Source organism: Streptomyces sp. Root1310 (assembly GCF_001426425.1).
GTDB lineage: Bacteria > Actinomycetota > Actinomycetes > Streptomycetales > Streptomycetaceae > Streptomyces.
Genome location: NZ_LMEQ01000005.1, coordinates 1 through 56,193, shown reverse-complemented (window position 1 = coordinate 56,193; position 56,193 = coordinate 1). Strand labels below are relative to the sequence as shown.

At 71.0% G+C, this 56,193-nt stretch carries 55 protein-coding genes, 1 rRNA gene and 1 riboswitch (1 of these 57 only partly in view); of the genes, 16 read left to right on the top strand and 40 right to left on the bottom strand.

The genetic code is table 11. The features are described 5' to 3' along the window. A protein-coding gene (gene lnt / locus ASD48_RS13890; RefSeq protein ID WP_057601888.1) for an apolipoprotein N-acyltransferase crosses the window boundary here: on the top strand, positions 1–1,321 show its 3' portion. Its footprint begins 251 nt before the window's first position; the window shows 1,321 of its 1,572 coding nt (coding positions 252–1,572); its start codon lies beyond the left edge, outside the window; its stop codon occupies positions 1,319–1,321. Here the strand turns inward: lnt and ASD48_RS13885 are convergent. Beyond that, complete coding sequence (locus tag ASD48_RS13885) at positions 1,239–2,150, bottom strand: Gfo/Idh/MocA family oxidoreductase (RefSeq protein WP_057601887.1); 912 nt, start codon at positions 2,148–2,150, stop codon at positions 1,239–1,241. The genes lnt and ASD48_RS13885 overlap by 83 nt on opposite strands. Positions 2,151–2,410: 260 nt before the next feature. Between ASD48_RS13885 and ASD48_RS13880 the strand changes: the two genes are divergently transcribed. After that, positions 2,411–2,902, top strand: coding sequence for a hypothetical protein (locus tag ASD48_RS13880; RefSeq protein WP_057601886.1), 492 nt, complete (start codon positions 2,411–2,413; stop codon positions 2,900–2,902). Positions 2,903–3,076: 174 nt separating this feature from the next. Here the strand turns inward: ASD48_RS13880 and ASD48_RS13875 are convergent, their stop codons facing one another. From ASD48_RS13875 to ASD48_RS13845, 7 genes are all read right to left on the bottom strand, one after another. Continuing rightward, positions 3,077–3,577 carry a tetratricopeptide repeat protein gene (locus ASD48_RS13875; RefSeq protein WP_057601885.1) on the bottom strand — a complete coding sequence of 167 codons (501 nt, stop codon included), beginning with the start codon at positions 3,575–3,577 and terminating at the stop codon, positions 3,077–3,079. Positions 3,578–3,726: 149 nt separating this feature from the next. Continuing rightward, positions 3,727–4,419, bottom strand: coding sequence for a uracil-DNA glycosylase (gene ung / locus ASD48_RS13870; protein WP_057601884.1), 693 nt, complete (start codon positions 4,417–4,419; stop codon positions 3,727–3,729). Positions 4,420–4,522: 103 nt separating this feature from the next. Then, positions 4,523–6,106, bottom strand: coding sequence for an ABC transporter substrate-binding protein (locus ASD48_RS13865; protein ID WP_057601883.1), 1,584 nt, complete (start codon positions 6,104–6,106; stop codon positions 4,523–4,525). Positions 6,107–6,311: 205 nt separating this feature from the next. Next, positions 6,312–7,073 (bottom strand): SDR family oxidoreductase, encoded by a 762-nt coding sequence (locus ASD48_RS13860; RefSeq protein WP_057601882.1) that lies wholly within the window; start codon positions 7,071–7,073, stop codon positions 6,312–6,314. 31 nt (positions 7,074–7,104) lie between these two features. Then, positions 7,105–7,866, bottom strand: a complete 762-nt coding sequence (gene fabG, locus ASD48_RS13855; protein WP_057601881.1) for a 3-oxoacyl-ACP reductase FabG — start codon at positions 7,864–7,866, stop codon at positions 7,105–7,107. A gap of 132 nt (positions 7,867–7,998) precedes the next feature. Then, positions 7,999–8,415 (bottom strand): DUF3037 domain-containing protein, encoded by a 417-nt coding sequence (locus ASD48_RS13850; RefSeq protein ID WP_057601880.1) that lies wholly within the window; start codon positions 8,413–8,415, stop codon positions 7,999–8,001. Further along, positions 8,412–9,167 (bottom strand): HipA family kinase, encoded by a 756-nt coding sequence (locus tag ASD48_RS13845; RefSeq protein WP_057601879.1) that lies wholly within the window; start codon positions 9,165–9,167, stop codon positions 8,412–8,414. Before ASD48_RS13845 ends, ASD48_RS13850 begins: the two co-directional genes overlap by 4 nt. Before the next feature lie 190 nt (positions 9,168–9,357). Between ASD48_RS13845 and ASD48_RS13840 the strand changes: the two genes are divergently transcribed. Continuing rightward, positions 9,358–9,861 carry a Rieske (2Fe-2S) protein gene (locus tag ASD48_RS13840; protein ID WP_057601878.1) on the top strand — a complete coding sequence of 168 codons (504 nt, stop codon included), beginning with the start codon at positions 9,358–9,360 and terminating at the stop codon, positions 9,859–9,861. Here ASD48_RS13840 and ASD48_RS13835 read toward each other — a convergent pair. Further along, a complete protein-coding gene (locus tag ASD48_RS13835; protein ID WP_057601877.1) occupies positions 9,848–10,495 on the bottom strand; it encodes a cysteine hydrolase in 648 nt (215 codons plus the stop codon). The genes ASD48_RS13840 and ASD48_RS13835 overlap by 14 nt on opposite strands. Positions 10,496–10,627: 132 nt before the next feature. Here ASD48_RS13835 and ASD48_RS13830 point away from each other — a divergent pair, with 132 nt between their 5' ends. Then, positions 10,628–11,101 carry a pyridoxamine 5'-phosphate oxidase family protein gene (locus ASD48_RS13830; protein ID WP_057601876.1) on the top strand — a complete coding sequence of 158 codons (474 nt, stop codon included), beginning with the start codon at positions 10,628–10,630 and terminating at the stop codon, positions 11,099–11,101. Here the strand turns inward: ASD48_RS13830 and ASD48_RS13825 are convergent, their stop codons facing one another. Continuing rightward, a complete protein-coding gene (locus ASD48_RS13825; protein ID WP_057601875.1) occupies positions 11,102–12,004 on the bottom strand; it encodes a LysR family transcriptional regulator in 903 nt (300 codons plus the stop codon). A 74-nt stretch (positions 12,005–12,078) separates the two neighbouring features. Here ASD48_RS13825 and ASD48_RS13820 point away from each other — a divergent pair, with 74 nt between their 5' ends. Continuing rightward, positions 12,079–13,011, top strand: a complete 933-nt coding sequence (locus ASD48_RS13820; RefSeq protein ID WP_199875789.1) for a DMT family transporter — start codon at positions 12,079–12,081, stop codon at positions 13,009–13,011. A 469-nt stretch (positions 13,012–13,480) separates the two neighbouring features. Here the strand turns inward: ASD48_RS13820 and ASD48_RS13815 are convergent, their stop codons facing one another. After that, complete coding sequence (locus tag ASD48_RS13815) at positions 13,481–14,812, bottom strand: aminotransferase class I/II-fold pyridoxal phosphate-dependent enzyme (RefSeq protein ID WP_057601873.1); 1,332 nt, start codon at positions 14,810–14,812, stop codon at positions 13,481–13,483. A gap of 35 nt (positions 14,813–14,847) precedes the next feature. Between ASD48_RS13815 and ASD48_RS13810 the strand changes: the two genes are divergently transcribed. Both ASD48_RS13810 and ASD48_RS13805 read left to right on the top strand, forming a co-directional pair. Next, positions 14,848–15,531 carry a pyridoxamine 5'-phosphate oxidase family protein gene (locus ASD48_RS13810; protein WP_057601872.1) on the top strand — a complete coding sequence of 228 codons (684 nt, stop codon included), beginning with the start codon at positions 14,848–14,850 and terminating at the stop codon, positions 15,529–15,531. Next, positions 15,531–16,163 (top strand): FMN-binding negative transcriptional regulator, encoded by a 633-nt coding sequence (locus ASD48_RS13805; RefSeq protein WP_057601871.1) that lies wholly within the window; start codon positions 15,531–15,533, stop codon positions 16,161–16,163. Before ASD48_RS13810 ends, ASD48_RS13805 begins: the two co-directional genes overlap by 1 nt. A gap of 75 nt (positions 16,164–16,238) precedes the next feature. Here the strand turns inward: ASD48_RS13805 and ASD48_RS13800 are convergent, their stop codons facing one another. Beyond that, positions 16,239–17,243 carry an EamA family transporter gene (locus ASD48_RS13800; protein WP_057601870.1) on the bottom strand — a complete coding sequence of 335 codons (1,005 nt, stop codon included), beginning with the start codon at positions 17,241–17,243 and terminating at the stop codon, positions 16,239–16,241. A gap of 123 nt (positions 17,244–17,366) precedes the next feature. After that, positions 17,367–17,849, bottom strand: a complete 483-nt coding sequence (locus ASD48_RS13795; protein ID WP_057601869.1) for a Clp protease N-terminal domain-containing protein — start codon at positions 17,847–17,849, stop codon at positions 17,367–17,369. 311 nt (positions 17,850–18,160) lie between these two features. Between ASD48_RS13795 and ASD48_RS13790 the strand changes: the two genes are divergently transcribed. After that, entirely contained in the window at positions 18,161–18,589 is a 429-nt protein-coding gene (locus ASD48_RS13790) for an SRPBCC family protein (protein WP_057601868.1), read from the top strand. 141 nt (positions 18,590–18,730) lie between these two features. On the opposite strand, the gene ASD48_RS41805 is transcribed toward ASD48_RS13790, so the two are convergent. Then, entirely contained in the window at positions 18,731–19,372 is a 642-nt protein-coding gene (locus tag ASD48_RS41805; RefSeq protein WP_079073750.1) for a PadR family transcriptional regulator, read from the bottom strand. A 196-nt stretch (positions 19,373–19,568) separates the two neighbouring features. On the opposite strand from ASD48_RS41805, the gene ASD48_RS13780 reads away from it, so the two are divergent. After that, positions 19,569–20,372 (top strand): SDR family oxidoreductase, encoded by an 804-nt coding sequence (locus ASD48_RS13780; protein WP_057601867.1) that lies wholly within the window; start codon positions 19,569–19,571, stop codon positions 20,370–20,372. A gap of 129 nt (positions 20,373–20,501) precedes the next feature. Here ASD48_RS13780 and ASD48_RS13775 read toward each other — a convergent pair whose 3' ends face one another. From ASD48_RS13775 to ASD48_RS13745, 7 genes are all read right to left on the bottom strand, one after another. Beyond that, positions 20,502–21,341, bottom strand: coding sequence for a class II glutamine amidotransferase (locus ASD48_RS13775; RefSeq protein WP_057601866.1), 840 nt, complete (start codon positions 21,339–21,341; stop codon positions 20,502–20,504). Positions 21,342–21,387: 46 nt separating this feature from the next. Further along, entirely contained in the window at positions 21,388–21,822 is a 435-nt protein-coding gene (locus ASD48_RS13770) for a hypothetical protein (protein WP_057601865.1), read from the bottom strand. Positions 21,823–21,884: 62 nt separating this feature from the next. After that, positions 21,885–22,313, bottom strand: a complete 429-nt coding sequence (locus ASD48_RS13765; RefSeq protein WP_057601864.1) for an SHOCT domain-containing protein — start codon at positions 22,311–22,313, stop codon at positions 21,885–21,887. A 110-nt stretch (positions 22,314–22,423) separates the two neighbouring features. Continuing rightward, complete coding sequence (locus ASD48_RS13760; RefSeq protein WP_057601863.1) at positions 22,424–23,110, bottom strand: HdeD family acid-resistance protein; 687 nt, start codon at positions 23,108–23,110, stop codon at positions 22,424–22,426. Positions 23,111–23,156: 46 nt separating this feature from the next. Beyond that, positions 23,157–23,354, bottom strand: coding sequence for a hypothetical protein (locus tag ASD48_RS13755; protein ID WP_057601862.1), 198 nt, complete (start codon positions 23,352–23,354; stop codon positions 23,157–23,159). A gap of 138 nt (positions 23,355–23,492) precedes the next feature. After that, a complete protein-coding gene (locus tag ASD48_RS13750) occupies positions 23,493–24,011 on the bottom strand; it encodes a hypothetical protein (RefSeq protein ID WP_057601861.1) in 519 nt (172 codons plus the stop codon). 226 nt (positions 24,012–24,237) lie between these two features. Next, positions 24,238–26,958, bottom strand: coding sequence for a LuxR C-terminal-related transcriptional regulator (locus ASD48_RS13745; protein ID WP_057602002.1), 2,721 nt, complete (start codon positions 26,956–26,958; stop codon positions 24,238–24,240). Positions 26,959–27,460: 502 nt separating this feature from the next. On the opposite strand from ASD48_RS13745, the gene ASD48_RS13740 reads away from it, so the two are divergent. Next, the gene (locus tag ASD48_RS13740; RefSeq protein ID WP_057601860.1) at positions 27,461–28,270 is read left to right on the top strand and encodes a PhzF family phenazine biosynthesis protein; all 810 of its coding nucleotides are present in this window, start codon (positions 27,461–27,463) and stop codon (positions 28,268–28,270) included. Positions 28,271–28,300: 30 nt separating this feature from the next. Here ASD48_RS13740 and ASD48_RS13735 read toward each other — a convergent pair whose 3' ends face one another. Further along, positions 28,301–29,080 (bottom strand): type II CAAX endopeptidase family protein, encoded by a 780-nt coding sequence (locus ASD48_RS13735; RefSeq protein WP_057601859.1) that lies wholly within the window; start codon positions 29,078–29,080, stop codon positions 28,301–28,303. Positions 29,081–29,743: 663 nt separating this feature from the next. After that, entirely contained in the window at positions 29,744–31,261 is a 1,518-nt protein-coding gene (locus ASD48_RS13730; RefSeq protein ID WP_057601858.1) for a glutamate-cysteine ligase family protein, read from the bottom strand. Positions 31,262–31,835: 574 nt separating this feature from the next. Here ASD48_RS13730 and ASD48_RS13725 point away from each other — a divergent pair. From ASD48_RS13725 to ASD48_RS13715, 3 genes are all read left to right on the top strand, one after another. Beyond that, on the top strand, positions 31,836–32,426 hold the full coding sequence (locus tag ASD48_RS13725; protein WP_057601857.1) for a hypothetical protein: 591 nt from the start codon (positions 31,836–31,838) through the stop codon (positions 32,424–32,426). 387 nt (positions 32,427–32,813) lie between these two features. After that, the gene (locus ASD48_RS13720) at positions 32,814–33,002 is read left to right on the top strand and encodes a DUF5999 family protein (RefSeq protein WP_020132802.1); all 189 of its coding nucleotides are present in this window, start codon (positions 32,814–32,816) and stop codon (positions 33,000–33,002) included. A 225-nt stretch (positions 33,003–33,227) separates the two neighbouring features. Continuing rightward, entirely contained in the window at positions 33,228–34,295 is a 1,068-nt protein-coding gene (locus ASD48_RS13715; RefSeq protein ID WP_107104313.1) for a LacI family DNA-binding transcriptional regulator, read from the top strand. 33 nt (positions 34,296–34,328) lie between these two features. On the opposite strand, the gene ASD48_RS13710 is transcribed toward ASD48_RS13715, so the two are convergent. From ASD48_RS13710 to ASD48_RS13695, 4 genes are all read right to left on the bottom strand, one after another. Further along, entirely contained in the window at positions 34,329–35,402 is a 1,074-nt protein-coding gene (locus ASD48_RS13710) for an endo-1,4-beta-xylanase (RefSeq protein WP_057601856.1), read from the bottom strand. 49 nt (positions 35,403–35,451) lie between these two features. After that, positions 35,452–36,216 (bottom strand): carbohydrate ABC transporter permease, encoded by a 765-nt coding sequence (locus ASD48_RS13705; RefSeq protein ID WP_242432591.1) that lies wholly within the window; start codon positions 36,214–36,216, stop codon positions 35,452–35,454. Between the two features lie 83 nt (positions 36,217–36,299). Beyond that, positions 36,300–37,298, bottom strand: coding sequence for a sugar ABC transporter permease (locus tag ASD48_RS13700; protein ID WP_057601854.1), 999 nt, complete (start codon positions 37,296–37,298; stop codon positions 36,300–36,302). 6 nt (positions 37,299–37,304) lie between these two features. Further along, positions 37,305–38,597, bottom strand: a complete 1,293-nt coding sequence (locus tag ASD48_RS13695) for an extracellular solute-binding protein (protein ID WP_057602001.1) — start codon at positions 38,595–38,597, stop codon at positions 37,305–37,307. A gap of 396 nt (positions 38,598–38,993) precedes the next feature. Here ASD48_RS13695 and ASD48_RS13690 point away from each other — a divergent pair, with 396 nt between their 5' ends. Together ASD48_RS13690 and ASD48_RS13685 are read left to right on the top strand one after the other, a co-directional pair. After that, positions 38,994–40,949 (top strand): APC family permease, encoded by a 1,956-nt coding sequence (locus ASD48_RS13690; protein ID WP_057601853.1) that lies wholly within the window; start codon positions 38,994–38,996, stop codon positions 40,947–40,949. Between the two features lie 194 nt (positions 40,950–41,143). Next, complete coding sequence (locus tag ASD48_RS13685) at positions 41,144–41,563, top strand: TOBE domain-containing protein (protein ID WP_057601852.1); 420 nt, start codon at positions 41,144–41,146, stop codon at positions 41,561–41,563. A 49-nt stretch (positions 41,564–41,612) separates the two neighbouring features. Here the strand turns inward: ASD48_RS13685 and gcvP are convergent, their stop codons facing one another. Next, positions 41,613–44,498: an aminomethyl-transferring glycine dehydrogenase gene (gene gcvP, locus ASD48_RS13680; protein ID WP_057601851.1), complete on the bottom strand. Its 2,886-nt coding sequence runs from the start codon at positions 44,496–44,498 to the stop codon at positions 41,613–41,615. Positions 44,499–44,682: 184 nt separating this feature from the next. Then, a riboswitch (glycine riboswitch) is annotated at positions 44,683–44,778 on the bottom strand. Between the two features lie 112 nt (positions 44,779–44,890). Between gcvP and ASD48_RS13675 the strand changes: the two genes are divergently transcribed. Continuing rightward, positions 44,891–45,262: a PRC-barrel domain-containing protein gene (locus tag ASD48_RS13675; RefSeq protein WP_057601850.1), complete on the top strand. Its 372-nt coding sequence runs from the start codon at positions 44,891–44,893 to the stop codon at positions 45,260–45,262. Between the two features lie 24 nt (positions 45,263–45,286). On the opposite strand, the gene ASD48_RS13670 is transcribed toward ASD48_RS13675, so the two are convergent. From ASD48_RS13670 to rrf, 12 genes are all read right to left on the bottom strand, one after another. Continuing rightward, the gene (locus ASD48_RS13670; RefSeq protein WP_057601849.1) at positions 45,287–45,748 is read right to left on the bottom strand and encodes a nucleotidyltransferase domain-containing protein; all 462 of its coding nucleotides are present in this window, start codon (positions 45,746–45,748) and stop codon (positions 45,287–45,289) included. Positions 45,749–45,855: 107 nt separating this feature from the next. Next, entirely contained in the window at positions 45,856–47,271 is a 1,416-nt protein-coding gene (locus tag ASD48_RS13665) for a DNA polymerase IV (protein ID WP_057601848.1), read from the bottom strand. Positions 47,272–47,340: 69 nt separating this feature from the next. Then, positions 47,341–48,024 (bottom strand): MerR family transcriptional regulator, encoded by a 684-nt coding sequence (locus ASD48_RS13660; RefSeq protein ID WP_079073747.1) that lies wholly within the window; start codon positions 48,022–48,024, stop codon positions 47,341–47,343. Positions 48,025–48,269: 245 nt separating this feature from the next. Beyond that, positions 48,270–48,743, bottom strand: a complete 474-nt coding sequence (locus ASD48_RS13655) for a bifunctional nuclease family protein (protein ID WP_004934251.1) — start codon at positions 48,741–48,743, stop codon at positions 48,270–48,272. A gap of 83 nt (positions 48,744–48,826) precedes the next feature. After that, positions 48,827–49,564: a MerR family transcriptional regulator gene (locus tag ASD48_RS13650; protein ID WP_057601847.1), complete on the bottom strand. Its 738-nt coding sequence runs from the start codon at positions 49,562–49,564 to the stop codon at positions 48,827–48,829. 44 nt (positions 49,565–49,608) lie between these two features. Then, positions 49,609–50,493: an FHA domain-containing protein gene (locus ASD48_RS13645; RefSeq protein WP_078616158.1), complete on the bottom strand. Its 885-nt coding sequence runs from the start codon at positions 50,491–50,493 to the stop codon at positions 49,609–49,611. A gap of 82 nt (positions 50,494–50,575) precedes the next feature. Next, the gene (locus ASD48_RS13640) at positions 50,576–51,409 is read right to left on the bottom strand and encodes a DUF881 domain-containing protein (RefSeq protein ID WP_057601846.1); all 834 of its coding nucleotides are present in this window, start codon (positions 51,407–51,409) and stop codon (positions 50,576–50,578) included. A 5-nt stretch (positions 51,410–51,414) separates the two neighbouring features. Further along, complete coding sequence (locus tag ASD48_RS13635; protein ID WP_020133151.1) at positions 51,415–51,747, bottom strand: small basic family protein; 333 nt, start codon at positions 51,745–51,747, stop codon at positions 51,415–51,417. Then, positions 51,744–52,649, bottom strand: a complete 906-nt coding sequence (locus ASD48_RS13630) for a DUF881 domain-containing protein (protein ID WP_107104312.1) — start codon at positions 52,647–52,649, stop codon at positions 51,744–51,746. Before ASD48_RS13630 ends, ASD48_RS13635 begins: the two co-directional genes overlap by 4 nt. 97 nt (positions 52,650–52,746) lie before the next feature. Continuing rightward, positions 52,747–55,242 carry a mannose-1-phosphate guanyltransferase gene (locus tag ASD48_RS13625; protein ID WP_054240337.1) on the bottom strand — a complete coding sequence of 832 codons (2,496 nt, stop codon included), beginning with the start codon at positions 55,240–55,242 and terminating at the stop codon, positions 52,747–52,749. Between the two features lie 114 nt (positions 55,243–55,356). Beyond that, on the bottom strand, positions 55,357–55,965 hold the full coding sequence (locus tag ASD48_RS13620; protein WP_020133154.1) for a CDP-alcohol phosphatidyltransferase family protein: 609 nt from the start codon (positions 55,963–55,965) through the stop codon (positions 55,357–55,359). A gap of 109 nt (positions 55,966–56,074) precedes the next feature. Beyond that, positions 56,075–56,191: ribosomal RNA gene (rrf, locus tag ASD48_RS13615) — 5S ribosomal RNA — on the bottom strand. Positions 56,192–56,193: the final 2 nt, after the last annotated feature.

Below are 56,193 nucleotides of genomic sequence, written 5' to 3'. Positions count from 1 at the left end.
CACCCTGGTCATCGCCGCGCTGCTGGGCGCCCTGTGGGGCCCGTGGGCGTGGCTGGTCCGCCGGTTCCTCACCGCGGACGTGATCCCGGGCCGCGGGCGGGTGTTCGCCGCGCTGCTGGTCCTGCCCTCGGGCTGGCTGGCGATCGAACTCGTCCGCTCCTGGCAGGGGCTCGGCGGGCCGTGGGGCATGCTCGGGGCCAGTCAGTGGCAGGTGGAGCCCGCGTTGCGGCTCGCCTCCGTCGGCGGGGTGTGGCTGCTCAGCTTCCTGGTGGTGGCGGTCAACGTGTCGGCCGCCGTCCTGGTCTCCGTTCCGGCGTCCCGGACCCCGGCCGTCGCCGGTCTCGTCGCCACCGCCGCCACGGCCTCGGCCGCGTGGATGTGGGCGCCGCGCCCCGACGCCGACGGGCAGGCCCGGATCGCCGTCGTGCAACCGGGGGTGATCGACGGCCCCGACCGGCGCTTCGACCGCGAGGAGCAGTTGACCCGGCGGCTGGTCGGGCAGGACGTGGACCTGATCGTCTGGGGCGAGAGCAGCGTCGGCTACGACCTCGACGACCGGCCCGATCTGGCCCGGCGCCTGGCGGAGTTGTCCCGCGTCACCGGCGCCGACATCCTCGTCAACGTCGACGCCCGCCGCTCCGACCGGCCCGGCATCTACAAGAGCTCGATGCTCATCGGGTCCGGAGGCCCGACCGGCGACCGGTACGACAAGATGCGGCTGGTGCCGTTCGGGGAGTACATACCGGCCCGCTCCCTGCTCGGCTGGGCCACCTCCGTCGGCAAGGCGGCCGGCGAGGACCGGCGGCGCGGCACCGAGCAGGTCGTGATGGACGCCGGACACGGGCTGCGCATCGGGCCGATGGTGTGCTTCGAGACGGCGTTCCCCGACATGAGCCGGCATCTGGCCGGGGACGGCGCGGACGTACTGGTCGCGCAGTCGTCGACCTCCTCCTTCCAGCACAGCTGGGCGCCCGCGCAGCACGCCTCGCTGGGTGCGCTGCGCGCCGCGGAGACCGGGCGGCCGTTCGTCCACTCCACTCTCACCGGCGTCTCGGCCGTGTACGACGCGAGTGGCCGGCGTCTGGGATCGTGGCTGGGCACGGAGGCGAGCACGACGGCCGTCTACGACGTCCCGCTCGCCGACGGCGTCACCCCGTACGTCCGCTACGGCGACTGGCCGGTCCACGGCGCCCTGCTGGTGCTGCTGGCCCTCGCGCTCACGGAGGGCGCGCGTACGGTCAGGCTCCGGCGGACTGCTCCCGTACCGCTCGTACCACCCGCTCGCACAGCTCATGAGTCGCCAGCGCGTCCCGGGCGCTGAGCACCTTGCCCGCGCGCACGGCGTCCAGGAAGGCGAGGACCGCCTGTTCGATGCCGCGCTGCCGGGCCACCGGCACCCAGTCGCCGCGCCGCCGCACGGTGGGCTGGCCCTTGTGATCGATCACCTCGGCGAGGTTGACGACCTGGCGCTTGGTGTCCTGCCCGGACACTTCGAGGATCTCCTCGTTGGAACCGCTGAGCCGGTTCATCACGCCGAGCGCGGTGAAGCCGGGCCCGGCGAGCTGGAGGACGACGTGGTGCAGCAGGCCGCCCTCGACGCGGGCGCGCACGGTCACGTCGTCGACCGGGCCCGGCACCAGGAAGCGCAGCGTGTCCACGACGTGGATGAAGTCGTCGAGGATCATCGTGCGTGGCTGCTCGGGCAGTCCGACCCGGTTCTTCTGCATGAGGATCAGCTCGCGCGGGTGGTCGGCGCACTGCGCGTAGCCGGGCGCGAGGCGCCGGTTGAAGCCGACGGCGAGGGAGACGTTCCGCGCCTCGGCGAGCGTGACGAGCCGCTCGGAGTCGGCGAGTTCGTAGGCGAGGGGCTTGTCGACGTACGTGGGGACGCCCGCCTCCAGCAGCCGGGAGACGATCTCGGGGTGGGCGGCGGTGGACGCGTGCACGAAGGCCGCGTCGAGACCCGCCGCGAGGAGCGCGTCGAGGTCGTGGTGGCGCTGCTCGCGGGGCAGGCGGAGGCCGTCGGCGACCCGGTCGAGAGTGGCCGGTGTGCGGGTCTGCAGGTGGAGCTCGATCCCGGGCAGCGCGCCGAGCACCGGCAGATACGCCTTCTGCGCGATGTCGCCGAGTCCGATGCAGCCGACCTTCACGGGCGCTCCCTCGCTACCTGTCCCGGTTGCCCGGCCCACTGCCCGGCCTACCGTGTACGGCAGCATACGGGGCCCCTCCCCGGCCGCCGCCCGCCGGTCCGCGAGGTGCGCGGACAGCCGGCCCGCAGTCGGTGCCCGGGGGATCCGGGCGTCAGCGCGGGCGGGCCCGCTCCCTCGTACGGGGTACGAGATCACCCTTGCGGGGCAACCTCCGCTTCTCCGCTGTTGCTCGGGCGGGGGGAACCAGCAGAGTTGCGTGGGTGCATCGAACGACGACGACTACCGCAACGCTCCTGGTCACCGTGGCCGTCTCGGCCCTCGCGGGATGCGTGACCGTCCAGCGCCCGGCCGCTCCCGGCCCCGCCCTGGCGCCGTCCCAGCCGTCCGTGCCGCGGCCGGAGGGGCGGGCCGAGGTACAGGTCGTACAGGCGCCCGCCCGGGAGGCGCTGGAGATGGCCGGGCCGTCCCGTGCGCCGGAACCGGACGCGCCGACGGCCCCGGCACAGCGGCGGCGGACGGCGACGCCGCCGGGGGCCGGCGGCGCCGGACAGCCGCCCTCGTCCCGTTCCCGCCCGCACCCCCGGCCGCCTCACCCGGAGGCCCGGCGGCACGCGGTGCCGCGCGTGGCGATCCCGGACATCGAGAAGGAGGTGCGCAGGAACACCGACGTGTGCGCGCTCGGCAGGACGTACGGCGGATGGCGGGGCGACAGCCCGGAGGCGACGCTCTGCGAGCAGGCCTACGGGCGGTGAGGGTTCAGCCGGCGAGGGCGTCGGGAGACGACCGCCTCGCCGGTATTACCCCTCACGCGAGGACCGCCTCGCCGGTCTCGGCCCCTCACACGAGGACCGCCTCGCCGGTCTCGGCCCCTCCCGCGACGACGGCTCGCCGGTCCCACGCCTCACGCGAAGACGGCTCGGCCGTTCTCACCATTCCCGCTCCCACTCGCCCCGTCCCTCCCACTCACCTTCGCCCCCGCCCGGCCCCAGTCTGAGTTCCATCCGGCTGATCGCCGCCCGTACGCCGTCCCCGTAGCTGTCGTCCCTCAGTGCCACGGCCGCCGTACGGGCCCTGCGTACATGGGTACGGGCGGCCTCGGCACGGCCGAGTTTGACGTAGTCCGCCGCCAGGTTGAGGTGCAGCGAGGGATAGAGCGCCCGCACCTCGACCGAGCCGACATGCTCCTCCGCCGCCGTCAGCGCCCGCAGGTCCCACGCCAGCTCGTCGGAGGGGTCGTCGTGGGTGTCGGCCAGGTAGTGGGCGAGAGTGCAGCGGTGCAGCGGGGCGCCGCCCTCGCCGAGCTCCGTCCACAGGTCGAGGAGGCGGCGCCGGGCCTCCTCGCGGTCTCCCCCGTGGTGCAGCATCACGACCTGCCCGATCCGCGTCAGCAGGGCGTCCGGCACCGTCTGCCCCTGTCGCTCCGCCACCTCGGCCTCCTTGCGTCGTTGCGACGACGCTAGCCGCAGGCATCCGCAATCCCGGTCAGGCGGCACCGTGCCGGTCCGCGGAGGAACCGGCGCGGCGGCAGGCGGCAGGTCCGGTCACCCGGGGCCGGGCCGGGCCCGGCCTCGCCGGGTCAGACCTGGTCGGCCAGGTTCGGGATGGTCCAGTCGATCGGCTCGTGGCCCTGCCGCGCCACCGCCTCGTTGATCTGCGTGAACGGGCGGGAACCGAAGAACTTCTTCGCCGACAGCGGCGAGGGGTGGGCACCCTTGACCACGATGTGCCGGGTCTCGTCGATGAGCGGGAGCTTCTTCTGCGCGTAGTTGCCCCACAGGACGAAGACGGCCGGGTCGGGCCGGTCGGCCACCGCGCGGATCACCGCGTCCGTGAACTTCTCCCAGCCCTTGCCCTTGTGCGAGTTCGCCTCGCCGGAGCGGACCGTGAGGACCGCGTTGAGCAGCAGGACACCCTGCTGCGCCCACGGCATCAGGTAGCCGTTGTCCGGGATCGGCGTGTCCAGCTCCGCGTGCAGCTCCTTGTAGATGTTCCGCAGGGACGGCGGGATCTTCACTCCCGGCCGCACCGAGAAGCACAGGCCGTGCCCCTGGCCCTCGCCGTGGTACGGGTCCTGGCCGAGGACGAGCACCTTCACCCGCTCGTACGGCGTCGCGTCGAGCGCGGCGAAGACCTCCGCGCGCGGGGGGTAGACGGGACCGGCCGTCCGCTCCTCCTCGACGAACTCCGTCAGCTCCTTGAAGTAGGGCTGCTGGAGCTCGTCGCCCAGAACCCCGCGCCAGGACTCGGGCAGCATGGCGATGTCGGTCACGTCAACGTCCTTGCGTCGTGTGGTCACTTGCAGAGCACAGAACCTACAGGCGACCACTGACAACCGGCCTCGCCACCGGACCCGCGACCGGTCTGCCGACCGCCTACCAGCTGGTCTTCCGCGTCAGCTCCCACATCATCATGATCGTCGACGGGTCCAGGGACCGCTCGCCGCCCGAGACGTCCTCGGAGGAGGCCAGGTACTGCTTGCCCTGCCACAGCGGCAGCAGGCGGGCGTCGTCGACGAGGATCTGCTGGGCGTCCTCGAAGTCCTGCACCACGTTGGCGCGGTCGCTCTCCCCGCGGGAGCGGGGCAGCAGCACCTGCGTGATCTCCTTAGCCGGGTAGGGCGTGCCGAGCGCGTTCTGATCGCCGACGAACGGGGCGATGAAGTTGTCCGCGTCGGGGAAGTCCGGGGCCCAGCCGCGCCCGAACACCGGGTACTCGCCTTTCTGGTAGCCGACCACGTAGGTGTTCCAGGGACGGCTCTTCAGCTTGACCGAGAACAGGCCCGACGCGTCGAGCTGCCTCTTGATCTCCTTGAACTCCAGAGCGGTGTCGGAGCCGTAGCGGTCGGTGGTGTACCAGAGGGTGAGCGGGACGGTCTCGGTGATCCCCGCCTCGGTGAGGATCTTGCGCGCCTTGGCCTTGTCGGGGTCGCCGAAGGAGTCGAAGAAGCCGGTGGTGTGGCCGGTCAGGCCGGACGGGACCATGGAGTACAGCGGCTCGACCGTGTCCTTGTAGACCTCGTGGGCGATCGCGGCCCGGTCCACGACCTGGGCCACGGCCCGGCGCACGGCGACCTTTTCGGACCACGGGTCCTTGGGGTTGAACACCAGGTAGTTGATGTTGCTGCCGGCGCCCTCGATGAGCTGGAGGCCCTCGTTGGCGGCGGTCTTGCCGTCCAGGTCGACGATGTCGTCGGCGGCGAGACCCTGGTAGGTGATGTCGATGTCCCTGCTGCGCAGGGCCTTGACCATCTCGCCGGAGTCCTGGAAGTAGCGGATGGTCACCGCGTCGTTCTTGCGGTCGGCGAAGCCCTTGTAGTTGTCGTTCCGTACCAGTACGGCCTGCTTGCCCTCTTCGTAGGACTGGAGCCGGTACGGCCCGGAACCGACGATGCCGTCGTCCTTGCGCAGGGCCTTCGCGGAGTAGTCCTCGGGGTCGACGAGGGACATACCGGGGGTGGCCAGCACGAACGGGAAGGTGGCGTCGGGCTTGTTGAGCCGGAAGAGGACCACCAGGTCGCCCTTCGTCTCGACGCTGTCCAGGCTGCCCAGGAGTCCGTTGGGGCCGGTCTCGGCGTTGATCGTCCTGATCCGGTCGATCGAGTGCTTGACGGCGTTCGCGTCCAGCTTGTCGCCGTTGGAGAACTTGAGGCCGTCGCGCAGTTCGCACTTGTACGTGCGATTGGAGTCGTCCGTGAACTCACAGGACTTGGCGGCATCCGGCTGGGGACTCGTCGCTCCGTTGGGGTAGCTCAGCAACGTCTGGTAGATGTTGCGGAACAGCTCCCAGGAGCCGTCCCAGGCGGCGGCGGGATCGAGCGTGCTGGGAGCACTGGTGGTGCCCACGACGATCGGTCCGGCATCGTCGGAGCTCTCCTGTCCCAGGAGGCTGCATCCGGCCACCAGGGATATGGACACGATCGCCGCCATCTGCTGCAAGGATCGGTTCCGGTTGAACACGCGCACGCTCCTCGATCTGCCATGCCAAGGGTTGGCAGACCATACCGCAGCCCCACGCGCCGTGAACCCGCGCCCTTGAAGCATTCTTGATCACTTCGGGGTGACGACGTTGTCATCGCCCGTTCCGGGCCCGAACGACGACACGGGCGCCGTTTCCGTCAAGAAACAGCGCCCGTGCCGGTGTCTCGTTCAGGCCGAGCCGGGATCAGCCCACGCCGGCGTTGAGGAAGATCCCGCCGTCGACGACGAGCGTCTGGCCGGTGATCCAGTCCGACTGCTCCGAGGTCAGGAACGCGGCGGTGCCGCCGATGTCGGACGGCACGCCGAGCCGGGCGAGCGGGTAGGCGGCGGCCGCCTCCTCCTCGCGGCCCTCGTACAGGGCCTCGGCGAACTTCGTCTTCACCACCGCCGGGGCGATCGCGTTGACCCGCACCCGCGGCGCGAACTCGTGCGCCAGCTGCTGGGTCAGGTTGATCATCGCGGCCTTGCTGACGCCGTACGCGCCGATGAAGGGCGAGGCGGAGAGTCCCGCGACGGAGGCGATGTTGACGATCGCGCCGCCGTTGTCCTTCTGCCAGGCGTGCCAGGTCCGCTGCGCGAAGCCGAGCGCGGAGACCACGTTCGTCTCGAAGACCTTGCGGGCCACGTCGAGGTCGAGGTCGGCGATCGGCCCGAACACCGGGTTCGTACCGGCGTTGTTGACCAGGAAGTCGACCCGGCCGAAGGCCTCCATGGTGCGCTCGACGGCGGCGGCCTGGTGCGCCAGGTCGTGCGCCTTGCCGGCGACGCCGATGACCCGGTCGGCGCCGAGCTGCTCGACGGCCTCCTTGAGCGCGTCCTCGTTGCGGCCGGTGATGCAGACCCGGTCGCCGCGGGCGACGAGTGCCTCGGCGACGCCGTAGCCGATGCCGCGGCTGGCGCCCGTGACGAGGGCGACCTTGCCGGAGAGTGCGGGCAGTTCAGTCATGTTCGTGATCCCCAGTGCTCCGTAGTGGCCGTTAGTCGAGCGGTCCGCCGGCGACGTACAGCACCTGGCCCGAGACGAAGCCGGCGGCCTCGTTCGTGAAGAAGGCGATCGCGTTGGCGATGTCGTCGGGCTCGCCGACGCGCGCGACCGGGATCTGGGTGGCGGCCGCGGCCTTGAACTCCTCGAAGCCCATGCCCACCCGGGCGGCGGTCGCGGCGGTCATGTCGGTGGCGATGAAGCCGGGGGCGACGGCGTTGGCGGTGATGCCGAACTTGCCGAGCTCGATGGCGAGGGTCTTGGTGAAGCCCTGGAGACCGGCCTTGGCGGCGGAGTAGTTGGCCTGGCCGCGGTTGCCGAGCGCCGAGGAGGACGACAGGTTGACCACCCGGCCGAAGCCGGCGTCGACCATGTGCTTCTGCACGGCCTTGGTCATCAGGAACGAGCCGCGCAGGTGCACGCCCAGGACGGTGTCCCAGTCGGCGACGCTCATCTTGAACAGCAGGTTGTCGCGGAGCACGCCCGCGTTGTTGACGAGGATCGTCGGCGCGCCGAGCTCCTCGACGATGCGGGCGATCGCCGCCTCGACCTGGGCCTCGTCGGAGACGTCGGCGCCGACCGCGATGGCCTTGCCGCCCGCCGCGGTGATCTTCTCGACGGTGTCCTTGCAGGCGGCCTCGTCGAGGTCGACTACCGCGACCGCGCGGCCTTCCGCGGCCAGCCGTACGGCGGTGGCGGCGCCGATGCCGCGCGCCGCGCCCGTGACCACGGCGACCCGCTGCTCAGTGGTGGACATTGCTGGTTCTCCTCGCCCTTGAGAAAATCTGGATGCGCCCGAGTGGTGAGCGACCGCTTAGTACCTTCGACAGACGTGACGCTAGAAGCCCTGGCACCCGGTGTCAACGCCACACGGCGCGGGTGTGATCCATTACCTCACCAGCAGTTCCAGCAGCCGCTCCGTCTCGGCCGCGGCATCGGTGGTGAGCCCCGTGTGCACGGGGCCCGGCCGGACGATCGTCGAACGGGGGGCGATCAGCCAGCGGAAGCGCCGTCCGGCGTCGTCGTGCGCCGCCTGCCCGGCCGACGCGCCGCCCGCGCACACACCCTCGACCGCCCGCAGGGCGGCCCGCACCCCGGCCACGTCCGCCGCCGGGTCCAGTGCCAGCAGCTTCGCCTCGTCGAGGTGGGTGCGGGCACCGACGTAGTCCTGGCCGCGGCAGTACACCAGCACGCCCGCGTTGATGCACTCGCCGCGCTCGACGCGCGGTACGACGCGCAGCAGGGCGTACTCGAAGACGTCCCGGTCGCCGCCCTGTCCGGGCCGGATGATGTGGCGCTCGTTCACTTGATTCCCTTGATGCGGTCGTGGATGACGGCGGCGCGGGCGAGCAGCGGGGCCGCGTAGGCCCGGCGGAGCGCGTCCGGGCTGTCGAAGCCGGGCTCGTCCGCCAGCCAGACGTCGGGGATCTCGGCGGTGACCTCGGCGAGGAGGTCGGCGGTGACCAGCGGCGCCAGCTCCGCCGCCGCGGACGCGACGTCCGGCCCGAACGGGGTGAGCGCGTGGTCGCGGGCGTCGTAGGGGCGGGCCGCGGAGGCTTCGGCGGTGGGCCAGTTGTGCTGCCAGATCATGGTGGCGCCGTGGTCGATGACCCACAGGTCGCCGCGGTGCATCAGCAGGTTGGGGTTGCGCCAGGACCGGTCGACGTTGTTCACGAGCGCGTCGAACCAGACGATCCGGCCTGCTTCCTCGGAGGTCACCGGGAAGGCGAGCGGGTCGAAGCCGAGGGCTCCGGAGAGGAAGTCCATGCCGAGGTTGGTGCCGCCGCTGGACTTCAGCAACTCCTGTACCTGCTGGTCGGGTTCGCCGAGTCCGAGCACGATGTCGAGCTCCACGGTCACCAGCCGGGGCACCCGGAAGCCGAGCCTGCGGGCGAGTTCGCCGCAGACGACCTCGGCGACGAGCGTCTTGCGGCCCTGTCCGGCGCCGGTGAACTTCATGACGTACAGACCGAAGTCGTCGGCCTCGACGAGTCCCGGCAGGGAGCCGCCCTCACGCAGGGGGGTGACGAAGCGGGTCGCGGTGACTTCCTTGAGCATCGACCCAGGCTACTGGGCCTGGAACGATGCGGGACCGACAGCTCCGCGACAGCTCTGGCTTACGCCGCACTCATCTCGAAGGGGTCAATATCTCGACACTGTCCGGACTTGGCGGGGGCGCTGAACGACCGGCGCCCGTGGCTCGTACCTCACGGCAGATCCACGCACCCCCTGGAAGGGAACCTCCAGCATGACCAGCGCATCGATCAAGTCCGCGTCGGGGCCTGCCCGCCGTACCGTCGTGGCAGCCGCCGGAGCCGCGGGGCTCTCCGTCGCGCTGACCGCGTGCGGAGGCTCCGACGACGACTCGTCGAGCTCGTCCGCCTCGGCCGGCACGTCGGGTTCCACCGGGTCCACCGAGGCCGCGAGCAGCGGTGGCTCGGGCGGCGGGGACAACGCCGCGGCCGGCGCCGCACTCGCCACGACCGCCGACATACCCGAGGGCGGCGGCAAGGTCTTCGACTCCGAGAAGGTGGTCGTCACCCAGCCGACGGCGGGCACCTACAAGGCGTTCTCCGCCGTCTGCACCCACCAGGGCTGCGCGGTGAAGAGCATCAGCGACGGCGTGATCAACTGCCCCTGTCACAACAGCAACTTCTCGATCACGGACGGCAGCGTGAAGAGCGGTCCGGCGCAGAAGCCGCTGCCCGAGGTGGCGATCACCGTCAGCGGCGACTCGATCAAGCTGGCCTGACGGCCGGCTGCCGGAGGCAGGCCAGCACCTCTTCCGTGGTCGCGACCGTGGCGACCAGGGCGAGGGTGTGGCGGATCATCGCGGGGGTGTAGTCGGCGGGCACCCCGGCGATGGCGTCCGACGGTACGACGGCCGTGTAGCCGCGGTTGACGGCGTCGAAGACGGTGTTCGGGATCGCCACATTGGCCGAGACACCGGTCACGACCAGGGTGCGGCAGCCCAGGTTGCGCAGCAGCGCGTCGACCTCGGTGCCCTGGATCGGCGACAGTCCGTGCAGCCGCCGAACCACGAGGTCCTGTTCGGCCACCTGGATCGGGGGCGCGAGGGTGGTCGCCTCGCTGCCGGCGAGCTGCTGGACGGGAAGGCGCTCGGCCGCGCGGAACAGCCGGGCGTTGCGGTTGGCGCCCCGGCCGTCGGGGCGGCGTTCGGCGACGGCGTGCACGACCTGGACGCGGCTCGCGTGGGCGGCCTCGACCAGCCGGGCGACGTTGCCGAGGGCCCCCGACTCCCGTGCCGCACGGGCGAGCTGGGGCAGCGCGGCACCGGGCCCGACGACACCCTGCTGGCACTCCACCGTGATCAGGACGGTGCTCGCCGGGTCGAGGAGGGCGCTGAGCTGTTCGTACGACGGCATGACTCCTCCTGGCGTCGGTGTGGAGCGGGCGACAGTAACCGCCATTGCGCGCAGAAGGAAGAAGACCCATGCTTTCCTGACGGTATTTCAGGAGAGCGGCACGTACCCACAAGAAAAGAATGAGGGGGCCGGATGACCGTCACTCAGCGCCGGGGCCGGAAGATCATGATGTCGCCGGGTGAACTGGACGCGTTCCTCGCCCTCCAGCGCACCTGCCGGGTCGCGACCGTGTCCACCGACGGCGCTCCGCATGTCAGCGCTCTGTGGTTTCTCTGGGACGGCACCGCGTTGTGGCTGTACTCCGTCGTACGCAGCAAGCGCTGGGCGGACCTGAACCGCGATCCGCGGGTGGCGATCGTGATCGACACGGGCGAGGAGTACGACGCGCTGCGGGGCGTCGAGCTGTCCGGCGTGGTGGAGTTCGTGGGCGAGAGCCCGCGCACCGGGGAGCTGTGCGCCGAACTCGACGCCGTGGAGACGCGGTTCGCACGCAAGAACTTCGGCCTGGACGCGATGCCGCACGACGGCCGGCACGCGTGGGTGCGGCTGAAGCCGACGAAGATCGTGTCCTGGGACTTCCGCAAGCTGGGCGGTGTGCAGGGCTGATCAGCCGACGGCCTTCCCCGCGGCCTTGAGCGCCGCGACCGCCGCCCGGATCGACGGGCGGCGGTCGGCGTCCGCCCGCCAGAGCACGTACACATGCCGGCGCACCCGCTGCCGCAGGGGGACCGTCACGACGCCCTCGGGCACCGGGTGACGACCGAGCAGCGGCGCGATACAGACGCCCAGTCCGGCGGCCACCAGCCCGAGTTGGGTGTGCGTCTCGGCCGCCCGGTGGCCCACGATCGGCTCCACACCCCGGGAGCGGAGTGTGAACATCAGCCACTCGTGGCAGAACTCGCCCTCGCCCCAGGTGATCCACTCGTCCTCGGCGAACTCCCCCAGATCCACCTCGTCCCGGTCCGCGAGGGGGTGCCCGGCCGGCATCGCGACATCGGCGGGATCGTCCAGGATGGGCGCCTTGACCAGGCCCTCCGGCACCGGCATCGGCTTGTTGTACCAGTCCAGGACGACGGCGAGGTCGAGGTCGCCGCGGACCACCCCGGCGATCCCCCGCTCCGGTTCCAGCTCGCACGAGCGCAGGCGCAGCCCCGGGTGCGCCTTGCGCAGCTCGGCGAGCGCGACGGGAAACAGCCCGCGTGCCGCGGTCGGGAACGCGGAGAGCCGCAGCTCCCCCACCACCTGTCCGCGCTGGGCCTCCAGATCGGACTGCGCGAGCTCTACCTGCGACAGGATCCGCGACGCGTGGTCGGCGAGCAGCCGTCCCGCGTCCGTGAGCCGTACCCCTCGCCCCTGCTTGGCGAGGAGTCGCTGCCCGACCTCCCGTTCCAGCTTGGCCATCTGCTGCGAGACGGCCGAGGTGGTGATGTGCAGGCCCGTGGCGGCGCCGCTGACCGATCCGTGCCGGGCCAGGGCGTCGAGGGTGCGCAGGCGCTCCAGGTTCAACATGTAAGCGATGCTACGAGGTATCGCTCGAATATTCTCGATTGTGTGACGAGACGATGTCCAGCATCGTTACGCTCATGACTGCTGTCACCGCCCCCGCCCAGACCTCCCCGCACGTCGCCGCCCGCCCGCGCCGCACCCTCGACTGGCGGCTGCGCTTCGGCGTGCTGTCGCTGATCTGGGGCTTCAGCTTCCTGCTCATCAAGGTGGGCACCGACGGATACGCACCCTTCCAGGTCACCCTCGGCAGGCTGCTGTTCGGCACGGCGGTCCTGGCGGTGGCGATGGTGGTGAAGCGCGAGCGGCTGCCGCGCGGAGCCCGCACCTGGGCCCATCTGACGGTGGCGGCGTTCCTGCTCAACGCGCTGCCCTTCTCCCTGTTCGCCTACGCCGAGCTGACCATTCCCTCCACCCTGGCCGGGATCTGCAACGCGACCTCACCGCTGTGGGGCATGACCCTCTCCCTGGTGGCACTGTCGGAGGACCGGCCGACCCGGCTGCGCGTCGCGGGCCTGGGCCTCGGATTCCTGGGCGTCCTCACGGTCCTGGGCGCCTGGCAGGGCTTCCACGGCCTGGACGCCCGGGGTACGGCCCTGGCCCTGCTGGCCTCGCTCAGCTACCCGATCGGCTGGATCTACCTGCGCCGCACCCTGGCGGACACCGGCTCCTCGGCCCTGTCGATGACCGGCGGACAGCTCCTGCTGGCCACGCTCCAACTGGCCGTGGTCACCCCGCTGTTCACCTCCTTCCCGAGCCGCTTCCCCCTGGTCCCGCTGCTCGCGACGGCCGCCCTGGGAGCGCTCGGCACGGGCCTCGCCCTGCTGATCCAGTACGGCCTGGTCACGGAGGTCGGCCCGACGACTGCCCAGATGGTCACCTACTTCATCCCCGTCATCGCGACGGCGGCGGGCGTCGCGATCCTCGGCGAGCCGCTGAGCTGGTCGACCCCGGTGGGCGCGGCGATCGTCCTGGCGGGAGCGGCGCTGACCCAGGCACGGGGGCGGCGCTGACCCAGGCACGGGAGCGGACCTGACCCGATGAGACGTCCGGCCCGGGCACGGGACGCCGGCGGCGACGGGGAGCGGGCGAGGGGCGGCCGACCCGGGCGGAGGGCGTGGAGCGGCGCGTCACACCCCCGGGCCGGGGTCCGGCCGCACGGCCGATTCGACACCGGCCCGTGCCGCCTCGACCGCCCGGCGTCCACACCCGCGAGGGCAGGGAATGCACACACCCGGCACCCGGCACCCGCCGAGACCGCCGGGTACGGGACGGCAGCCACCCCGCATCGCTGCGTGAAGGCGGGCGATGGGCACCCATCGACACCGCCCGGCAGCGCCCCCCACACCCTCGACGCGAAGGCCGGGCACCCGCAACGACCGGCAGCCGCCGAGGCCGTCCGACGCCGCCCGACACGGGACGGCAGGCGAACCCACGGCGACCCGGCACCCGGCAGGACCGTGCCCGGGGCGTCTGCTCGTCCTAGACGTACCCGCGGGTGCCGCCCACCCGTACCGCGGAGGCGACGGCGTCCGCCAAGGGGCCGACCTCGTCCCGGGCGAGCGTCGACACGGTGATCCGGATCCCCGGCGGAGCCTCGATCCGGAACCGCGCGCCGGGCGCGACGGCCCACCCCGCCTGGAGCAGCCGGGCGACGGCCCCCGTCTCGTCCGGCACCGGAATCCACACGTTCATCCCACTGCGGCCGCGCGCCTCGACCCCCCGCGCGGCCAGCGCCCTGATCAGCGCGTCCCGCCGGCTCCCGTACGCCTCGGCGACCGCCCGCGCGTCCACCGCGCCGTCGGCCCACAGCCGCAGCACCGCCCGCTGGGTGATCCGGCTGACCCACCCGGGTCCCAGCCGCTGCCGCCCGCACACCCGGTCGAGGGTGACCTCGTCCCCGGTCAGCACGGCGAACCGCAGGTCGGGGCCGTACGCCTTGGCCACCGAGCGCACGAACGCCCAGTGCCGGGTGACGCCCGCGAGAGGGTGCAGAGGGAGGTCGACGATCCCATGGCCGTGGTCGTCCTCGACCAGCACGGTCTGCGGGTGCTGCCGCAGCACGGCGCGCAGGGCACGCGCGCGTGCGGCACTCACCGCCGCGCCGGTCGGATTCTGCGCCCGGTCGGTGACGATCAGGGCGCGAGCCCCGGCCTCCAGGGCGTGCCGCACCTGTTCGGGCAGCGGGCCGTCGTCGTCGACGCCGACCGGAACCGGGCGCAGCCCGAGCGCCGGGACGAGGTCGAGCAGGGAACCCCAGCCGGGATCCTCGACCGCCACGGTGTCGCCCGGCCGCACATGCGCGGCGAGGACGCGTTCGATCGCGTCCAGCGAACCGGAGGCGACGGCCACGGGTCCGGCCGGCACGCCGTCCGCGTCCAGTTCGGCCCGCGCCAGCCGCGCCAGCTCGGGCTCCAGCGGAGCGTGTCCGTACAGGACCGGCTCCCGGTCGCCCTGCGCCGCGGCCCACGCGAACGCCTGCGCCAGCGGTGGCAGCAGCGCGGTGTCCGGGTTGCCGGCGGCCGCGTCCCGGACGCCCTCCGGCACCTCGACCCGGAGGAACTCGCGCCCGGTCGTGGCGGGCTTCGAGCGCACCCGGCTGCCCCGTCGGCCGTCGGTCTCGATCACCCCGCGCTCCCGCAGGGTGCGATACGCGGCCGCGACGGTGTTCGGGTTCACCCCCAGCGCGGCCGCCAACTCCCGCATGGGAGGCAGCAGTTGCCCAGGACTCAGCTCACCCGCACCCACAGCAGTCTCGATGCTCGCGGAAATCTCCGCTGCACGTCGGCCTCTGATCGGATATTCTCCTAGCACAAAGCCTATTATGCACTAGTGCAATGGAGAGCGCCATGCAGGGGACCCCGGAGACGACGACGCGGCCCGCCGCCTACACCCCGACCGACCGCACGATCCCCACCCGGTCCGCGCAGAAGGCCTCGTACGACAGGGATTTCGTGCACTCGATACTCGACGAGGGCTACGTCTGCCACCTCGGTTTCGTCCGCGACGGCGCGCCGGTCGTGCTGCCGACCCTCTACGGCAGGGTCGGCGAGACGCTCTACGTGCACGGCTCCACGGGTTCGCGCCCGCTGCGGATGACGGGACAGGCGGACCCGGGACTGCCGGTGTGCCTGACGGTGACGCATGTCGACGGTCTGGTGCTGGCCCGTTCGGCGTTCCACCACTCGATCAACTACCGCTCGGTCGTGGTGCACGGCCTCGCGTACGACGTGACGGACCCGCAGGAGAAGCTCGACGCGCTCGACGCCCTCGTCGACCATGTCGTCCCGGGCCGGGCCGCCGACTCGCGCCCCGCCAACAGGAAGGAACTGGCGGCGACCGCGGTGATCCGCCTCGACCTGAACGAGGTCTCGGCCAAGACCCGCACCGGCGGGGTGAACGACGAACCGGAGGACCTCGCCCTCCCCCACTGGGCCGGCGTGCTCCCGCTGCGCAAGGGCTACGACGCGCCCCTCCCGGAGGCCGACCTCGCCCCCGGCACCGTGCTCCCCGACTACCTCGCGGTGCCGTGATGCTCATCCACCCCTGGGACGCGCCCCACGACGACGGCGAGTGGCGCACCTGGCTGTCCGCCCACGACTTCGGCCAGCTCGCCGTCAACGGCCCGGCGGGCGAGCCGCCGTTCGTCCAGCCGCTGCACTTCGCCTACGACCCCGGCACGGGCGAGGCCGTCACCCACCTGGCCCGCCCCAACCCGCTGTGGCCCGCCCTGGAGGCGGACCCGACGGTGATCCTGAGCGTGGTCGACGACTACGTGTTCGTACCCGGCCCGTGGCAGGCACCGCCGGGCGCCCCCGCCGAGCACGGCACCCCGACGAGCTTCTACGCGGCGGTCCAACTCCGCTGCACGGCCCACATCGTGGACGATCCGACCGCCAAGGCCGAGCTGCTCGCCCGCCAGTTGGGTCACTTCCAGCCGGAGGGCGGCTCCGCCCGGCCCACGGTGGGCGAGGCACCGTACGGCCGTCTGCTCGCCGGCATCCGTGGTGTCCGGCTCGAGGTGACCGGCGTGCGGGCGAAGTTCAAGTACGCGGCGCACCGGCCGAGCGAGACCCAGGACCGCATCGCCGCCGGCCTGGCCGCCCGCGGCGGCCCACGCGACGCGGCGGCCGGCGAGCACCTGTCGCGACGACGCCGGACCTGACCGCCCGGGGCGACGCAGGGGAGGCACGGAAAGAGCGGTCGCCCGGTGTGAGGGGGAGCTCATGTGAGGGGGAGCCTAGGCAGCCGTTCCGCGGGCCGACAGCTCCCTCTCGGGACTGCCGCCGGCCACCGGCTCCGCGGCCCCCTTGACCGGCGCGGACGACTGCGCGATGAAGGCGCCCAGAAGCACCACCGCCCCGCCCACGATCTGCGGCGCCGAGAGGTGCTCGCCGAGCAGCACCCACGCCAGGACCGTCGCGATGACCGCCTCCAGACAGGCCACCACACCCGCGACCTGGGGAGAGAGCCGGCGCACGGACACCACGCCGGTGACGTACGCGACCACCGTCGCGAGGAGCACGATCCAGGCGAGCAGCAGCCAGGCGGGGACCGCGGTGCCGTTCATGCCCGCGGTGTGCGCGAGCACGGACCAGTCCATGCCCCAGGGCCGGGAGACGGCGGTCAGGACGACGGCGCCCACGAGGAGGCCGTACGCGATGACGCCGAGCGGATCGGGGGCGTCGGACCCCGAGTCGCTGCCCTGGTCGGACAGGACGAAGTAGCCGACCTGGCAGCAGGCGGCCGCGAGCGCGAGCAGCAGTCCGACCACGTCGAAACTCAGCCCCGCCCAGACCTCGACGACACAGGCCAGCCCGCCCACCGCGAGGACCACGCCGAGCGCGGCTGCGCGCGTCACCGGCCGCCGCTGCACGAACCGCACCCAGCCGAGCACCAGAGCGGGCGCGAGGTACTCGACGAGCAGCGCGACACCGACCGGGATGCGGGAGATCGCGGCGAAGTAGAACGCCTGCACTCCCGCCACGCCGAGCAGCCCGAACCCGGCGAGCAGCGCCGGACGGGTGCGCAGCAGGGCGCGGTGCCGTACGGCGAGCGGCAGCATCACCAGGGCCGCGCCGGTCACTCGCAGCCACACCACGTGCAGCGGATCGAGGCCCGCCTCGATCAGCGGCTTGGCCGCGACACCGGACCCGCCGAAGGCGATGGCCGACCCGATCGCGAGGCCGAGCCCGATGCCCTTCCCGCGGTTGCCCTCACTGCTCACAGACGTATGCACCGGCACATGATGACAGGCGATGACATGAGCGTCACCCCCGTTGACACCTGTCTCATCGGCTGGACGGCCCCCGGTCGGCGGGCGAGGGCGGCCGGGGTCGGCTCAGCGGGCTCCGTCGCCGCCGCCGGCTCAGGTCTCGCGTCCCCGCGGAGCATCCTCGATCCGGGCGCGCAGTTCGCGGACGTCGACGGCGGCACGGGTCAGCACCTCGACGGCCCGCGCCTGCGGGTCCGCGACGATCGCGGCGAGGAGGTCGACGCCCCGGGCCCGCGTTCCGTCGCGCCGGGCGGCCCGCACGCACGCGTGCTCGAGCGCGGCCGCGGCCAGCGGGGAGAAACCCTCGACGGCCGGCACGGCGGGCAGGGTCCCGGAGTCCTCGACCCCGCTCTGCCAGCGCAGGCCGTAGCCGATGCTGCGCTGGACGAGATAGCCGAGCAGCCGAGCGAGCTGCGGTCCGCCCTCGAAGGCGGCGCGCACCTGCGGGTCCTGCTCCAGGAGCGAGTGCAGCAGATGGGCGGTGTCGATCTGCCGGTCCCCGTCCCGCACCGCCCTGCGACGGGCGGCGGCGAGCGCCGCCGCGGGCTCGGCGGCGAGCCTGGGGTCGTCGTCCATGCCGTGCGCCACCGGATTGTGGGGCGACTGCCGGGAAGTACGGGATTGCACAATCCCACCCCATCAGTCCGGCCGGGATCGGTCATCCCCGACGGGGAGCATCTTCACGTCCCACACAGAGCGGACCCCGGCCGTCGGAATCTCCTCCCTACGGATGAGATCAGGCGCGTGTCGCCGCCGGGGCGCGCACCGTCTCGCCGTACGCCCCCCTCCACATTTTCTGACGGTTCGTCAGTATTGAATGTTCGAGGCCCTGGAGCTACGTTCCGCGACACCGCAGCCCCAGTTGTCCGACACGAAGAGGTGGTCGCATGGCCGAAGTCAGCGCGGAGGCACGCATCCAGGCACCGGCCGAGAAAGTGTGGGCGCAGCTCACCGACTGGCCGGCGTACGGGGAGTGGAACGCGACCCACACCAACTTCCCCAAGGGCGGCCCCGAGACCCTCGAAGTGGGCGCGACCTTCCAGGAGAACATGAAGCTCATGGGGTTCCCGGCCGAGGTCGAGTGGACCGTGGCGGAACTGGAGCCCGCCCGATCGCTGGTCATCCGCGGGAAGGGCCCGATGGCCGTGTCCGTCGCCACCCGCTACACCCTGACCCCCGACGGGGACGCCACGACGGTCCGCATCGACGGCGAGTTCACGGGCGCGGCCGTGTCGCTGATGGCGGGCAGGCTCAAGGACTCGGGCACGGCCGCACTGAACGAGTCGCTGCGCAAACTGGGCGGACTGGTCGCCTGACCGGACGGGACCGGACCGGACCGGCCGTCCGAACCGGACCGGCCGTCCGACCCGGCGAGGTGGACGACAGGCGAGGTGCACGGCACACGAAGGCGCCCCGCGGATGACTCCGCGGGGCGCCTCGGCTTCGCCTTACGGCGATCAGTCCTCGTCGGCGAGGATCAGGTACAGCTTCTTGCGGGCGTCGTTGATGACCGTGAGCGCCTTTTCGCGCTGCTCCTTGCTGCCGGTCTTCCAGACCTGCCCGAAGGCCTCCATCAGACCGAAGCCGGCCTGGCGGATCTCACTGAGAGCCTCCCAGTCGACCCCGCGCGAGGCCTCCTCCCAGGGGGCCTCGGGGCCCTCCTCGGCGGCCGTGCGGCCTTCGTCGGTGAGCGAGAACAGCTTCTTGCCGCCTTCGCTCTCACTGCTGATCAGGCCCTCGTCCTCCAGCAGCTGGAGGGTGGGGTACACCGAGCCCGGGCTGGGCTTCCACGCCCCGCCGCTGCGTTCGGCGATCTCCTGGATCATCTCGTAGCCGTGCATCGGCCGGTCCTTGAGCAGGGCCAGGATCGAGGCCCGTACGTCACCGCGCCGCGCCCTCCCCCTGGGTCCGCCACGCCCTCGTCCGCCCCAGGGGCCACCGAAGCCCGGCCCGAAGCCGGGACCGCCGGGGCCGAATCCCGGACCGCCGGGGCCACCCGGACCGAACGGCCCGAAAGCCGCCCGCCGTCCGTCGAAGCTGCCGCGGCCACGTCGGGGGCCGTCCTGTCCATGTCCACGCTCGAATCCGTGGGTACGCATCGCAAACCACTCCTTCATTCCATCGTTGATCTGTCGCGATGCGTCAACGATATATCGGAACAGTTCGCTACGCAAGAGTCCTGGGCGCTCCTGGGTTCCTCTCGGCGCGCAGGCCGTCCGAGGTGCGAGGACCGCTTGCCGTCCGGGCCACGGAGCTCGCCTCCGCCTGGTTCCGGAGGCCGTCTAGGGTGCGGACATGACTTCCCACAGCCCCTCGCACGGCACCCCGGACACCTATCTCTCCGAACTGTTCTCGCTGGACGGCCGGGTCGCCCTGGTGACCGGCGGCAGTTCCGGGATCGGGCGGGCCATCGCCGGCGCCCTCGCCCGGGCGGGCGCACGTGTGGTGATCGTGGCGCGCAAGGAGGCGGAGCTGGCCGCCACGGTCGACGAACTGACGGCGGACGGCTGCCGGGCGGCCTGGGTGAGCGCCGACCTGAGCACCCGCGACGGGGTGCGCGCCGCCGCGGAGCAGGCGGCGGCGGTGTTCGGCGAGCCCGACATCCTCGTCAACTGCGCCGGGATCAACCTGCGGCCGCCGATGGGCGAGCTGGGCGAGGAGGTCTGGGACGCCACGATGGCCGTGAACCTGGAGGCGCCCTATCTGCTGGGCCAGCGGTTCGGGCCCAGGATGGCCGAGCGCGGCTTCGGACGGATCATCCACATCACGTCCCAGCAGGCACACCGCGCGTTCGTCCAGAGCGGCGCCTACGGGGTCTCCAAGGGGGCCCTGGAGTCGCTGGCCCGCTCCCAGGCCGAGGCGTGGTCGCCGTACGGCGTCACCTGCAACACACTCGTGCCCGGCTTCGTCCTGACTCCCCTCAACATGCGCTTGCAGTCCGACCCGGAGAAGGTGGCGGCGCTGGCCGCGCGCACGATGGTCGGGCGCAACGGCCTGGCCGAGGACTTCGCCGGAGCCGCCGTCTTCCTGGCCGGCCGCTCCTCCGGCTATGTGACCGGGCAGGCGCTCTTCGTCGACGGCGGCTTCTCCGTGCACTGATGTCCGGGCCGGCCCCGTGTCCGGGTGGACGTCCGCGGAGACCTGCGGATGTCCACCGACGTCCACGGAGCCGAGCCCGGCACCGCACCGCACACGCACCGCACCGCACCACACCGGGAGCCGTGCGCGCTAAGCCGCCTGCGGGACGAATTGGACGATGTCGTCCCCTCCGGGCTGCACCACGCCGTACGTGCCCTCGGGGACCTTGTTCCAGGCGCCGGGCATGTCGCCCAGGGGCTCGGAGACGATGAGACGGGTCTCGTCGGACACCTCGCGCAGGAAGCCCAGGTCGGGGTGGAGCGACCGCAGCGTCTCCACCCGGGTGCTGTAGAACAGCGAGCGTGAGTCTCCTTGGCTGGAGTAGCGGAAGGCCCACAGCCGTTCCCCGTCGGTCACGGCGACCGTCATCTGGACCGGGTACTCCACCCCGTGTGCGTGGCCGGTACGTTCCACCAGGCCGACCATCCGGGCGACGGCGCCCGGCGGATCCTCCTCCAGCCCGAGGGTGAGGGCCAGGTAGAACATCATCTCGGAGTCCGTCGACCCCTCGATGTCGAGGAAGAGCTGCGGGTCGACGGAGAGGGCGAGGTCCCGGCGCATCCGGTGGAAGTCGGCGATCGCGCCGTTGTGCATCCACATCCAGCGCCCGTGCCGGAACGGGTGGGAGTTGGTCTGCTGCACCGCCGAGCCGGTCGAGGCCCGGATGTGCGCGAAGAACAGCGGTGAGCGGACGTGACTGGCGATCTCCCGCAGATTGCGATTGCTCCACGCCGGGCCGATCTCCCGGACCACCGCGGGGGTCCCGTCGCCCGAGTCGGGCCCGTACCAGCCGACGCCGAAGCCGTCACCGTTGGTCGTCTCCACACCCATCTTGGAGTGCAGACTCTGGTCGATCAGTGAGTGCTCCGGCCGGTACAGGATCGTTTCGAGCAGGACAGGGGTTCCCGAGTAGGCGAGCCAACGGCACATCGTCTACCGCCTTCCTGATGATGCGGACGGGAGGGTTCCCGGCCGGTCAGTCCGCGGCGCCGTCCGGCTTCACCACGCACAGCGCCCAGATGATGAACGCGGAGAAGGCGATCATCACGACGGACCAGACCGGGTAGTACGGCAGGGAGAGGAAGTTGGCGATGACGATCAGCGCGGCGATGGCCACGCCGGCGACCCGCGCCCACGTCGCCGACTGGAACAGCCCCCTGCTGACGATCACCGCGACCGCGCCCAGGGCGAGGTGGATCCAGCCCCAGCCGGTGAGATCGAACGCGAAGACGTAGTTGCGGGTGGAGAGGAAGACATCGTCCTCGGCGATCCCCATGATGCCCCGGAAGATGTCGAGCACTCCGGCGAGCATGAGCGTGACCGCGGCGAAGACCATCAGGCCTTCGGCCCATTGCTGTTTGGCCGTGTGCCGCTTGGCCGACGGCGCGTGGGTGGGGTGTGTCGCTGCCATCCCGAAGCCTCGATTCGGTTGCGTGGAGTCGATTTCGTCGGGCCGGTCGCCGTTCGGTGTGCTCAGTGGCGGGAGCCGCTCAGCACCATTTGCTTGGCCCTGTTGAACTCCTCGTCCGTGATGTCACCGCGGGCACGGATCTCGGAGAGCTTGGCGAGTTCGTCGACGCTGCTGGTGGACGCCGAGCCCTTGGCGGTCTCGCGGACGTAGCTGTCGAAGGCCTGCTGCTGCTCCCGCGCCTGCTTGATCTCCCGGCGCCCCATGTTCTTGCCCCGCGCGACGACGTAGACGAAGACGCCGAGGAAGGGCAGCACGACGCAGAACACCAGCCAGCCGGCCTTGGCCCAGCCGCTGAGTTCGTCGTCCCGGAAGATGTCCATGACGATCCGGAACAGCAGGACGAACCACATGATCCACAGGAAGAACACCAACATGGTCCAGAAGGCGCTCAGCAGCGGATAGTCGTAGGCGAGGTACGTGTCCCCACTCATCTTCTTCCTCCGTTCCGGGCCGGGGCCCGTATGCCGTTGTGTGGCGATCTCAGCGTGCGTGCGAGAAGTCCCGGCGTCCTCACCCGGGACGGGTGACTGCGCCGGCCGTCTCAGGCCCTCCCCGCGGGAGTTCCCGGCTCCGCCGCCCGCGCCCGGCGCAGCGCGGCCCGCCAGGCGAAGGCGACCGCCGCCTCGACCAGGCCGAGCAGGACGAGCCACAGGCCGAGCAGCCGGGTCAGCGCCCGGGCCGTCTCGGTGGGCAGGGCGAGCACCACGATCCCCGCGACGATGGCCAGCACGGCGGCGCCCAGCACGACTCCCCGGTGCGGCAGGTCCTTGGTGGCGAGCGCCGTGTAGAGGGTGAGGATTCCGGACACCAGCCAGAGGACCCCGACGATCAGCGAGAGCGTCGCGATGGTCTGCAGCGGGTTGCGCAGGCACAGCACCCCGGCCACGACGTACAGCACCGCCAGCAGAAGGCCGGTGAGGCGTTCGCCGTGGTCGTCCCTCGCGAAGGCCGCGACGAACCGGAAGCCGCCGGTGACCAGCAGGTACAGGCCGATCAGGACCGCCAGGACGTGCAGGGTCTCGTCCGGCCAGACGAGGATCAGGATGCCCGGCACGAGCGTGGCGACCGCCGAACCGAGGATCCATGTCCAGGAGCGCCCCAGCACGGCCAGTGCCTCGGCGGGATCGGCGCCCACCGGCCCGGACGCCGCCCCGCCGGGCTGTCGCGTACGGCCGCCGAACGGGTCGTCCGTTCCGGTGTGCGGTTCGGGTCCGGGCGAAACGCTCATGACTCCTCCTCCTGCCCGGCCGGGTGCCTCCGGCGACCCCGGCACATCACTCCGGCAGTTGACGCATCTCCAGGACCCGCAGCCCCAGTGACTGGCAGCGGGCCAGCAGCCCGTACAGGTGCGCTTCGTCGATGACGTATCCGAACAGGACGGTCTGACCGGACATGACCACATGGTCCAGTTCCGGGAAGACCCTGGTCAGTGCCTCCGACAGGTGTCCGTCGACGCGGATCTCGTAGCGCATGAGCTGCTCTCCCGGGATGGCCTGGGACTGGCTGACTGCGCACTCACTCTGCGATCCTCCGCCCCCGGCGCGGCGGACGTCCTCACCCCGTGCAGGTGATACCTCGTCCTGACCCGCCCAGGCCCGTCCCGGCCCGCTCTAGTGCGTCAGGTAGAGCTTGAAGGAGATGATCAACAGGCCGAGCACGAGGTTCACCGCGGCCGTGACCCCCACCATCCGCCAGGAGGCTCCGGCCCGCCGTGCCGCCGCCGCCGACCAGCCCACCTGGCCCGCCACGGCGACCGCGAGCGCGAGCCAGAGCGCCCCCTGCACGTCGAGTCCGAGCAGCGGGCTGACGGCCACGGCGACAGCGGGCGGCACCGCCGCCTTGACGATGGGCCACTCCTCGCGGCACACGTGCAGCACGGCCCGGCGGTCCAGGCTCCGCTGCACCAGCCGCGCCCCGAACAACTGGGCGTGCACATGCGCGATCCAGAACGCCACTCCGGTGAACAACAGCAGCAGCACGAGCTCGAGCCGGGGGAACGAGCCCAGGGTGCCCGCGCCGACGATCACCGAGGCGGCGAGCATGGATCCGTAGACACCGCCGGTGAAGTCGACGGCGTCCTGGTGCTCGGCGGGTGTCCGGACCGCCGTGCCGTCTTCCGCCCTCGGCATCAGGACCTCCCTCGACGAGCGGGACGAGCCCGACGAGTCCGATGTGTCCGACGAGTCGCCCGGATCACATGGATCGGACGAAGGGGACGGGGCCGAAGGGGTCGCAGGCGGGTGTCCACACCACCATCGCAGCGGAGAAGTCCGATCGGCGCCTCACCCGCCACGGGCGAGCCCGAGGCATACGAGGACCTCGGTCACTCGGTCACTCGGTCACTCGGTCACTCGGTCACAACAGGTTCAGTTCGCGGGCGCGGCGCACCGCGTCGTTGCGGCGGTTGACCGCCAGCTTGCGGTAGACGCTCTTCAGGTGGGTCTTGACGGTGTTCACGGAGACGTACAGGTCGGCGGCGATCTCCTCCGTCGACATCGTCAGGGCGAGCCTGCCCAGCACATCGCGTTCGCGTCCGCTCAGCTCCTCCACGAGCGGGAGCGGCGGGCCGTCGGCCCGCGTCGCGCCGGGGGCGGCCCGGTCCGTCACCGGTACCCGCGGCGCCATGGCGTCCAGGAACGGACGGATCCACGGACCGGCTTCGACGAAGGGCCGTCGCAGCCCGTCCCGGCGGGCCTCGCGCAGGGCCTGGGCGACCAGTCGGCGCGAGGTGACCGCGTCTCCCGACTCGTCCGCCGCCTGTGCTCTCACCAGCAGGGCGCGGACCGTCACCGCGGGGCCCGCACCTCCTTCGGGCCGTACGCCGTCGAGCAGTTCGAGCGCCGCCCCGGGCCGGCCCGCCGCGAGCTGGGCCCGCGCGGCCCCCACCGCGCACGCCGGCTGCTCGTCGGACAACGGCTGCAACACCTCCAGAGCGGTCTCCGGCCGGCCCCCCGCCAGATGCGCGGCGGAGACGACGAGCGCCGTCTGGCCCGCCGCCCACGGGGAGACGACGGCGGCCGGCACCGCTCGTTCCGCCGCCTCGAGAGCGGCTCGGGTGTCGCCGCGGGCCAGATGCAGACGGGCGGTCGCGATGGCCCTGCCCGCCTCCATGACCGGGTCCCGCAGGGCCGGGTACGACTCGGCCGCCTCGGCGAGGAGCGCCCGCGCCCGGCCCAGGTCGTCACGGTCCACGGCGACGGCGGCCAGCACCAGCCGCCCCATGCCGGAACCGGACGGCTGGGGCAGCCCGTAGCGCTCGGTCTCGGTCACCGCCGCCCGGGCCTTCCGTTCCGCTCTGCCCAGCCAGCCGTTCAGATAGTCGATCAGGGCCAGCCGGCCGAGGCAGTCCTCGCGGGCGAGTGCCGTCGAAGCCGCGGCCGAGGCGCCGGCCACCCGTGTCAGGACGGCGGACGCGTCCTCGAACCGCCCCGCCCACAGGCGGGCCGAGCCCAGATGGGCCAGCAGCAGCGCGGTGAGCTCGGGATGCTTCTCCAGCAGGTGGGCGGGGGCTTGGTCGCACAGCGTCTCGGCAGCCGTCGCGGCCCTCTCCGCCCGGCCCGGCGCACCGGTCAGCCGGGCGGCCAACGCCTCGAGCAGGGCACAGCTCAAGCGGGCCGCCACCAGGCCGGGCTCCTCGCCTGCCGGACTCCCGTCGGCTGTCAGGGCCCGTTCCGCCGCGTCGCCGGGCCCGGCCGTCAGGCCCAGTTCCGCCGTCAGGCCCTGCTCCGCGCGACGCAGGTGCCGCAGGCCCCGGTCGAGATCGCGCCGCGACAGGTCCCCGGCGGCACGGACCAGGTCCGTCGCGGGGCCCGCGGCCTCCGGTCCCATCCGGGAGAACAGCTCGGCGAGTTCGTCGGAGCGCAGGCCGGTGAAGAGCCAGCCGATGGCGAGGTCGTCGATCAGGGCCCCGGCGGTGAACTCCCAGTCACCCGCGGCGGCCCCCTGGCACAGCGTCTCCGTGAGGGCTCCCGAGCCGCGCAGCCAGTGCGCGGCCCGCCGGTGCAGTTCGGGCTCCAGTCCGGGCGAACGCACCCGTAGATGGGCCTGGAGAATCTCGCCGAAGAGCGGATGGAGGCGGTACCAGTCCTGGCCGAGGTGCTCGACGAAGGCGTTCTCGCGGTAGAGCCCGGCGAGGATGGGCCCGGCGTCGGCGCGCTCCGTCAGGGCGTTCACCAGCTCGGGGCGGAACCGGTCGAGGACGCTGACCCGCAGCAGGAGGTCCTGCGTCTCGGGCGGCTGCCGTCTGAGGACCTCCGCGAGCAGGAAGTCGGCGACCGTGGTGCGGTCGGCCTCGAACTCCTTCAGATAGAGCTCCGGATCCGGGTTCTCCCGCGCGGCGAGGGCGCACAGCCGCAGTCCGGCGGCCCAGCCCCGGGTGCGCTCCACGAGACCGTGGGTCGCGTGCGCCGGAAGCCGCAGTCCGTGCAGGCCGAGGAGCTCGGCCGCCTCCTCGGCGGTGAACGCCAGCTCCGCGCCCCGGATCTCGGTCAGGTCGCCGGCCGCCCGATAGCGGTGCAGCGGCAGCAGCGGCTCGGTACGGGTGACGAGGATCAGGCGCAGGCCGTCCCCGGCGTGGTGCAGAACGAACTCCAGCTGGTCCGCGATCTCCGGGTCGGTCACGCGGTCGAACTCGTCGAGCACCACGATCGCGGGCCGTTCCCGGGTGCTCAGCTCGGCGGCGAGCCGGGCCAGCAGGTTGGGGGGAACGCTGCTCGCGTCCGCGGGGCAGCCGATCTCCGCGTGCAGCGACGTCCCGGAAGCGCGCAGGGCATGGAGCAGGTACGCCCAGAACATGCCCGGTCCCTGCTCCGCCGCGTCCGTGGTGAGCCAGGCGACGGGCCGGTCGCGGGCCGCGGCCCAGTCGGCGGCCAGCAGCGTCTTGCCCGCGCCCGCAGCGCCGTTGACCATGGTCAGCGGCGTGCGCAGCGCCTCGTCGAGATGTCTGACCAGCCGCTCGCGCCGCAGGAACATCACCGGCCGGGCCGGTATGACGAACCGCGTGCGCAGAAACGGATCGCCCTGCGGATCGGCGTACGACGCCGCCGGATCGGTGCCGATCTCATCGAGCCCAGCCATGGCGCTCACCGCCCGTGGTCGTCAGATCATGGGTCGCGCTCCTCACCCTCAGGATCCCAGGGTTTCGCCCCGGGTGCCCTGCGAGCACCCCACCCGCCCCGCCTCGGCACACCGACGACGGGCCGACGCAACCCGGTCCCGACTCCTGCCGACACAGGCACCACAGGCCCTGCCAGGAAGCGCCGGCCGGAGGTCCGCACAACCCGCTGACGTGCTTCCGGCAGAGGTCGGGCGGCAAACCGGCCCACGACGTCCTCCCGGCAGAGATCAGCGGCGAACCGACCCCGGAGTGCCGGCGACGAGGCCCGGCACGGACGCGGCCACCCGCAGCCCGACCCTGACCTCCGCGTGGCGGGGGGCGGCGCCCCCCCGCGTATCGCGATGAGGCCCGGCGCAGGCCCGGCCCGGCCCGGCATGTTCCGGCGCGGCCGGAGGGAAACCGGGCCAGGACTCGCGGATTGGCCTTGGCCGACGGCTGTGCCCACCGCCTACCGTCACCGGCATGCGCATGCGAATCGTCGACGCCTTCACCGACCGCCCCTTCACCGGCAACCCGGCCGGGGTCCTGCTCCTGGACGCCTTCCCGGACGACAACCGGCTCCAGAACGTGGCTCTGGAGGTCAACCACGCCGAAACGGCGTTCGCCCACCCGCTCCCCGAGGGCGGCGAGGCGGACTGGGCCCTGCGCTGGTTCACGCCCGTCGCCGAGGTCGACCTGTGCGGCCACGCCACGCTCGCCACGGCCCATGTCCTGCACACCACGGGCGCCCACGCGGGCCCGGTGCGTTTCGCCACCCGCAGCGGTGTCCTCGTCGCGACGCCGGCCGAGGACGGCTCGATCACCCTGGACTTCCCCACCGCACCGCTGACCAGGGTCGAGATCCCGGCCGGGGTCGCCGAGGCCCTGGGCGCCGAGCCGGTCGCCTGTGTCGACACCGGCCCGAACGTCGGCGACCTGCTGGTCGAGCTGGCCGACGAGAAGACCGTCCACGCCCTGCGGCCCGACCACAAGGCCCTGGCCGCCCACTCGCGCCGCGGCGTCATCGCGACCGCCCGCGCCGAGAACGCGGACCTGGGATACGACTTCGTCTCCCGCTGTTTCTTCCCGAACATCGGCATCGACGAGGACCCGGTGACGGGCAGCGCCCACACCGCCCTGGCGCCCTACTGGGCCGAGCGGCTCGGCAGCACCGCCCTGACCGGCCTCCAGGCCTCGCCCCGCGCCGGCCGGGTCCGTACCGAACTGTGCGGCGAGCGGACCCTGTTGAGCGGCCGAGCGGTCACCGTCATCGAGGGCGAACTGCTCGTCTGAGTGCTGTCCGGCGGGGCACCCGGGGTCGGCTCACGCCGTCGGCAGCCACCCCACCTTCCCCGCCAGCAGCGCGTATCCCACGAAGGCTCCGATGTCGAGCAGGGAGTGCGCCACTACCAGGGGGCCCACCCGGCCCCAGCGCCGGTACAGGTAGACGAACACCACACCCATCGCCATGTTGCCGATGAAGCCGCCGATGCCCTGGTAGAGGTGGTAGGAGCCGCGCAGCACGGCACTGGCCACGAGCGCGGTGCCCGGAGTCCAGCCCAGCTGCCCCAGTCGGCGCAGCAGATAGCCGACGACGATGACCTCTTCGAGGATCGCGTTCTGCAGCGCGGACAGGATCAGCACCGGGTACTTCCACCACACGTCCGGCAGCGCCTCCGGCACCACCGTGAGGTTGAAGCCGAGGCCGCGTGCCGCCAGGTAGAACGCGATTCCGGTGCTGCCGATGACCGCCGCGATCGCCGCCCCGCGGCCGAGGTCCGGCCAGGGGCGGGTGCGGTCGAAGCCGAGGGTCCGCAGCCCCTGCCCCTCGCGCAGCAGAAAGTGCGCGACCAGGGCCACCGGGACGAGCGCCTTGGCGATCCAGAACAGCTGCCAGGCGAGGTCGAGCCATGGACGGCCGGGCGCGGCCGAGGCGTTGAGGGTCGCCGCCTGGTCCTTCAGGCCGCCCGGCTCGGTGACCGATCCGACGAAACTGATCAGGGCGGACACACCGCTCGCACCGAGCGAGACACCCAGAACGAGCAGTGTCTCGTTGCGCAAAATCCGTCGCGAGAGCTGCTCCCGCGGGAAAGACTCAGCCACCTACCCTGCCTCCACCTGCACACGTGCCTCCAGTTGCGTGAACCCGCCGCATCCCCACCCCCGGCCCTCGCCAGGGCCTCGAAAGAAGTGACGAAGATCGTGCGTGACAGGCCGTCGGGGGGACGCGCGCCGTGCGGGGCGTGCCTCTCCTTCGCGGGCCGTGCGACGGAATTCCGCCACGGAGACCGGCAGGGAGGGGCAGCACCGTCATGGGACGTCACAGCTTGCCCGATCGATGCGGGGCGGGCGGCAGCGACCCCCGTCCACGGATCCGCCGCCGCACCGCGAACCTCGCGACCGCCCTCACGCTCCCGGCGCCGGCGCCGCCGCTCCCGCCGTGCTCGGCGGATTGGTCTCACCGCGTACCGGCAGGCCACCGCCTCCTACGTGAAGGGCAGGCTCGACACGCCGGCCATCCTGACCGACGGCGTGATCGTGGCAGCAGGCACCCAGGACGGCGAGACGCGCCCCCCTCAGGAGGCCCCCACCGGCCGACGCGGAATCCCACCCGAGCCGCGCTCCCCACCCGCCACCGACCCCGCCCAGGGGCGCGGGGAACTGCGCGACCAGCCCCCACCGGCCCGTAGCCGGGGACCCATCGAAAGCCCCGGGACTTCCCGAGAATCCCCGAGCCGGGCCCCGCCCCCCCGATCCGGGCCCCGCTCACCCCAAGGACGCAGGCTCCGGCAACCCCACGGGCCACGTATGCACCGGCTCTCCCAGATGCATCAGCTCCGCGTACCGCCGCGTCGTCGCCGCCAGCGCCGCGTCCCGCGACAGCCCCGCCTCCACCGCCCGGTGGAACGTCGCCACCTGCCAGGTCGCCCCATTGGTCCGCCGCCGGCACCGCTCCTCGATGACCCCCAGATAGAAATCGCGGTCGGCCGGCTCCACCCCCCACCCGTCGAGCCCCGCCTCCGCCAGCGGCAGCAGTTCGTCCCGTACGAGGCTCACCGCGTCCACCTCGGCCACGCCGCCCAGCCGCCCGCGCCGCGGCCACTGGAGCCGCGCCTCGATCCCGTACCGGCAGGCCGCGTCGAAGTTGGCCTCGGCCGCCTCGAACGGCAGCCGGGACCACACCGGCCGGGACTCCTCGGCCAGGGCCCGGACCACGCCGTAGTAGAAGGCCGCGTTGGCGACCACGTCGGTCACGGTCGGCCCGGCGGGCAGGACGCGGTTCTCAACCCGCAGGTGCGGAACGCCGTCGGCGATGCCGTAGACGGGCCGGTTCCAGCGGTAGACCGTACCGTTGTGCAGGACGAGTTCGGCGAGCGAGGGCACTCCGCCCGCGTCCAGGACCTCCAGCGGGTCCTCGTCGTCGCAGATCGGCAGCAGCGGCGGGAAGAACCGCAGGTTCTCCTCGAAGAGCTCGTAGGCCGAACCGATCCACCGCTCGCCGAACCACGTCCGCGGCCTTACGCCCTGCGCCTGCAGCTCCGGCGGCCGGGTGTCGGTGGCCTGCTGGAACAGCGGGGGCCGCGACTCCCGCCAGAGCTCGTGACCGAACAGGAAGGGCGAGTTGGCGCCGACGGCGATCTGCGCGGCGGTGACCGCCTGCGCGGCGTTCCACACCGCGGCGAAGCGGCCCGGTGTGACCTGGAGGTGCAGTTGCACGGAGGTGCAGGCCGCCTCGGGCACGATCGACTTCGAGGTGCACGACAGCCGCTCGACCCCGTCGATCTCCAGGGCGAAGTCCTCTCCCCTGGCGGCCACGATCTGGTCGTTGAGGAGGGTGTAGCGGTCGACCTCGGAAAGGTTCGACGAGACCAGGTCGTCCCGGTCGAGTGTGGGCAGAATACCGATCATCACGATACCGGCGTCGACCTCGCCCGCCTTTCGGTGGGCATATGCCAGTGACGTACGGAGTTCCTCCGCGAGCCGGTCGAATACCCGGCCTCCCAGCCGATGGGGGGCTATGTTCACTTCCAGATTGAACATGGCGAGTTCTGTTTGGAAATCTCGGCTCGCGATCCTCTCCAGCACTTGCCCATTCAGCATTCTCGGCTGACCGTCGGCGCCCGCGAGATTCAGTTCGATCTCGAGCCCCATGAGGTTCTTGGGGCGGTCGAAGCGCTTCTGGGCCAGGAGCCGCTCGAGCCCCGTCAGGCACCGCCGGAGCTTGTCCCGGTAGAGCTGACGATCGGACAGGTCGAACGCGCCTGCCACGACCTTTTCCCCCATCGAAGCGTCCCTCCTCGCGTGGGCGGGCCGGCGATCCCGGCCGCCGGATGATCCGGGTCAGGTGGGATGATGCCCAGCCCGGCCGATCGATAACGTCCCCCACCCGACCCGGCACCCGCTACGCTGACCGAAAGCCACCGGCGGTGACCCCTGGCACATTCACGCGGCATGCGGCCGAAGGCCCTTTCACGGAATAGGGAACTCGTGAAAAACGCCGACTGAAATACGCCGACCGCGTCACACGCATAAGCCGAGGTCATCGCCGCGCACCCCGCTCTGAATCGGGATGATTCCCCCTTGTCGCCGACCGAATGAACCCTTGCCGAGTGTCCCGGGATCGACTAGACGAAACACAGTCTGAACACATGTCGTATAAACTCCGCGGACAAGGCAGAGAAGGTTGGCGCCCACAGTCGAAGGAGCCTGTCGTCGAGGTGACGGCAGGCCGCTCGCGCACCCCCGCACCCCCAGACTCTCCGGCCCCCGCCTCTCCGACCTGTTCGAGAGCTAGCTGACAGCGCCGTCCGCCCACGCCCTCGCGCCACCGTGCCTGTCGAATGAGAGGCGACCCACCATGCCTTTGCATGTCCCCCCGGCTCCCGCGCCCGCCCTTCGCTCCGTCCTCATGGCACTCGGTTCCCCCACCGCGGTCCGCGAGGCTCGTACACCCTCCCTGCGCACCGCTCAGGGCGACGTCACTCCCGAACTCCCGCTGCCCCTGCACGTCCTGGACCGGATCGCCCCCGAAGGCGTGACCGCGACCCGGCTGGCCGGCTGGCGCTTCCTGATCCGCAGCGGCGACCGTGCCGTGGCCGCGGCCGAGACCCGGCTCACCCCGGACGGCTGGGCTTTCTCGCACTTCTTCGAAGGCCCCTACATCGCCTCCACCGAACGCGCCCTGCGCCAGGCCGAGTCGACCGCCCAGCCGTTCCAACCGCGGCTGCTGTCGGTGCCCGGGCTCTACATGCTCACCCTCTGGCTGCACGGGGACAGTTCGTCGGACGGCACCACGGGGCATCCCGCCCCGACCGACCTCCTGGTCCCGTTGGCACCGGCACCGCCCGGGATCGCCGCACACCGCGCACACCGGGTCGCCGAACTGCTTCCGCTGCTCACGCTCCGTGCCACTCCCGCGACGCCACCGCTGCTCGGCTCACCGGCCTGACCGTTCCACCGCAGGACCGGTCGATCCACACCCCGTACCCCGTACCCCGTCACCGCGGCCCCGGTGGCGGGGTACGGCGCGGTCAGGCGACCCGAGAACCTCCGGGGAACGGGCAGCCGGACGCGGGGAGCCGTCCGGACTAGCCCCATTCGGCCACCAGGAACCACCCGAAGTGACAGTGCGGTTGAGATGAACCGCCCGCGCGGGTGATGCGTCATGAACCTGTGAGAAGCGGTGCCGCGAAATCCCTGCGGAACGACCTCCGTAGGGCAACACTGGGTTCCGACGGACTTATCACAACGGGGGGCGGCCATGAACGACGTTTCACGCCGCGGGACAGACACCACAGCCATCTCAGATCTCACGCCAGAGCGGAAGTTCCCATCCATGTGCCAGCACCAGCCACCGTGCCCGACAGCGACCTCAGCCGACCGGGAATCCGCGCGCCTCACGGCGCACCACCCGGAGCAGGGCTGGAGCCTGCTGTGCAACGGCGTCCTGCTCTTCGAGGACACCGGTGAGCTCCTGCCGGACGGCCGGGTCATCGCCCCTCACCGGGTCGTGACCGCCGCCTGAGCATCAGCCGGACGGCGCGGGACCGCCGTCCGCAGACATGAGGGGCCGGCCCGCGGGGACCACCGCGAACCGGCCCCGACGCGCGTTCACCGCCGCTCACTCCCCGTAGTCGCCTCGTGTCGGCGTGGTGCGTATCCCTCTATGTCTTCCCACGGCAGCGCATGTTCCGGAAGACTTCTGGAAGTTTCGGCGCGGCGTCCGGAACCACGCGACGGAGGTGGGGAAGTGACAGCGGACGACACCGTGCCCGTGTCCCGGGGCAGAATCACGATCACGGAGATCGCCCGCCAGGCCGGCGTCTCGGTACCGACCGTGTCCCGGGTCGTGAACGGCCGCTCGGACGTCTCGCCGGGAACCAGGGCCCGGGTCGAGGACCTGCTGCGGCTGCACGGCTACCGCAAGCGCCCCGCCGCCGCCCGCACCCGGGCCGCGCTGCTCGACCTGGTCTTCAACGACCTCGACAGCCCCTGGGCGGTGGAGATCATCCGGGGGGTCGAGGAGGTCGCCCACGCGGCCGGGGTGGGCACCGTGGTGTCGGCCATCCACGGCCGCTCGGGCGACGCCCGCGAGTGGATGCGCAACCTGCGCGCCCGCGCCTCCGACGGCGTCATCCTCGTCACCTCGGCCCTCGAGCCCACCCTGCACGAGCAGTTGCGCATCCTGGGCGTCCCGCTGGTCGTCGTCGACCCGATGGGCTCCCCCGCCGTCGACACCCCGACCATCGGCGCCGCCAACTGGGCGGGCGGCCTGGCCGCCACCGAGCATCTGCTGTCGCTGGGCCACCGGAGGATCGGCCTGATCGCCGGCCCGCCCCGGCTGCTGTGCTCCCGCGCCCGCTACGACGGCTACCGGGCCGCTCTGGAGGCGGCCGGTCTCGCGGTGGACGAGAGTCTCGTCGTCCCCGGCGACTTCCGCCCCGAGTCGGGCTTCACCGGCTGCACCGCCCTGCTGGGTCTGCCCGAACCGCCGACCGCCGTGTTCGCCGCCAGCGACCAGATGGCGCTCGGCGCGATCGAGGCGCTGCGCCGGCGCGGGCTGCGGGCCCCGGAGGACATGAGCGTGGTCGGTTTCGACGACCTTCCGGAAGTCCGCTGGTCCGCCCCGCCGTTGACCACCGTCCGCCAACCCCTCGCCGACATGGGCAAACTGGCCGCCCGCACCGTCCTGAGCCTGGCCCGCGGCGAGCGCCCCGACTCGCCGCGGGTGGAACTGGGCACGGAACTGGTGGTCCGCTCGAGCACCGCTCCGCCCCGCGGCGCCCAGGTCCTGTCCGGCCTGACAGGACCGACCTGACATGACCGACAGGACCGACAGGACCGACCGGCCCTAGCGGAGCGCCTCCCGGATCGCCCGGTAGGCCGGCTTCGGCGCGAGCTGCTCGTCCCAGGGCAGCGCGGCGCCCTCGCCGGGGAAGAACGCCGGGATCCACGAGTACTTGTCGGTGTAGTCCCAGACGGTGATGCCGACGCACCGCCGCACGGCCAGGCACGCCTGGGTCATGTCCCGGTACCAGTCGGCCTGTTGGGCGAGCTTCTCGTCCGTCGCGGGCAGCTGCATCCGTACGTCGACCTCGGTGAGCGCGGTGTCCAGGCCGAGCCGGGAGAAGCGGCGGAGGTTGTCCTCCAGGGACGTCGGATAGCCGTACTGAAGGGCGAGATGCGCCTGGAGGCCGATGCCGTCCAGCGGGACGCGCTGAGCCTTCAGCTCCTTGGCGAGGGCGTGGTAGGCGTCGCTCTTCGGGCCGACGGCCTCGATGTTGTAGTCGTTGAGGTAGAGCTTCGCCTTCGGGTCCGCCTGATGGGCCCACCGCAGGGCGTCGGCGATGTAGCCAGGGCCGAGCGTCTTGTAGAAGACCGTCTCGCGGTAGGTGCCGTCCTCGTTGAACGCCTCGTTGACGACGTCCCAGGCGTAGACCTTGCCCCGGTAGTGGCGTACCTCGGTCTGGATGTGGTTCTTCAGGACGGCCCGCAGCTCGTCCGCCGTCCACTCCCTGCCGGTCAGCCAGCCGGGCAGCTGGCTGTGCCAGACGAGGGTGTGGGCGCGCACCTTCTGGTGGTGGTCGCGCGCGAGGCCGACGATCTCGTCGCCGGCGGTCCAGTCGAAGACGCCCTGCTGCGGCTCGGTGGCGTACCACTTCATGCCGTTGCCCGGGGTGATCATGTCGAACTCCTCGCCCAGGATCTTCGTGTAGGCGGTGTCGGTGAGTTCGGGGTTGTCGGTGGCGCTGCCGAAGTAGCGGCCGTGGCGCTGCGCGAGATCGGCGAGGGTCGTACGCGGCTTTCCGTGCGCCGGGCCCTCGTGCGCCTGGGCGGCCGGTCCGGTGGCGACACCGGAGGCGACCAGGACGGCTGCGAGGGCGCCGGCGAGTCTGAGCCGGGTGCGGGCGGCGGTGCTGGGCATGGTGCGACTCCTCACGGTAGGGGTGAGCCGTACGGTCCGCGGGCGCGCGTCATCCCTTGGTGGCGCCGGCGGTGAGGCCGCCGACGAGCTGGCGCTCGGCGACGGAGTAGAACGCCAGGGCGGGCACCATGGCGAGCACGAGATAGGCGAAGACGCGCGCGTACTCCGCGGAGTACTGGCCCTGGAACTGCTGCACGCCGATCGGGATGGTCCACCAGGTGGGCTCGTTGAAGACCAGCAGCGGCAGCAGGAAGTTGTTCCAGCTGCCGACCACGGCGAGCACCGAGACCGTGCCGAGGGCGGGCCTGGCCATGGGCAGCAGGACCCGCCAGAAGAAGCCGAGGGGTCCGCAGCCGTCGAGGGTGGCCGCCTCCTCCAGCTCGGCGGGGATCTCCCGGAAGAACCCGCGCAGGACCACGATGGTCATCGGCAGCCCGAAGGCGGCCTGCGGCAGGATCACGCCGAGCGGGTTGTCCAGCAGGCCCATCGAGCGCAGCAGCAGGAACAGGGGCAGCGCCGCCACCGCGAAGGGGAACATCAGCCCCATCGTGAACAGGGTGAACAGCATCTCCCGGCCGCGGAAGGCGAACCGGGCGAAGGAGAACGCGGCCAGCGCGGAGACCGCGACGACCACGACGGTCGTACCGGCCGCGATGAGCGTGCTGCTGCCGACGAGCTGCCAGAAGGAACCGGAGCCGAGGATGTCCGTGTAGTTGGAGGTGACCCAGGGATCGGGCAGGCCGATGGGGTTGCGGGAGAGCTGGTCGGTGGACTTGAAGCCGGACAGCACGGCGTAGCCGAGCGGTACGACCATCACCGCGCCGACGAGCCCGAGGACGAGGTGCAGGGGAAGCGTCCGGCCGGTCCGTCGGGTGCTCAGGCCGGTCTCACGGGTTTTCACGCGCCGCCTCCTCGCATGGTCGTGGTGGCGCCCTGAAGATCCCGGCGGAGCACGAACCGCTGGTAGGCGAGGGCGAAGACGAGACTGATGCCGAACATGGCCACGCTGATCGCGCTGGCGTAGCCGACCTGGTAGCGCTTGAAGCCGTACTGGAACATGGTCACGGCCATCGTCTCGGAGTGGTGGTCGGGTCCGCCCGCGGTCACCACCCACACCAGGTCGAAGAGCTGGATCGAGCCGATGACCGACAGGAAGACGCTGATCCGCAGGGTCGGCGCGAGCAGCGGCAGGGTGACGTTGCGGAAGCGCTGCCAGGGACCCGCTCCGTCGATCAGCGCGGCCTCCGTCAGCTCGGCCGGGATGGACTGGAGTCCGGCCAGGTAGAGCATCATGTGGAAGCCGAAGTACTTCCAGGTCATGACCAGGAAGAGGGTGGCCATGACGGTGGAGGGGTCGGCGAACCACTGGCCGCCCACCCCGTCCAGACCGATCGCCCCGAGGACGTGGTCGGCGAGACCGTCGTCCGGGGCGAAGATCATGCTGAACAGCACGCCGGTGATCGCCTCGGAGAGGATGTACGGCGCGAAGAACAGCATCCGGTACACGGCCCTGCCGCGGATCTTCTGGTTCAGCGCGACCGCGAGGGCGAGCGCGAACGGCAGCTGAAGGACGAGCGAGAGCCCGACCAGGAGCAGACAGCGCCACAGGTCGCCCAGGAACACCGGGTCCTGGAACAGCCGGGTGAAGTTGTCGCCGCCGATGTAGTCGTCGGGCATGCCGAAGCCGCCCCAGCGGAAGAAGGAGGCGTACAGCGCGAACAGCATCGGGAGCAGCACGAGCGTGCCGAACAGCACCAGTGCGGGCACCTGGAAGCCGACGGCGGTGAGCCAGTGCCGCGCCCGCCGCCGCGCCCGGCTACGGCCCGGGCCGGCGGACGGGGGCGGCGGGCCGACGTCCGGACCGCTGCGCTTGTCGGGAAGGAAGGTGGAGGTCATCGCCTGCTACTGCTCTTCCTTCGCGACCTTGGTGATCGACTCGGTGACCTGCTGAGGCGACTTGGACCCGGCGATGAGGGCGGCGACGCTGTCGTTGACCTCTTGGCCGAGGGCCGGCGCGTAGGCCTGGTCGAGATAGAGCTGGAAGCCGGTGGCGCCCTTCAACTGGGCCTGTACGGCCTTGATGTTGGGGTCGCTGATGGCGCTCTCGGCGGCCGGTACGACGGGCAGCACCCCGGTCTTCTTGACCAGTTCGGTGTCCGTGGCGGCGCTGGCGAAGAACTTCAGGAAGTCGACGGCCGCCTGCGGGGCGTCCTTGCGCAGGGCGTGCCCGCCGCCTCCGCCGAACACCTCGGTGATCACGCCCTTGCCGCCGTCGACCGCGGGGAAGGGGAAGAAGCCGAGGTTCGCCCCGAGCCCCTTGCCCGCGTCTGCCTCCACCACCGGCGCCCACTGGCCCATGAGCTCCATCGCCGCCTTGCCGTTGCCGACGGCTGCGGCCTGGCCGGTGGGGCTGGAGTAGGCGGCGCCGAGGAAGCCCTTCTGGAACGGCTGGAGATCGACCAGGTCCTGGAGGTGCTGTCCGGCCTGCACGAACCCGTCCCCGGTGAAGTCCTTGTCCTCCCCGGCCGTGCGCAGGGCGTCGACACCGGCGGTGCGCATCGCGAGATAGGCCCAGTAGTACATTCCGGGCCACTTCTCCTTGCCCGCCAGGGCGATCGGGGTGATCCCGGCGGCCTTCAGCTTGCGCACCGCGTCGAGGAAGCCGCTCCAGGTGGTCGGGGGAGCACTGACCCCGGCCCGCTTGAAGAGGGCCTTGTTGTACCAGAAGCCGATCATGCCGATGTCGAACGGGATGCCGTACGCCTTCTTGTCGAGCAGGTAGGGCTCGCGGGCGACCGGGAGCAGGCCGTCGCCCCACTCCTTCGTCCGCTCCGTGAGGTCCTCGACGAGCCCGGCGTCGACCTGCTGCTGCAGGACACCGCCGCCCCAGGTGTGGAAGATGTCGGGCAGCTTCCCGGAGGCGGTCAGCGCCGTCATCTTCGACTTGTAGGCGTCGTTCTCCAACTGAACGATCTTGACTTTCACCTTGGGGTTCTGGGCCTCGAACTGCTTGGCGAGAGCGGCCCATACGTCCTTGGTCGGCTGGGTGGTGGAGATGTTCCACCACTCGATCGTGGTCGTCCCCGACGACCCTCCGTCCGAGTCGCCGCCGCAGGCGCTCAGTGCCGTCATGCTCAGACCGGCCGCGGCGGAGGCCGCCAGAAAGCCGCGGCGGGAGAGTGCCGGGTCGCCCATCATGCGCTCCTTGATAGATCGAAAGTTTCGAACCAGATCCAGAAAGCTTCGCTGCTGCCGCACCCTAGAGACACCCTCCGACGGGTGGCAACCCCTTGAACACAGGGAATCCAGGGGTCTTTTCGCGAGAGAAGGCGCAGCGGGGCGCCAGGAGGCTCCGAAACATTCGGATCATTCGGCGAACATTACGAAGCGCGGGGGTATGGCGAACGAGCGGCCGGAAACAAACCAGGCGGCTCGTCACGCTCCGCATCCGGCCCGCGACCAGTCTTAACGGAAGCTTGACGCCGTGCGGCCCATGATCCAAGGGCCCTGGCGTCACTCTCCGCTTACGCTGATTCCGCCGTCCGCGTGATGGCCGAAACCGCACGCCGATCCGCACCTCAGGAGCGCCCGATGGCCACCACCGAGCACCCTTCCCCGGGTCGCCTGCGCGCCTGGATGCTGGAGGGCCTGTCCGACATGGGCAAGGGTCACGCTCACCAGGCGCCCCCGGACGCCGAGGCCGCGCCCGAGCACAAGGGCCAGCGCTGGTACCGGGTGATGTGCCTGACCGGCGTCGACTACTTCTCGACCCTCGGCTACCAACCGGGCATCGCCGCCCTCGCGGCCGGCCTGCTCTCGCCGGTGGCGACGATCGTGCTGGTGATCGTCACCCTCGCGGGCGCCCTGCCGGTCTACCGGCGCGTCGCCGAGGAGAGTCCGCACGGCGAGGGCTCGATCGCGATGCTGGAACGGCTGCTGTCCTTCTGGAAGGGCAAGCTGTTCGTCCTGACCCTGCTCGGGTTCGCCGCCACCGACTTCCTCATCACGATCACCCTGTCGGCGGCGGACGCCTCGACCCACCTGGTCGAGAACCCGCACCTGACCAGCGCCCTGCACGACCGGCAGATGGTCATCACGCTCGTCCTCGTCGCCCTGCTCGGCGCCGTGTTCCTCAAGGGCTTCCTGGAGGCCATCGGCGTCGCGGTCGCCCTGGTCGTCGTCTATCTCGGCCTGAACGTCGTCGTCGTGGCGGTCGGCCTGTGGCATGTGGTCACCGAGGGCCATGTGGTCACCGACTGGGCCGACGCGCTGACCGCCGAACACGGCAACGTGTTCGTGATGATCGGTGTCTCCCTGCTGGTCTTCCCCAAGCTCGCGCTGGGCCTGTCCGGCTTCGAGACCGGCGTCGCGGTCATGCCGCACGTCCAGGGCGACCCGGACGACACCGCGGAGCACCCCGGGGGCCGCATCCGGGACACCAAGAAGCTGCTGACGACCGCCGCCCTGATCATGAGCGTCTTCCTGATCGCCACCAGCTTCATCACCACGGTGCTGATCCCGGAGAAGGAGTTCGAGTCCGGCGGCCAGGCCAACGGGCGCGCCCTCGCGTACCTCGCCCACGAGTACCTGGGGAATGCCTTCGGCACGGTGTACGACGTGTCGACGATCGCCATCCTGTGGTTCGCCGGCGCCTCCGCCATGGCCGGGCTGCTCAACCTGATGCCCCGCTACCTCCCCCGCTACGGCATGGCCCCGCACTGGGCCCGTGCCGTCCGCCCCATGGTCATCGTCTTCACCCTGGTGGCCTTCCTGGTCACCTGGATCTTCGACGCCGACGTCGACGCCCAGGGCGGCGCCTACGCCACCGGCGTCCTGGTCCTGATGTCCTCGGCGGCGATCGCGGTGACCATCGCCGCCCGCCGCGCCCGGCAGCGGGGCTGGACGGTCGGCTTCGCCGTGATCTCGGCGATCCTGCTCTACGTGACCGTCGTGAACGTCATCGAGCGCCCCGACGGCGTGAAGATCGGCGCCTGCTTCATCGCGGGCATCATCCTGATCTCGCTGCTGTCCCGGCTGGCCCGCGCCTTCGAGCTCCGGGTGACCAGCGTGACGCTGGACCCGATGGCGGAACGTTTCATCCGGGACATGGCCAGCCGCCGGATACGGTTCATCGCCAACGAGCCCGACCAGCGCGACAAGGCCGAGTACCGCGACAAGATCGAACAGATCCGGCAGGACAACGACATCCCCGGAGGTGATTTCGTCTTCGTCGAGGTCACGGTGGTCGACCCCTCCGAGTTCGAGTCGGGCCTGACCGTGCGCGGCGAGGTCCTGCACGGCCGCTACCGCGTCCTGACCCTGGAGTCCTCCTCCATCTCCAACGCCCTGGCCGCGCTGCTGCTGCACACCCGTGACTCCACCGGCTGCATCCCGCACATCTACTTCGAGTGGACCGAGGGCAACCCCTTCGCCAACTTCCTGCGCTTCTTCCTGTTCGGCCAGGGAGAGGTCGCGCCGGTCACCCGGGAGGTCCTGCGCGAGGCCGAACCGGACCGCGACCGCCGCCCCCGCGTCCACACGGGCTGACCCGCCCCGGCCGTCGTTCCGCCCCGCCCCGAAGCCACGTGCCCCGACCCGCCCCGTTGCGACGCGACCCGCCCCGTTGCGACGCGACATCGCCGGGCGACGCCGGACGACGCCGGACGGCGCCCGTCACGGCCGGGCGACGCATACCCGCACATCACTCACATAAGGTCACTCGCGGCCTACCGTTGACGCTCATGAGCCTGAGCATCCGCAACCAACTCCCCGGCACCGTCACCGCCGTCCACCCCGGCGAGGTGATGGCCACCGTCAACATCCATCTGGACGGTGGCCAGGACCTCACGGCGGCCATCACGCTGGAGGCCGTGAACCAACTCGCCCTCACCGCCGGCGCCGCCGTCCATGCCCTGGTGAAGTCGACGGAGGTGTCGCTGGCCACCGGCCGGGTGGACGGCCTCTCGATCCGCAACCAGCTCGACGGCACGATCACCGGCCTCGTGACCGGCGCGGTCATGGCCTCGGTGAAGGTATCCATGGACGCGGGGGTACTCACCGCGTTGATCACCAAGGAAGCCGCCACCGACCTCGGCCTCTTCGTCGGCTCCGACGTCGTCGCGCTGATCAAGGCGACCGACGTGGCCCTGGCGACTGCTTAGCACGCGGGAGGGCCCCCGCCCGGACGGACGGGGGCCCTCACCCACCGGCTCAGTCCTCGTACGCGTCCAGCGGCGGGCACGAGCAGACCAGGTTCCGGTCGCCGAAGGCCTGGTCGATCCGGCGCACCGGCGGCCAGTACTTGTCGGCGGCCGACACACCGGCCGGGAAGACGGCCTCCTCACGCGTGTACGCGTGCTCCCACTCCCCGCCCAGCGCGGCCGCGGTGTGCGGGGCGCCGTGCAGCGGGTTGTCCTCGGCCGGCCACTCGCCGGCCCCGACCTTCTCGATCTCCGCGCGGATCGCGATCATCGCCTCGCAGAAGCGGTCGATCTCGATCAGGTCCTCGGACTCGGTCGGCTCGATCATCAGCGTCCCGGCCACGGGGAACGACATCGTCGGAGCGTGGAACCCGTAGTCGATGAGTCGCTTGGCGACGTCGTCGACGCTCACGCCGGTCGCCTTGGTCAGCGGCCTCAGGTCGATGATGCACTCGTGCGCGACCAGCCCGCCCGGCCCGTTGTAGAGCACCGGGTAGTGCGGCTCCAGCCGCTTGGCGATGTAGTTGGCGCTCAGCACGGCCACCTGCGTGGCCCGCTTGAGCCCCTCGCCGCCCATGAGCCGCACATACGCCCACGAGATCGGCAGTATCCCGGCGGAGCCCCAGGGAGCCGCGGAGATCGGCCCCACCCCGGTGTCCGGCCCGGCGGCGGGCTGCAGCGGGTGGTTCGGCAGATACGGCGCCAGATGCGACCGTACGGCGACGGGTCCGACACCCGGGCCGCCACCGCCGTGCGGGATGCAGAACGTCTTGTGCAGGTTCAGGTGCGAGACGTCGCCGCCGAAGTGCCCGGGCTTGGCGAGGCCCACGAGCGCGTTGAGGTTGGCGCCGTCGACGTACACCTGGCCGCCCGCCTCGTGCACCTGGGCGCAGATGTCGGCGACGTGCTCCTCGAACACCCCGTGCGTCGACGGGTAGGTGATCATCAGCACCGACAGCTCGTCGCGGTGCTTCTCGATCTTCGCCCGCAGGTCCTCGACGTCGATCTCGCCGTCCTCGGCGGTCTTCACTACGACGACCTTCATGCCGGCCATCACGGCACTGGCCGCGTTCGTGCCGTGCGCGGAGGACGGGATGAGGCACACGGTCCGCTGCTCGTCCCCGTTGCCCCGGTGGTACCCGCGGACGGCGAGCAGCCCGGCCAGCTCGCCCTGGGACCCGGCGTTCGGCTGGAGCGACACCTTGTCGTACCCGGTGACCTCGGCGAGCCGCTCCTCCAGCTCGCGGATGAGCGTCAGGTAGCCCTCCGCCTGCTCGGCCGGCGCGAAGGGGTGCAGCTGCCCGAACTCGGGCCAGGTGACCGGCTCCATCTCGGTGGTCGCGTTGAGCTTCATGGTGCAGGAGCCCAGCGGGATCATGCCCCGGTCCAGCGCGTAGTCCCGGTCCGCGAGCCTGCGCAGGTAGCGCAGCATCGCGGTCTCGGAACGGTGCTGGTGGAAGACGGGGTGCGTCAGGATCGCGTCCGACCGCAACAGCCCCGCGGGCAGGGAGTCGGCGGTGGCCGCGTCGAGCGCCTCGATGTCACCGTCCACCCCGAAGGCGGCCCACACGGCGGACACCTGCGCCCGCGCGGTCGTCTCGTCGCAGGCGATCGACACCCGGTCGGCGTCGACGAGGTGCAGGTTGACCCCGAGCTCGCGCGCGGCGGCGACGACCTCGGCGGCCTTCGCCGGCACCCGCACGGTCAGCGTGTCGAAGTACGACCCGTGCACGACCTCGACACCGCCGGCCTCGAGCCCGGCGGCGAGGATCGAGGCGTACCGGTGCGTGCGCCGCGCGATCGAACGCAGCCCGTCGGGGCCGTGGTAGACGGCGTACATCCCCGCCATCACCGCCAGCAGCACCTGCGCCGTGCAGATGTTGCTGGTGGCCTTCTCACGCCGGATGTGCTGCTCACGCGTCTGGAGCGCGAGCCGGTAGGCCTTGTGCCCGTCGGCGTCCACCGACACGCCCACCAGCCGGCCGGGCAGGCTGCGCGCGAACTGCTCGCGGACGGCCATGTAGCCGGCGTGCGGCCCACCGAAGCCCATCGGCACGCCGAACCGCTGCGTCGTACCGACGGCGATGTCCGCCCCCAGCTCGCCCGGGGACTTCAGCAGCGTCAGTGCCAGCAGATCCGCAGCGACGGTGACGAGCGCGCCGAGCCCGTGCGCCTGGTCGACGAGCCCCTTGAGATCACGTACGGCACCCGAGGCACCGGGGTACTGGACGAGCACGCCGTTGATCTCCCGCGCGGCGATCTCCGCCGGGATTCCGTCGCTCAGGTCGGCGACGACGACCTCCACGCCCGTCGGCTCGGCGCGGGTCTCGATCACGGCGATGGTCTGCGGAAGCGCGTCCGCGTCGATGAGGAAGAGGCCCTTCTTGTTCTTCCCCATGCGCCGGGACAGCGCCATCGCCTCGGCGGCCGCCGTGCCCTCGTCGAGCAGCGACGCGCCGGAGGTCGGCAGCCCGGTGAGGTCGGCGACCACGGTCTGGAAGTTCAGCAGGGCCTCCAGCCGGCCCTGGGAGATCTCCGGCTGGTACGGCGTGTAGGCCGTGTACCAGGCCGGGTTCTCCATGACGTTGCGCAGGATGACGGGCGGCGTGAACGTCCCGTAGTAGCCGAGGCCGATCATCGAGTCGAGGACCTGGTTGCGGTCGGCCAGCGAGCGCAGCTCGGCCAGCACCTCGGCCTCGGTGCGCGCGCCCGGCAGGTCCAGCGCGTCGGCGTTCTTGATCACATCCGGGACCGCTGCGGCGGTGAGCTCGTCGAGCGAGCCGTAGCCGACCTGTGCGAGCATCTTGGCCCGCGCTTCGAGGTCGGGCCCGATGTGGCGCTGTTCGAAGGGAATTCCCTGCTCGAGCTCTGTGAGCGGAATGCGGTGGGCGGTCATTACGGAGGCCTCCTGGTCTGACACGACCTTCGAGGGTCACCACGGTGGGGTACCCGGACGGCCTCCCCCTCTGTCATCTCAACCTGAGAGCTTCACCGGGCGGCCCGAGGGCACCCGGCTTTCACCGTCGGTGAGAGCGGAAGCCGTCGACATCGTCGGCACCCGCCCTGCTTTCCAGAGTGACCTCGTCCGTGCGGTACGTGAGCCTGAGAGATTCCGGGGAGGATTTGCTCCTTCGGCGCCTCCGGTGATGTCCGGAGGACTCTCCCGCGCGGTGTCAGCAGCCATTGTCAGACTACCAGCGGGGTTCCAGAGACTCGCTCGAGTGGCCGCCCGTCCCGATGTGCTCTTTTGTAGTGCTTACGGATGAGTTGCGACCAAGTGGAGGGCCCGTGCAGACCGACATCGATCCGCGCAACCTGATCGGCCGCAAGGCGTTCGACCGCAACGGCACCAAGATCGGCACGGTCGACGAGGTCTACCTCGACGACGCCACCGGGGTGCCCGAGTGGGCGGCCATACGCACCGGTCTGTTCTCCCGCGACGCCTTCGTCCCCCTGGAGCCCAGCCGACTGGTCGAGGGCACCCTGCACATCCCCTTCGAACGGGCCCTGATCAAGGACGCTCCGGACTTCGGCGTGGGTCGGCACCTCTCCCCCGAACAGGAGCTCCAGCTCTACCACCACTACGGCCTCGACGTGGGTGCCGCTCCCCCGCTGCCCGACCGCGACTTCGGCCGCCTGGCGGGCACGGACGACAGCTAGAGCCCCTCAGCCTCTCAGCCCCCCTCAGCCGCAGGCCTGAAGCAGCGCCCCGAGAATCCCGGCAGGGTCGTACAGCGGCCGGGCCCCGTCCGTGACGACTCTTCGGGTGCCGGCGTCGACCGGATCGGTCCGCGCCCAGCGGGCGGAACCGATGCCCACCTCGACCTCCAGACCGGAGTCGGTCACATACCGCCATTCGGTGACGGGCCCCCGTTCCCGGACCCGGACCACCTCCCCCAGAGCCAGCTCACGCCCCCACCCGTCGTCCTGCGCGTACCGGGCAGGCGCCGTCGACAACACGACAAGATCCACGTCCGACTCGGGACGCGCGGCCTCGCGCGCGAAGGAACCGACGAGCAGCAGCCCCACCACGTCGCTCCGGTTCCCCGCCCACCGGGTGACCCGGTCCACCACCCGGCGCATCTCCGCCGCGCGCTCCGGCGACACCCCGGCCGGGTCCGCGAACCGGCCTCCGTGCAGCTTCATGCAGCTCCCCATCCGTCACCGGTGTCCCCCCTCGGGACACCGCCACCGCTCCGACACACCCCACACTTCACACTTCGAACCGCTTCACTCTGTGTAACTGATCCGCCTCACGCGGAGTTCCCGGACTCCACCCCCGACGGCCTCATTCCCGGATGCGGTGCTCCTGCCGCCGCCCCGCCGTCCTCTTCGGGTCTTCGCCGCACCAGCGGCAACGGATCCGCCGGCTCCAGCCCCGGATCGTCGGTCCTGAAGGTGCGCACCCGTCCCGGCTCCGACTCGGGCGTCTCGAACCGCACGGTGACCCGGCCCAACCCGCTGCCCTGCACCCACCCGTGTCCGAGCTCGGTGTGCCGCACATCGTGTCCTGGGCGCCACTGGCGCTCGACCGGCACCGGCACCTCGCCGACGGGCTCCTCCGCGAGTTCCTCGTCCGGTCCGTCCACCCGGTCCTCGGCGGCCTGCGCGAACAGATCCTCCTGTGTGAAGTCCGCCAGTCCGCTGACGCCCACCCCGAGCAGCCGCACCCCGCCCGTCGTGTCCACCGAGTCGAGCAACCGGGCCGCCGCCTCCCGGACCACCCCCGGATCGTCGGTGGGCCCGCGCAGCGTCTCGGACCGGGTGAGCGTGGAGAAGTCGTACCGCCGCACCTTCAGCACGATGGTCCGCCCCGACAGGCCGGCCCCCCGCAGCCTGCGCACACACCGGTCCGCGAGCCGCTGCACCTCCAGCTCCACCCGCACCCGGTCGTGGATGTCCACGTCGTACGTGTCCTCGACCGACACCGACTTGGCCTCCCGCTCCGCCACCACGGGCCGGTCGTCGCGGGCCAGCGCCATGGCGTAGAGCGCGTGCCCGTGCGCCTTGCCCAGCAGCCGCACCAGCTCGTCCTCACCCGCCTCGGCGATCTCGTCGATCGTGGTGATCCCGGCCCGGCGCAGATGGTCCCCCGTCGCCGGGCCGACCCCCGGCAGGGTCCGCACCGACAGCGGGCCGAGCAGGGCCCGCTCGGTCCCCGGCTCGATGAGCACCAGCCCGTCGGGTTTCGCCTGCTCCGAGGCGATCTTCGCCAGCATCTTGCAGGAGGCCAGGCCCACCGAGCCCGTGAGCCCGGTGACGGCCCGTATGTCGGCGCGCAGCCTGATCCCCGCCAGCCGCGCCGACTCGCTGTCCCAGGCCGCTCCCCCGGCGTCCAGGTCCACGAAGGCCTCGTCCAGACTCAGCGGCTCCACCAGCGGCGACAGCGCCCGCAGCAGCCCCATGACCTGCTCGCTGATCGACCGGTAGAACGCGAAGCGCGGAACCAGGTACGCGGCGTTCGGAGCCCGCCGGCGCGCCTGGGCCATGGGCATCGCCGAGTGCACTCCGAAGACCCGCGCCTCGTAGGAGGCGGTCGCCACCACTCCACGGGGCCCGAGGCCACCCACGACCACGGCCTTCCCGCGCAGGCTCGGCTTGGACGCCTGCTCCGCCTGGGCGAAGAAGGCATCCATGTCGAGATGCAGGATCGTGGGCGCGTTTCTCACATGACCGATGCTGCACCACGCCACTGACAATGACGTCGTTCAGCCGCCCCTCGCGCCCCGGGACGGGTCTCAGACCGCCCGGTTGCGCCGACGGGCCAGTTCGTCCGCCGGATTGTGCCCGACGAGCGTCTCACCGGTGTCGACCCGCTCTCCGTGCAACTGCGACAGCGCGCTCTCGACGTCCCGCCACACCACGCCCACGGCGATCCCGAAGATGCCCTGACCGCCCTGGAGCAGCGCGTGGACCTCGTCCGGCGAGGTGCACTCGTACACGGTGGCGCCGTCGCTCATCAGCGTCATGCGCTCCAGGTCGCTGAACCCGCGCTCCCGCAGATGCTGCACGGCGGTGCGGATGTTCTGGAGCGACACCCCGGTGTCGAGGAACCGCTTGACGATCTTCAGGACGACGACGTCCCGAAAGCTGTACAGACGCTGCGTTCCCGACCCGTGGGCGGGCCGCACGCTCGGCTCCACCAGCCCGGTGCGGGCCCAGTAGTCCAGTTGGCGATACGTGATGCCGGCGGCCGCACAGGCCGTCGGACCGCGGTAGCCGATCTGCTCGGACGCCATGGACGTCGCCCCTCCGCTGCTCGGCACGGCCGCCGGTCGCTGCGGAGCGTGGTCGGCCGCGCTGCTCTGCTGGGGGTACCCCCTGTTCGCGCGTGCTGGAGAGCCCGGGGAAGGGTACGGACCGCTCCCCCCGACACCGAGTCCGGGGGCACCCCCAGCCGTACCGTCGCCGCTGCTTCTCACGCCGACCTCCGTCCTTGACCTGCCTTGTCGACGGTAGGCAGTCACCAGGGGTGCGTCAACGATCGCCACACTCGGCACGCCGAGTGATAATCACCCTGAGAGTGGTTTCCCGCACCCCGTCGCGGGGAAAGGCTAGCCGAATGCGCTGAGAAGTAGCCGTAGGACGCTCTCACTCGCCGTTGGCAATTGCCGAAAACGGGGCGGGCGTCCAGGTGCAGGACGCCCGCGTTCCGCGCATGTGCCGGCTACTGGTTGCTGGTGCCGAAGTCCTCGGGCGAGATCTGGTCGAGGAACTCGCGGAACTTCTCCACCTCGTCCTCCTGCTCGTCCGGGATGGCGATCCCCGCGTCATCGAGGACCGTGTCACTGCCGTAGATCGGAGTCCCCGTGCGCAACGCCAGCGCTATGGCGTCCGAGGGACGCGCGCTCACCTCGACCCCGCTGGCGAACACCAGCTCCGCGTAGAAGACGCCCTCCCGCAGGTCCGTGATGCGCACCTCGGTGAGCTCCTGGCCGACGGCCTCCAGCACGTCCTTGAACAGGTCGTGGGTCAGCGGTCGCGCGGGAGCCATGCCCTGCTGGGCGAAGGCGATCGCCGTCGCCTCACCCGGTCCGATCCAGATGGGAAGGTAACGGTCGCCTCCCACTTCACGCAGCAGCACGATCGGTTGGTTGGAGGGCATCTCGACCCGGACACCTACGACATCGAGCTCGTTCACACAGCAACCCTAGGCCGTGCTCGGGACGTTTGGGTAGTCGGGCCGGGAACGGGTGACCGATCCGCCCAGGGCGAACCCCCCGCTCAGGGCAGTCGGACCCCGAGTGCCGTCTGCACCAGCGCCGCGTGCAGCCGCACCGTGAGCCCCGCGATTTCCTTCGTACGAGCCTGCGCGTGGGCCCTGGTCTGCGGATTTCGGTGGCGCTTGAGCGGGGCCACCACCTGGTCCACGAGCCCGGCCTCACGATCGGCCGCGGCCTTCATCACCCGCAGATGCCGGGGTTCGATCCCGAATCTGCCCAGCTCGGCGACGAGCGCCGCCACCGTGGCCGCCTCGGCGTCGTAGACCCCGTCCTCCAGCGGCGCGACAAGACCGTACGACTCCCACTCGGCGAGCTCCGGCTCGCCGATCCCCGCGGTCGCCAGCAGCTCGGACCGGCCGATCCTGGCGACGGTGGGCCCTTCCGAAGCCTCCGGCACGACCTCGCCGTCCCGCTGCCGGCCCACGGTCGGCAGCGGCGCTGCCTCACCGCGCTCCACGGCGTCCAGGTGCTCGCGGATGACCTTGAGCGGCAGGTAGTGGTCCCGCTGCATCCTCAGGACGTGGCCGAGGCGCTCGACGTCCTGCACACTGAACTTGCGGTACCCCGAAGGAGTCCGTTGCGGCTCGATCAGCCCTTCCGACTCCAGAAAACGGATCTTGGAGATGGTGACTTCGGGAAACTCGTCGCGCAGCGCGTTCAGCACGGTGCCGATGCTCATCGAACCACCGTCCGCGGCGGCGGTGCCGTGCCCGGCACCGCCCCTCGGTGTTTGAAGCATGGACCTTCCCTGGGGAGTCCCCCCGGACGGTGCCCGGGGGCCGGTCAGTAGCCCCGCTGGCTCGCGTAGAAGACCAGCCGGTACTTGCCGATCTGCACCTCGTCACCGTTCGACAGAGGGACCTCGTCGATCCGCTCCCGGTTGACGTACGTGCCGTTCAGACTGCCGACGTCCGCCACCTTGAACGTGCCGTCCGGGTTGCGCCGGAACTCCACGTGACGACGCGAGACCGTCACGTCGTCCAGGAAGATGTCGCTCTGCGGGTGACGACCGGCCGTCGTCAGGTCGCCGTCCAGAAGGAAACGGCTGCCCGAGTTCGGGCCGCGCCGCACGACCAGCAGGGCGGAACCCAGCGGCAGCGCGTCGACCGCGGCCTGCGCCTCGGGCGAGAGCGCGGGCAGCTGCGTCTGACCGGTGACCTCGGCGTCGTAGGCCTCGAGACCGGAGATGGAGATGGTGGAGGTCGTCTCCGACGGACGCTCGGGCGTCAGCCCGGGCCGCAGCGGCGCACCGCAGTTGGAGCAGAAGCGGCTGTTCTCCGCGTTGCGGTTACCGCACCTCGTACACACCAGGGCCGACATAGGGGAAAACCCTCCACCCGTACTTGAGGTTGACGGTTGGCCGAAACCTATGCCGCCGGACTGTGCAGGGTCAACAGACGCCGCGCCCTGGCCGCCGGAAACATCGCCGCCCTGACCAGCCACCTGGTCCCTGAACAGCGGCCGCTGGCCCTCCGCGTCAGGCTGTGCGCGATGGCGAGCGGTCGCGTTGTCGCTACCCTCTCGCGCGCTCTTGCCGAACAACTTCGCAAACAACTTCACGGGCGATTCCCCTTGACCGAAACAGACCCGCCCGTGGGGCAGGACGAACCCTGACTGAATACACCGGTCGACCCGGACACCTTCACAACGTCCGTGTCCACCAGACAGTTTCCACCACGCACCACCCGATCGGTGCGTCGACCCCCCGCAACCTCATGCCCCTGCCGGACTGCCCCCATGCACCCCCGGTTCACTGGCCGGACGACCGAGCGTAGTCAGGCTGCTTCGCTGCTCGCAAGGCGTCCACGACGATCTTGTCCGACCGCTCGACAGTCACGGTGGCCTGCTCCTTCTCGAGAGTCTGCACCACTCCTCCAGGGATGTTCAGCGCCGGCTCGAGGTCCTGCGGGTTGCCGATGACCTTGAAACGAAAGGGCGTGTTGATCTTGTTCCCGTCGACGCTCACGCTCTTGCCCGAATCCGTCAGAAAGGTGCCGGCGACGACCCGCACTCCGTTCACCTGGATCGCCTCGGCCCCGGCCGCGCGCAGCTCCTGGATGGCGTCGAGCAACATGTCCGCCTCGACCGTCCCCTTCGTGTCCTCGATGGTCATCGTGATGCCCGGCCCCTGCGCAGCGACCGTGCCCGCCAGAATGCCGAGTTGCTTCTCCTTCTCGACCGTCTGCTTCCGGGCCTCCTCGGCCTGGTCGGAGCTGTTCTCCAGCTCCTGCTGCTGCTTCTCGAGACCTTGCTTCTCGTCCTCAAGACGCTGACTGCGGTCATCGAGTTCATCGAGGATGCGGACGAGATCTTCCTGACGCGCGCCACGCAGCGCGTTTCCGCTGTCGCTGTTGGAGGCGACCTGCACGGCCAGGCCGAAGCCCAGACCGAACAGCAGGAGGGCGACGATGAGTTGGGCCCTGGACACCCGCGGCGGCCACAGGCCCTGCACCAGCCGCTGCCGACCGGTCAGCACCGGCTCGGCCGGCTCCTCGGTGACTCCGTCCGCGGACGGAGTCACCGGGACCTCGTCGGGCAGCTCCTTGCGGAGCCTGTACTCGGGGGTCTCGTCCTGGTCGCTCATCGGCCTCACGCCCGGAAGACGTGCCGACGGATGGCCGCGGCGTTGGAGAAGATCCGGATACCGAGGACGACCACGACCCCGGTGGACAGCTGCGATCCGACGCCCAACTCGTCACCCAGGAACACGATCAACGCGGCCACGACCACGTTCGACAGGAAGGACACGACGAACACCTTGTCGTCGAAGATGCCGTCGAGCATGGCCCGGAGCCCGCCGAACACGGCGTCCAGCGCCGCCACCACGGCGATCGGCAGATAAGGCACGACGGCCGCCGGAACCTCGGGCTGGACCAACAGGCCGGCCACGACTCCCACGACGAGGCCCAGTACGGCGATCACGATGTGCCCTTCTCAGTTCTCGGCTGCGCTGTTCGTACGATCACACTCGGTGCGGCGGGCAGCCGGACGTCGTCCGCCACGGAGATGGCCGTCCGGATGCCGTAGTTCTCCTGCAAGGCGTCCAGATACAGCCCGTCGGCGCTGTTCTGGAACCTGGTGCTGAGGTTCTTCCCGTCCCCCACCGCCAGCACCGTGTACGGCGGGACCAGCGGTTTGTTGTCGACCAGTATCGCTTCACCCGCGGCCCTGATCGCCGAGAGCGCCGTCAGCCGTTGTCCGTTGATGGAGACGGCCTCGGCACCCGACTCCCACAGTCCGTTGACCACGCGTTGCATGTCCCGGTCCCGGACCCGCCCGGTGTCGGAGAAGCCGGTGGTCTCACGCGGGTTGCCGTCACCGCCCGTGCTGGCTTCCTTGGCGTCGTCCACGACCAGCTTGACGCCCGGCCCGTGCACCTCGACGGCGCCCGACAGGATGGCCACCAGGTCCGCCTGGTCACTGCCGCCGCTCTGCTTGAGCGCCTCCTGCTGCCGGCCGCTCACGTCGTCACGCAGCTTGTCGACGGTGCTTTCGAGCTCGTCGGCCGCATCGGTCTCACGATCGATCCGGTCGATGAGCTCCTCGCGCTCCTTCGCGACCACCGGCGCCGCGACCCGCGCCTGCGCCGCACCGACGGTGACCACGAGGGCCGCGAGCACCAGGCCCACCGCGAGGCCCAGCTTCGCCCGGACCGTCCTGGGCAGACCACCGGCGCCCTCGGCCTGCTTACGGGCGGCGGCCTCGGCGTAACCGTCGTCGAGGCTGTGGTCCATGACGTTGGTGAGCAGCGACATGGACGCGTCCGGGCGCGACACACGCGCGGGTGTGCTCCGAACGGGGGGCTGCTGCGGCATGCCGCACATCGTCGCACGTCGTGCCCGGTACCTCCGAATGGCCCCACCGGCGTGCCGGACAGGCCCCCTTGGGGACACTTGTCCGGCACGCGCGCGTGCCCCTGGATCAGCGTCCGGCGCTGTCCACGACCGCCGACCACTCGTCGAGCAGGGCCTGCGCCGACGCGTCGTCCGGCCCCTCCGCCCACAGATGGGTGACGGCCTCGGCCGGGTCCGGCAGGACCATCACCCAGCGCCCGTCCGTCTCCACCACCCGGACACCGTCGGTGGTGTCCACGAAGCGGTCTCCGGCCACCTCCACGACCCGCCGCATCACCAGGCCCTTGACCGCCCACGGGGTCGCCAGATCCCGCTTGAGGACGTGCGCCCGCGGAATCCTCGCGTCGATCTGGCTGAGGGTGAGCTGCGTGCGCGCCACCAGCCCGATCAGCCGCACGAAGGCCGCCGTACCGTCGAAGACGCTGCTGAACTCCGGGACGATGAAGCCGCCCTTGCCGTCACCGCCGAAGATGGCCGTCTCGTCCCGCCCGACCCGGGTGAGGTCGTCCGGCGAGGTCGTCGTCCACTCGACCTGCGTCCCGTGGTACGCCGCCACCTGCTCGGCGATCCTCGTCGTGGTCACCGGCAGGGCGACCCGCCCGCTGCGCCGCTCCGCGGCCACCAGGTCGAGCAGCACCAGGAGCGCCCGGTCGTCCTCGATGATCCGGCCCTTCTCGTCGACGAGCGAGAGCCGCTCACCCACCGGGTCGAACCGCACGCCGAACGCGGCCCGCGACGAGGCCACGATCTCCCCGAGCCGGACGAGCCCGGAGCGCCGCTGGTCGCCCGTCTCCGTGGGCCTGGCCTCGTTCAGACCAGGGTTGACGGTCAGCGAGTCCACCCCGAGCTTCCCCAGGAGACTCGGCAACACCAGCCCGGCGCTGCCGTTCGAGGCGTCCACCACGACCTTGAGCCCGGACTCGGCAATCCCTGTCGTGTCCACGTTCCGCAGCAGCGACCCGGTGTACGAGTCGAACACGCTGGCCGGGAAGTGCAGGTCGCCGATCTCGCCCGGGAACGCGCGCCGGTACTCCTGGCGGGCGAACACCCGGTCCAGCTTGCGCTGACTGCCCTGTGACAGGTCCGCGCCCTGGCCGTCGAAGAACATGATGTCGACGGAGTCCGGCACCCCGGGCGAGGTGCGGATCATGATCCCGCCGGCACTCCCCCGTGCCGTCTGCTGGCGCGCCACGGGCAGCGGAACGTTCTCCAGGTCCCGTACGTCGATGGCGCTGGCCTGAAGCGCGGAGATGACCGCCCGCTTCAGCGCACGCGCACCACGCGAGTGGTCCCGCGCCGTGGTGACCGTGGACCCCTTCTTGAGCGTCGTGGCGTAGGCCCCCGCGAGACGCACGGCCAGTTCGGGCGTGATCTCGACGTTCAGGATTCCGGACACACCACGGGCTCCGAACAGGTGGGCCTGTCCGCGGGACTCCCAGATCACCGACGTATTGACGAAGGCGCCGGCTTCGATGGTCTTGAACGGATAGACCCGCACATTGCCCTGCACGATCGATTCTTCACCGATCAGGCATTCGTCACCGATGACGGCGCCGTCCTCGATCCGGGCCGCCCGCATGATGTCGGTGTTCTTCCCGACGACACAGCCACGGAGATTGCTGTGCTCACCGACGTACACGTTGTCGTGCACGACGGCCTTGTGCAGGAAGGCCCCGCTCTTCACGACGACGTTGGAGCCGATGACGGAGTGCTCGCGGATTTCGGCCCCGGCCTCGACCTTCGCGTAGTCCCCGATGTAGAGGGGTCCGCGAAGAACGGCATCGGGATGCACCTCGGCGCCTTCGGCCACCCACACACCCGGCGAGATCTCGAATCCGTCGATCTCGACGTCGACCTTGCCTTCGAGTACGTCGGCCTGGGCCTTCACGTAGCTCTCGTGCGTACCCACGTCTTCCCAGTAGCCCTCGGCGATGAAGCCGTAGACCGGCTTGCCCTCCTTCATCAGCTGCGGGAAGACGTCTCCGGACCAGTCGACAGGCACATCGGCCTCGACGTAGTCGAAGACCTCCGGCTCCATGACGTAGATGCCCGTGTTCACGGTGTCGGAGAAGACCTGGCCCCAGGTCGGCTTCTCGAGGAAACGCTCGACCTTGCCCTCTTCGTCGACGATGGTGATGCCGAATTCCAGCGGATTGGGCACTCGCGTCAGACAGACCGTGACCAGTGCGCCCTTTTCCTTGTGGAAGGCGATCAACTCGGTGAGGTCGAAGTCCGTGAGGGCATCACCGGAGATGACGACGAAGGCGTCGTCCTTCAGCGCCTCCTCTGCGTTCTTGACGCTTCCGGCGGTACCGAGTGGCTTCTCCTCGTTGGCATAGCTGAGCTCCATTCCGAGCTCTTCGCCGTCACCGAAGTAGTTCTTGACCAGCGACGCCAGGAACTGAACAGTTACGACGGTCTCGTTGAGCCCATGCCTTTTGAGCAGCCTCAGAACGTGCTCCATGATCGGCCGGTTGGCCACCGGCAGGAGCGGCTTGGGCATGCTCGAGGTCATAGGGCGAAGGCGTGTGCCTTCGCCTCCGGCCATCACGACGGCCTTCATGTCGGAAGCGTCCTCCTATAGAGACGACTGTCTAGCCGACTTCACCCGTCCAGATTGTCCCGCACTTTTCGTCCGCGGGCCATCGAGCCACTGCGCAGCTGCCAATCGGCGAGGTCAGTCGGCCACGGCGTCCGCACGAACCAGGCGGCGGACCTGTACCACGTAGAGGACTCCTGCCCACCAATAGAGCGTTGTACCCCATCCGGCGAACGCCCATCCGAAAATGGCAGCGAGTGACGCCAGCCAGCCACTTCCGTCACTGAGCAGAAGCAGCGGGAAGGCGTACATCAGGTTGAAGGTGGCCGCCTTCCCCAGGAAGTTCACCTGCGGTGGTGGATAGCCGTGGCGCCTGAGGATGCCGACCATCACCAGCAGCAGCAGCTCCCGGGCCAGAAGTACAGCGGTCAACCAGACAGGCAGAATCTCCCGCCAGGTGAGACCGACCAGAGTCGAGAGAATGTAGAGCCGGTCCGCAGCAGGGTCGAGGAGCCGGCCGAGGCTGCTGATCTGGTTCCAGCGCCGGGCGAGCTTGCCGTCCAGGTAGTCGGTGATCCCGCTGAAAGCCAGCACGAGGAGGGCCCAGCCGTCGCTCTGCGGGCCTCCGAACTCGGGCCGGAGGATCAGCCACAGGAACACGGGCACGCCGACCAGACGCGCCATGCTGAGGATGTTCGGGATGGTGAGTACCCGGTCTGTCTGGACGCGGGTCTCCTGGACCTCCACCCGGGGGCCTCCAGTAGGAAATGAGCCAACGATGCCCCCTGACCTTACCCCAACGCAAAAAAGCTCTGGCCCTCGGGCTGTATGCCCAAGAGCCAGAGCTCTAAAAGGAGTTCGGCGGTGTCCTACTCTCCCACAGGGTCCCCCCTGCAGTACCATCGGCGCTGTAAGGCTTAGCTTCCGGGTTCGGAATGTAACCGGGCGTTTCCCTCACGCTATGACCACCGAAAC

Coding starts and splice junctions, on each gene's coding strand:
- ASD48_RS13860 (WP_057601882.1), bottom strand. CDS start 7,073: ATGACTGAACTGCCCGCACTCTCCGGCAAGGTCGCCCTCGTCACGGGC.
- fabG (WP_057601881.1), bottom strand. CDS start 7,866: ATGTCCACCACTGAGCAGCGGGTCGCCGTGGTCACGGGCGCGGCGCGC.
- ASD48_RS13845 (WP_057601879.1), bottom strand. CDS start 9,167: ATGCTCAAGGAAGTCACCGCGACCCGCTTCGTCACCCCCCTGCGTGAG.
- ASD48_RS13840 (WP_057601878.1), top strand. CDS start 9,358: ATGACCAGCGCATCGATCAAGTCCGCGTCGGGGCCTGCCCGCCGTACC.
- ASD48_RS13835 (WP_057601877.1), bottom strand. CDS start 10,495: ATGCCGTCGTACGAACAGCTCAGCGCCCTCCTCGACCCGGCGAGCACC.
- ASD48_RS13830 (WP_057601876.1), top strand. CDS start 10,628: ATGACCGTCACTCAGCGCCGGGGCCGGAAGATCATGATGTCGCCGGGT.
- ASD48_RS13825 (WP_057601875.1), bottom strand. CDS start 12,004: ATGTTGAACCTGGAGCGCCTGCGCACCCTCGACGCCCTGGCCCGGCAC.
- ASD48_RS13820 (WP_199875789.1), top strand. CDS start 12,079: ATGACTGCTGTCACCGCCCCCGCCCAGACCTCCCCGCACGTCGCCGCC.
- ASD48_RS13810 (WP_057601872.1), top strand. CDS start 14,848: ATGCAGGGGACCCCGGAGACGACGACGCGGCCCGCCGCCTACACCCCG.
- ASD48_RS13805 (WP_057601871.1), top strand. CDS start 15,531: ATGCTCATCCACCCCTGGGACGCGCCCCACGACGACGGCGAGTGGCGC.
- ASD48_RS13795 (WP_057601869.1), bottom strand. CDS start 17,849: ATGGACGACGACCCCAGGCTCGCCGCCGAGCCCGCGGCGGCGCTCGCC.
- ASD48_RS13790 (WP_057601868.1), top strand. CDS start 18,161: ATGGCCGAAGTCAGCGCGGAGGCACGCATCCAGGCACCGGCCGAGAAA.
- ASD48_RS41805 (WP_079073750.1), bottom strand. CDS start 19,372: ATGCGTACCCACGGATTCGAGCGTGGACATGGACAGGACGGCCCCCGA.
- ASD48_RS13780 (WP_057601867.1), top strand. CDS start 19,569: ATGACTTCCCACAGCCCCTCGCACGGCACCCCGGACACCTATCTCTCC.
- ASD48_RS13775 (WP_057601866.1), bottom strand. CDS start 21,341: ATGTGCCGTTGGCTCGCCTACTCGGGAACCCCTGTCCTGCTCGAAACG.
- ASD48_RS13770 (WP_057601865.1), bottom strand. CDS start 21,822: ATGGCAGCGACACACCCCACCCACGCGCCGTCGGCCAAGCGGCACACG.
- ASD48_RS13765 (WP_057601864.1), bottom strand. CDS start 22,313: ATGAGTGGGGACACGTACCTCGCCTACGACTATCCGCTGCTGAGCGCC.
- ASD48_RS13760 (WP_057601863.1), bottom strand. CDS start 23,110: ATGAGCGTTTCGCCCGGACCCGAACCGCACACCGGAACGGACGACCCG.
- ASD48_RS13755 (WP_057601862.1), bottom strand. CDS start 23,354: ATGCGCTACGAGATCCGCGTCGACGGACACCTGTCGGAGGCACTGACC.
- ASD48_RS13750 (WP_057601861.1), bottom strand. CDS start 24,011: ATGCCGAGGGCGGAAGACGGCACGGCGGTCCGGACACCCGCCGAGCAC.
- ASD48_RS13745 (WP_057602002.1), bottom strand. CDS start 26,958: ATGGCTGGGCTCGATGAGATCGGCACCGATCCGGCGGCGTCGTACGCC.
- ASD48_RS13740 (WP_057601860.1), top strand. CDS start 27,461: ATGCGCATGCGAATCGTCGACGCCTTCACCGACCGCCCCTTCACCGGC.
- ASD48_RS13730 (WP_057601858.1), bottom strand. CDS start 31,261: ATGGGGGAAAAGGTCGTGGCAGGCGCGTTCGACCTGTCCGATCGTCAG.
- ASD48_RS13725 (WP_057601857.1), top strand. CDS start 31,836: ATGCCTTTGCATGTCCCCCCGGCTCCCGCGCCCGCCCTTCGCTCCGTC.
- ASD48_RS13720 (WP_020132802.1), top strand. CDS start 32,814: ATGTGCCAGCACCAGCCACCGTGCCCGACAGCGACCTCAGCCGACCGG.
- ASD48_RS13710 (WP_057601856.1), bottom strand. CDS start 35,402: ATGCCCAGCACCGCCGCCCGCACCCGGCTCAGACTCGCCGGCGCCCTC.
- ASD48_RS13705 (WP_242432591.1), bottom strand. CDS start 36,216: ATGGTCGTACCGCTCGGCTACGCCGTGCTGTCCGGCTTCAAGTCCACC.
- ASD48_RS13700 (WP_057601854.1), bottom strand. CDS start 37,298: ATGACCTCCACCTTCCTTCCCGACAAGCGCAGCGGTCCGGACGTCGGC.
- ASD48_RS13695 (WP_057602001.1), bottom strand. CDS start 38,597: ATGGGCGACCCGGCACTCTCCCGCCGCGGCTTTCTGGCGGCCTCCGCC.
- ASD48_RS13690 (WP_057601853.1), top strand. CDS start 38,994: ATGGCCACCACCGAGCACCCTTCCCCGGGTCGCCTGCGCGCCTGGATG.
- ASD48_RS13685 (WP_057601852.1), top strand. CDS start 41,144: ATGAGCCTGAGCATCCGCAACCAACTCCCCGGCACCGTCACCGCCGTC.
- gcvP (WP_057601851.1), bottom strand. CDS start 44,498: ATGACCGCCCACCGCATTCCGCTCACAGAGCTCGAGCAGGGAATTCCC.
- ASD48_RS13670 (WP_057601849.1), bottom strand. CDS start 45,748: ATGAAGCTGCACGGAGGCCGGTTCGCGGACCCGGCCGGGGTGTCGCCG.
- ASD48_RS13650 (WP_057601847.1), bottom strand. CDS start 49,564: ATGCTTCAAACACCGAGGGGCGGTGCCGGGCACGGCACCGCCGCCGCG.
- ASD48_RS13640 (WP_057601846.1), bottom strand. CDS start 51,409: ATGAGCGACCAGGACGAGACCCCCGAGTACAGGCTCCGCAAGGAGCTG.
- ASD48_RS13630 (WP_107104312.1), bottom strand. CDS start 52,649: ATGTGCGGCATGCCGCAGCAGCCCCCCGTTCGGAGCACACCCGCGCGT.
- ASD48_RS13625 (WP_054240337.1), bottom strand. CDS start 55,242: ATGAAGGCCGTCGTGATGGCCGGAGGCGAAGGCACACGCCTTCGCCCT.